General features: G+C 60.8%; 56 protein-coding genes and 1 pseudogene (1 of these 57 only partly in view). 30 read left to right on the forward strand and 27 right to left on the reverse strand.

From position 1 onward, the window contains the following. The 3 genes from MUU55_RS26530 to MUU55_RS26540 form a co-directional block, all read left to right on the forward strand. A protein-coding gene (locus tag MUU55_RS26530; protein ID WP_244763784.1) for an arsenic transporter crosses the window boundary here: on the forward strand, positions 1-1,026 show its 3' portion. It extends 231 nt beyond the left edge of the window; the window shows 1,026 of its 1,257 coding nt (coding positions 232-1,257); its start codon lies off the left edge, out of view; the stop codon is at positions 1,024-1,026. Positions 1,027-1,221: 195 nt separating this feature from the next. After that, on the forward strand, positions 1,222-1,668 hold the full coding sequence (locus MUU55_RS26535; RefSeq protein ID WP_244763785.1) for a PRC-barrel domain-containing protein: 447 nt from the start codon (positions 1,222-1,224) through the stop codon (positions 1,666-1,668). 92 nt (positions 1,669-1,760) lie between these two features. Beyond that, positions 1,761-1,964: a CsbD family protein gene (locus MUU55_RS26540; protein ID WP_244763786.1), complete on the forward strand. Its 204-nt coding sequence runs from the start codon at positions 1,761-1,763 to the stop codon at positions 1,962-1,964. A gap of 89 nt (positions 1,965-2,053) precedes the next feature. Here MUU55_RS26540 and MUU55_RS26545 read toward each other — a convergent pair whose 3' ends face one another. Then, positions 2,054-5,173, reverse strand: coding sequence for a response regulator (locus MUU55_RS26545; RefSeq protein ID WP_244763888.1), 3,120 nt, complete (start codon positions 5,171-5,173; stop codon positions 2,054-2,056). 164 nt (positions 5,174-5,337) lie between these two features. Here MUU55_RS26545 and MUU55_RS26550 point away from each other — a divergent pair, with 164 nt between their 5' ends. Then, a complete protein-coding gene (locus MUU55_RS26550; protein WP_244763787.1) occupies positions 5,338-6,339 on the forward strand; it encodes a sensor histidine kinase in 1,002 nt (333 codons plus the stop codon). A 57-nt stretch (positions 6,340-6,396) separates the two neighbouring features. Here MUU55_RS26550 and MUU55_RS26555 read toward each other — a convergent pair whose 3' ends face one another. From MUU55_RS26555 to MUU55_RS26575, 5 genes are all read right to left on the reverse strand, one after another. Beyond that, entirely contained in the window at positions 6,397-7,560 is a 1,164-nt protein-coding gene (locus tag MUU55_RS26555; RefSeq protein ID WP_244763788.1) for a GAF domain-containing protein, read from the reverse strand. A gap of 206 nt (positions 7,561-7,766) precedes the next feature. After that, positions 7,767-8,675: a PhnA-like protein gene (locus tag MUU55_RS26560; protein WP_244763789.1), complete on the reverse strand. Its 909-nt coding sequence runs from the start codon at positions 8,673-8,675 to the stop codon at positions 7,767-7,769. A 365-nt stretch (positions 8,676-9,040) separates the two neighbouring features. Further along, a complete protein-coding gene (locus MUU55_RS26565) occupies positions 9,041-9,220 on the reverse strand; it encodes a CsbD family protein (RefSeq protein WP_244763790.1) in 180 nt (59 codons plus the stop codon). 137 nt (positions 9,221-9,357) lie between these two features. Beyond that, on the reverse strand, positions 9,358-10,881 hold the full coding sequence (locus MUU55_RS26570; protein ID WP_244763791.1) for a helix-turn-helix transcriptional regulator: 1,524 nt from the start codon (positions 10,879-10,881) through the stop codon (positions 9,358-9,360). A 38-nt stretch (positions 10,882-10,919) separates the two neighbouring features. Beyond that, positions 10,920-14,036: a type II toxin-antitoxin system ParD family antitoxin gene (locus tag MUU55_RS26575; RefSeq protein WP_244763792.1), complete on the reverse strand. Its 3,117-nt coding sequence runs from the start codon at positions 14,034-14,036 to the stop codon at positions 10,920-10,922. Between the two features lie 98 nt (positions 14,037-14,134). On the opposite strand from MUU55_RS26575, the gene MUU55_RS26580 reads away from it, so the two are divergent. Together MUU55_RS26580 and MUU55_RS26585 are read left to right on the forward strand one after the other, a co-directional pair. Further along, positions 14,135-15,268: a PAS domain-containing protein gene (locus MUU55_RS26580; protein ID WP_244763793.1), complete on the forward strand. Its 1,134-nt coding sequence runs from the start codon at positions 14,135-14,137 to the stop codon at positions 15,266-15,268. Positions 15,269-15,270: 2 nt separating this feature from the next. Further along, positions 15,271-15,717 (forward strand): response regulator, encoded by a 447-nt coding sequence (locus MUU55_RS26585; RefSeq protein ID WP_244763794.1) that lies wholly within the window; start codon positions 15,271-15,273, stop codon positions 15,715-15,717. 251 nt (positions 15,718-15,968) lie between these two features. Here the strand turns inward: MUU55_RS26585 and MUU55_RS26590 are convergent. Then, positions 15,969-16,170, reverse strand: a pseudogene (locus tag MUU55_RS26590) (SAM-dependent methyltransferase); the annotation flags it as partial. A gap of 56 nt (positions 16,171-16,226) precedes the next feature. Further along, positions 16,227-16,910 carry a TetR/AcrR family transcriptional regulator gene (locus MUU55_RS26595; RefSeq protein WP_244763795.1) on the reverse strand — a complete coding sequence of 228 codons (684 nt, stop codon included), beginning with the start codon at positions 16,908-16,910 and terminating at the stop codon, positions 16,227-16,229. A gap of 105 nt (positions 16,911-17,015) precedes the next feature. On the opposite strand from MUU55_RS26595, the gene MUU55_RS26600 reads away from it, so the two are divergent. The 4 genes from MUU55_RS26600 (at position 17,016) to MUU55_RS26615 (ending at position 23,073) form a co-directional block, all read left to right on the forward strand. Further along, positions 17,016-17,909 carry an NAD(P)/FAD-dependent oxidoreductase gene (locus MUU55_RS26600; RefSeq protein WP_244763796.1) on the forward strand — a complete coding sequence of 298 codons (894 nt, stop codon included), beginning with the start codon at positions 17,016-17,018 and terminating at the stop codon, positions 17,907-17,909. An 18-nt stretch (positions 17,910-17,927) separates the two neighbouring features. Beyond that, positions 17,928-19,034 (forward strand): efflux RND transporter periplasmic adaptor subunit, encoded by a 1,107-nt coding sequence (locus MUU55_RS26605; protein ID WP_244763797.1) that lies wholly within the window; start codon positions 17,928-17,930, stop codon positions 19,032-19,034. Further along, on the forward strand, positions 19,034-22,147 hold the full coding sequence (locus MUU55_RS26610; RefSeq protein ID WP_244763798.1) for an efflux RND transporter permease subunit: 3,114 nt from the start codon (positions 19,034-19,036) through the stop codon (positions 22,145-22,147). The genes MUU55_RS26605 and MUU55_RS26610 overlap by 1 nt, the downstream gene beginning before the upstream one ends. A 107-nt stretch (positions 22,148-22,254) precedes the next feature. Beyond that, a complete protein-coding gene (locus MUU55_RS26615) occupies positions 22,255-23,073 on the forward strand; it encodes an SDR family NAD(P)-dependent oxidoreductase (protein ID WP_244763799.1) in 819 nt (272 codons plus the stop codon). A gap of 39 nt (positions 23,074-23,112) precedes the next feature. Here the strand turns inward: MUU55_RS26615 and MUU55_RS26620 are convergent, their stop codons facing one another. Both MUU55_RS26620 and MUU55_RS26625 read right to left on the reverse strand, forming a co-directional pair. Further along, positions 23,113-23,349 (reverse strand): BrnA antitoxin family protein, encoded by a 237-nt coding sequence (locus MUU55_RS26620; RefSeq protein WP_244763889.1) that lies wholly within the window; start codon positions 23,347-23,349, stop codon positions 23,113-23,115. Between the two features lie 150 nt (positions 23,350-23,499). After that, a complete protein-coding gene (locus tag MUU55_RS26625) occupies positions 23,500-23,916 on the reverse strand; it encodes a low affinity iron permease family protein (RefSeq protein WP_244763800.1) in 417 nt (138 codons plus the stop codon). Between the two features lie 336 nt (positions 23,917-24,252). Between MUU55_RS26625 and MUU55_RS26630 the strand changes: the two genes are divergently transcribed. Then, positions 24,253-24,630 carry a DUF2200 domain-containing protein gene (locus MUU55_RS26630; protein WP_244763801.1) on the forward strand — a complete coding sequence of 126 codons (378 nt, stop codon included), beginning with the start codon at positions 24,253-24,255 and terminating at the stop codon, positions 24,628-24,630. A gap of 401 nt (positions 24,631-25,031) precedes the next feature. Here MUU55_RS26630 and MUU55_RS26635 read toward each other — a convergent pair whose 3' ends face one another. The 3 genes from MUU55_RS26635 to MUU55_RS26645 all read right to left on the reverse strand — a co-directional run bounded on the left by MUU55_RS26635 (position 25,032) and on the right by MUU55_RS26645 (position 26,765). Next, entirely contained in the window at positions 25,032-25,598 is a 567-nt protein-coding gene (locus MUU55_RS26635) for a hypothetical protein (RefSeq protein ID WP_244763802.1), read from the reverse strand. Between the two features lie 252 nt (positions 25,599-25,850). After that, the gene (locus MUU55_RS26640) at positions 25,851-26,246 is read right to left on the reverse strand and encodes a sensor histidine kinase (RefSeq protein WP_244763803.1); all 396 of its coding nucleotides are present in this window, start codon (positions 26,244-26,246) and stop codon (positions 25,851-25,853) included. Positions 26,247-26,480: 234 nt separating this feature from the next. Further along, complete coding sequence (locus MUU55_RS26645) at positions 26,481-26,765, reverse strand: hypothetical protein (protein WP_244763804.1); 285 nt, start codon at positions 26,763-26,765, stop codon at positions 26,481-26,483. Positions 26,766-27,733: 968 nt separating this feature from the next. Here MUU55_RS26645 and MUU55_RS26650 point away from each other — a divergent pair. After that, positions 27,734-27,913: a hypothetical protein gene (locus tag MUU55_RS26650; RefSeq protein ID WP_244763805.1), complete on the forward strand. Its 180-nt coding sequence runs from the start codon at positions 27,734-27,736 to the stop codon at positions 27,911-27,913. A gap of 189 nt (positions 27,914-28,102) precedes the next feature. Here MUU55_RS26650 and MUU55_RS26655 read toward each other — a convergent pair whose 3' ends face one another. Both MUU55_RS26655 and MUU55_RS26660 read right to left on the reverse strand, forming a co-directional pair. Further along, positions 28,103-28,990 (reverse strand): PfkB family carbohydrate kinase, encoded by an 888-nt coding sequence (locus MUU55_RS26655; RefSeq protein ID WP_244763806.1) that lies wholly within the window; start codon positions 28,988-28,990, stop codon positions 28,103-28,105. A 248-nt stretch (positions 28,991-29,238) separates the two neighbouring features. After that, on the reverse strand, positions 29,239-30,327 hold the full coding sequence (locus MUU55_RS26660) for a LacI family DNA-binding transcriptional regulator (protein WP_244763807.1): 1,089 nt from the start codon (positions 30,325-30,327) through the stop codon (positions 29,239-29,241). A gap of 260 nt (positions 30,328-30,587) precedes the next feature. Here MUU55_RS26660 and MUU55_RS26665 point away from each other — a divergent pair, with 260 nt between their 5' ends. The 3 genes from MUU55_RS26665 to MUU55_RS26675 all read left to right on the forward strand — a co-directional run bounded on the left by MUU55_RS26665 (position 30,588) and on the right by MUU55_RS26675 (position 33,202). Continuing rightward, on the forward strand, positions 30,588-31,433 hold the full coding sequence (locus tag MUU55_RS26665) for an ABC transporter substrate-binding protein (protein WP_244763808.1): 846 nt from the start codon (positions 30,588-30,590) through the stop codon (positions 31,431-31,433). Positions 31,434-31,502: 69 nt separating this feature from the next. After that, positions 31,503-32,426: an amino acid ABC transporter permease gene (locus MUU55_RS26670; RefSeq protein WP_244763809.1), complete on the forward strand. Its 924-nt coding sequence runs from the start codon at positions 31,503-31,505 to the stop codon at positions 32,424-32,426. Beyond that, positions 32,426-33,202 (forward strand): amino acid ABC transporter ATP-binding protein, encoded by a 777-nt coding sequence (locus MUU55_RS26675; protein ID WP_280519137.1) that lies wholly within the window; start codon positions 32,426-32,428, stop codon positions 33,200-33,202. The genes MUU55_RS26670 and MUU55_RS26675 overlap by 1 nt, the downstream gene beginning before the upstream one ends. Before the next feature lie 4 nt (positions 33,203-33,206). On the opposite strand, the gene MUU55_RS26680 is transcribed toward MUU55_RS26675, so the two are convergent. From MUU55_RS26680 to MUU55_RS26690, 3 genes are read right to left on the reverse strand one after another with little or no spacing between them, the layout of a single operon-like run. After that, on the reverse strand, positions 33,207-34,145 hold the full coding sequence (locus tag MUU55_RS26680) for an ornithine cyclodeaminase (RefSeq protein WP_244763810.1): 939 nt from the start codon (positions 34,143-34,145) through the stop codon (positions 33,207-33,209). A 10-nt stretch (positions 34,146-34,155) separates the two neighbouring features. Further along, entirely contained in the window at positions 34,156-34,866 is a 711-nt protein-coding gene (locus tag MUU55_RS26685; protein WP_244763811.1) for a GntR family transcriptional regulator, read from the reverse strand. A gap of 18 nt (positions 34,867-34,884) precedes the next feature. Next, positions 34,885-35,886, reverse strand: a complete 1,002-nt coding sequence (locus MUU55_RS26690; RefSeq protein ID WP_244763812.1) for an SIS domain-containing protein — start codon at positions 35,884-35,886, stop codon at positions 34,885-34,887. Positions 35,887-36,033: 147 nt separating this feature from the next. Here MUU55_RS26690 and MUU55_RS26695 point away from each other — a divergent pair, with 147 nt between their 5' ends. The 3 genes from MUU55_RS26695 to MUU55_RS26705 all read left to right on the forward strand — a co-directional run bounded on the left by MUU55_RS26695 (position 36,034) and on the right by MUU55_RS26705 (position 40,517). Beyond that, positions 36,034-37,518: an FAD-dependent oxidoreductase gene (locus MUU55_RS26695; protein WP_244763813.1), complete on the forward strand. Its 1,485-nt coding sequence runs from the start codon at positions 36,034-36,036 to the stop codon at positions 37,516-37,518. A 96-nt stretch (positions 37,519-37,614) separates the two neighbouring features. Continuing rightward, positions 37,615-38,454: a sugar phosphate isomerase/epimerase family protein gene (locus MUU55_RS26700; RefSeq protein WP_244763814.1), complete on the forward strand. Its 840-nt coding sequence runs from the start codon at positions 37,615-37,617 to the stop codon at positions 38,452-38,454. A gap of 11 nt (positions 38,455-38,465) precedes the next feature. Beyond that, on the forward strand, positions 38,466-40,517 hold the full coding sequence (locus tag MUU55_RS26705) for an oxidoreductase (protein WP_244763815.1): 2,052 nt from the start codon (positions 38,466-38,468) through the stop codon (positions 40,515-40,517). A 13-nt stretch (positions 40,518-40,530) separates the two neighbouring features. On the opposite strand, the gene MUU55_RS26710 is transcribed toward MUU55_RS26705, so the two are convergent. Continuing rightward, positions 40,531-41,601: a LacI family DNA-binding transcriptional regulator gene (locus MUU55_RS26710; protein ID WP_244763816.1), complete on the reverse strand. Its 1,071-nt coding sequence runs from the start codon at positions 41,599-41,601 to the stop codon at positions 40,531-40,533. 224 nt (positions 41,602-41,825) lie between these two features. Between MUU55_RS26710 and MUU55_RS26715 the strand changes: the two genes are divergently transcribed. From MUU55_RS26715 to glgA, 6 genes are all read left to right on the forward strand, one after another. After that, positions 41,826-42,662 carry an ABC transporter substrate-binding protein gene (locus MUU55_RS26715; protein WP_244763817.1) on the forward strand — a complete coding sequence of 279 codons (837 nt, stop codon included), beginning with the start codon at positions 41,826-41,828 and terminating at the stop codon, positions 42,660-42,662. A 60-nt stretch (positions 42,663-42,722) separates the two neighbouring features. Beyond that, the gene (locus MUU55_RS29225; RefSeq protein WP_280519139.1) at positions 42,723-44,231 is read left to right on the forward strand and encodes an amino acid ABC transporter permease/ATP-binding protein; all 1,509 of its coding nucleotides are present in this window, start codon (positions 42,723-42,725) and stop codon (positions 44,229-44,231) included. 18 nt (positions 44,232-44,249) lie between these two features. After that, complete coding sequence (locus MUU55_RS26730; RefSeq protein WP_244763818.1) at positions 44,250-45,257, forward strand: Gfo/Idh/MocA family protein; 1,008 nt, start codon at positions 44,250-44,252, stop codon at positions 45,255-45,257. 44 nt (positions 45,258-45,301) lie between these two features. Beyond that, positions 45,302-46,432 carry an NAD(P)/FAD-dependent oxidoreductase gene (locus MUU55_RS26735; RefSeq protein ID WP_244763819.1) on the forward strand — a complete coding sequence of 377 codons (1,131 nt, stop codon included), beginning with the start codon at positions 45,302-45,304 and terminating at the stop codon, positions 46,430-46,432. 444 nt (positions 46,433-46,876) lie between these two features. Beyond that, the gene (locus MUU55_RS26740) at positions 46,877-47,119 is read left to right on the forward strand and encodes a DUF2934 domain-containing protein (protein ID WP_244763820.1); all 243 of its coding nucleotides are present in this window, start codon (positions 46,877-46,879) and stop codon (positions 47,117-47,119) included. A 59-nt stretch (positions 47,120-47,178) separates the two neighbouring features. Further along, entirely contained in the window at positions 47,179-48,663 is a 1,485-nt protein-coding gene (glgA, locus tag MUU55_RS26745) for a glycogen synthase GlgA (RefSeq protein WP_244763821.1), read from the forward strand. Between the two features lie 29 nt (positions 48,664-48,692). On the opposite strand, the gene MUU55_RS26750 is transcribed toward glgA, so the two are convergent. The 4 genes from MUU55_RS26750 to MUU55_RS26765 all read right to left on the reverse strand — a co-directional run bounded on the left by MUU55_RS26750 (position 48,693) and on the right by MUU55_RS26765 (position 51,271). Further along, entirely contained in the window at positions 48,693-49,220 is a 528-nt protein-coding gene (locus tag MUU55_RS26750; protein ID WP_244763822.1) for a DUF4142 domain-containing protein, read from the reverse strand. Positions 49,221-49,283: 63 nt separating this feature from the next. Then, positions 49,284-49,703, reverse strand: coding sequence for a DUF983 domain-containing protein (locus MUU55_RS26755; protein WP_244763823.1), 420 nt, complete (start codon positions 49,701-49,703; stop codon positions 49,284-49,286). Next, positions 49,700-51,070: an NAD(P)/FAD-dependent oxidoreductase gene (locus MUU55_RS26760; RefSeq protein ID WP_244763824.1), complete on the reverse strand. Its 1,371-nt coding sequence runs from the start codon at positions 51,068-51,070 to the stop codon at positions 49,700-49,702. Before MUU55_RS26760 ends, MUU55_RS26755 begins: the two co-directional genes overlap by 4 nt. Positions 51,071-51,115: 45 nt before the next feature. Next, positions 51,116-51,271, reverse strand: coding sequence for a hypothetical protein (locus MUU55_RS26765; protein ID WP_244763825.1), 156 nt, complete (start codon positions 51,269-51,271; stop codon positions 51,116-51,118). A gap of 226 nt (positions 51,272-51,497) precedes the next feature. Here MUU55_RS26765 and MUU55_RS26770 point away from each other — a divergent pair, with 226 nt between their 5' ends. Together MUU55_RS26770 and MUU55_RS29425 are read left to right on the forward strand one after the other, a co-directional pair. Beyond that, complete coding sequence (locus tag MUU55_RS26770; protein ID WP_244763826.1) at positions 51,498-51,851, forward strand: hypothetical protein; 354 nt, start codon at positions 51,498-51,500, stop codon at positions 51,849-51,851. A gap of 78 nt (positions 51,852-51,929) precedes the next feature. Then, positions 51,930-52,154, forward strand: coding sequence for a DUF982 domain-containing protein (locus MUU55_RS29425; protein WP_367892210.1), 225 nt, complete (start codon positions 51,930-51,932; stop codon positions 52,152-52,154). Between the two features lie 15 nt (positions 52,155-52,169). On the opposite strand, the gene MUU55_RS26775 is transcribed toward MUU55_RS29425, so the two are convergent. Together MUU55_RS26775 and MUU55_RS26780 are read right to left on the reverse strand one after the other, a co-directional pair. Further along, on the reverse strand, positions 52,170-52,400 hold the full coding sequence (locus MUU55_RS26775; protein ID WP_244763827.1) for a hypothetical protein: 231 nt from the start codon (positions 52,398-52,400) through the stop codon (positions 52,170-52,172). A 123-nt stretch (positions 52,401-52,523) separates the two neighbouring features. Then, positions 52,524-53,120 (reverse strand): response regulator, encoded by a 597-nt coding sequence (locus MUU55_RS26780; RefSeq protein WP_244763828.1) that lies wholly within the window; start codon positions 53,118-53,120, stop codon positions 52,524-52,526. 208 nt (positions 53,121-53,328) lie between these two features. Here MUU55_RS26780 and MUU55_RS26785 point away from each other — a divergent pair, with 208 nt between their 5' ends. Beyond that, on the forward strand, positions 53,329-53,478 hold the full coding sequence (locus MUU55_RS26785; RefSeq protein ID WP_244763829.1) for a hypothetical protein: 150 nt from the start codon (positions 53,329-53,331) through the stop codon (positions 53,476-53,478). Here MUU55_RS26785 and MUU55_RS26790 read toward each other — a convergent pair. After that, a complete protein-coding gene (locus MUU55_RS26790; RefSeq protein ID WP_244763830.1) occupies positions 53,471-54,001 on the reverse strand; it encodes a sigma-70 family RNA polymerase sigma factor in 531 nt (176 codons plus the stop codon). The genes MUU55_RS26785 and MUU55_RS26790 overlap by 8 nt on opposite strands. Before the next feature lie 183 nt (positions 54,002-54,184). Between MUU55_RS26790 and MUU55_RS26795 the strand changes: the two genes are divergently transcribed. From MUU55_RS26795 to MUU55_RS26805, 3 genes are all read left to right on the forward strand, one after another. Continuing rightward, on the forward strand, positions 54,185-54,373 hold the full coding sequence (locus MUU55_RS26795; protein WP_244763831.1) for a con-10 family general stress protein: 189 nt from the start codon (positions 54,185-54,187) through the stop codon (positions 54,371-54,373). A gap of 116 nt (positions 54,374-54,489) precedes the next feature. After that, positions 54,490-54,723, forward strand: a complete 234-nt coding sequence (locus MUU55_RS26800) for a DUF2934 domain-containing protein (RefSeq protein WP_244763832.1) — start codon at positions 54,490-54,492, stop codon at positions 54,721-54,723. 129 nt (positions 54,724-54,852) lie between these two features. Then, positions 54,853-55,086, forward strand: a complete 234-nt coding sequence (locus MUU55_RS26805; protein WP_244763892.1) for a DUF6894 family protein — start codon at positions 54,853-54,855, stop codon at positions 55,084-55,086. Here the strand turns inward: MUU55_RS26805 and MUU55_RS26810 are convergent. Continuing rightward, positions 55,073-55,813 (reverse strand): Crp/Fnr family transcriptional regulator, encoded by a 741-nt coding sequence (locus tag MUU55_RS26810; protein WP_244763833.1) that lies wholly within the window; start codon positions 55,811-55,813, stop codon positions 55,073-55,075. The two genes, MUU55_RS26805 and MUU55_RS26810, sit on opposite strands and share 14 nt — an antisense overlap. Positions 55,814-56,031 lie beyond the last annotated feature (218 nt).

Genomic DNA, 56,031 nt, shown 5'->3' on the forward strand with positions numbered 1-56,031 from the left:
CTGTTCGACTGGCTTGCTTCGATCACGACCGCCTATGCAAAAGGCTCGCCCAGGCGACTGTTCGTCCTGATCTACGCCGTCGGCGTCGTGGCGACCGCGTTCCTGTCGAATGACGCGACCGCGGTGGTTCTGACGCCGGCCGTCTACGCAGCCTGCAAGGCGGCCAAGGTGCGCGATCCCATGCCGTACGTGTTCATCTGCGCGTTCATTGCCAATGCCGCGAGCTTCGTTTTTCCGATCTCCAACCCGGCCAATTTGGTGATTTTCGGGGGCGGGCACATGCCGCCGCTGTCGCGCTGGCTCGCAACCTTCGGCCTGCCTGCGATCGCGTCCATCGTCGTGACGTTTCTCGCACTGTACTGGACCCAGCGCTCGGTAATCCGGGCCGATAGCGTCGCCGTCGATGTGCAGGCCGTACCGCTATCATGGAGCGGGAAGCTGGCGGGCTTTGCGTTGTGTGGCACGGCCGTCATCCTGCTGTCCGCGTCGGTCATGCATTTCGATCTCGGCCTTCCGACGTTTCTTGCCGGTTGCTTAGCAACCGCCGCGGTCCTGCTCATCACCCGGCAAAGTCCTGTCTCGACGTTGATGGGTGTTTCGTGGAGCGTTTTGCCGCTTGTCGCTGGATTGTTCGTCGTCGTCGAGGCGTTGAACCGGACGGGACTGATCGACCATCTCGCGCAGGCCCTTTCCCATAGTGCGTCGACATCTCCAACCTGGACTGTCGCTGGCGCAGGCGCGCTGGTCGCGCTGCTGTCCAATCTCGTCAACAACCTGCCGGCCGGACTGGTTGCGGGAAGCGCCGTCCAGTTGGCGGATGTGTCCGACAAGGTCGCCGGTGCAGTGTTGATCGGCGTTGACATTGGTCCCAACCTCTCTGTCACGGGGTCGCTGGCGACAATTCTTTGGCTGAGTGCGCTACGCCGCGAGGGTTTGAATGTCGGCGCCTGGGCGTTCTTGAAGGTCGGATTCATAGTGATGGTGCCGGCGCTCGCTGCATCACTTGTGGTTTTGGCATTGCAGTAGTGGATCCGGTTCCCGGGTAAGTGCTCCGGACGCATTGCGTTTGGGGACGATGGTAGAACTGCTCATGAGCCCGTGACTGGAAGACCAATGCCGTTTCGATAAGTTATTGTTTTAAGAAAGCTTCGGAACAATGTCGATGTCTGCTCATTTATGGGCTGCCTGCGACGTCGCAGGCCGCTATACAGGAGCCAACGTATGAAACTTTCCATCATTGCCGCCGCCTTCTCGCTCGTCGCAGTCTCGGGCGTCGCCCACGCCCAGGAAACTGTTGCCACGGGAACGGATGCCATTTTGGCGGGGCCCGGAATCACGATGGGAAAAATGGCAACGATGCCGCTGAAATACGTAGAGATCAAAGACACCGATCTCGTCACCTCGAAGCTTGTTGGCGTCGACATCTACAACAAGCAGGATGAGAACATTGGCGAGATTTCCGACATCGTAATTGGCGATGGCAAGTCTGTGATCGGTGTTGTCGCAAGCGTCGGTGGCTTTCTGGGGCTCGGCACTAGCTATGTCGTGATCGATCCTGCATCCTTGGCTCTGGCAGACGACAACGGTACCTGGAAGGCCTACGTCGATACGAATAAGGATGATCTCTCCAAGGCGCCGAAGTTCGATTACGACAAGATCAAAAAGTAATTGCGGCACACATCCGCGCGGTGGTCGCGTACGCTGGAACCACCTCCGCGATAGCTGCGTTTAATCTCTCGTGAACTCAAAAGGAGACACCGATGGACTGGAACCGCGTTGAAGGCAACTGGAAGCAGGTCAAGGGCAAGATCAAGGAACAGTGGGGCAAACTCACGGACGATGATCTCGATGTGATCGACGGCAAGCGCGAACAGCTCGAAGGCAAGATTCAGGAGCGTTACGGCTACGCCAAGGACCAGACGACCAAGGATATCGACGACTGGTACGGTCGTCAGACCTGGTAATGATGAAACCCCGCTTCGGCGGGGTTTTTAATTTAGGCAATATGGGCGCGAAAATGCTGCCGGCTTTATTTCACAAAGCCCGCAGATTTTCATTTCGATGAATTCGCTTCTGCAAGCACGGCTTTCAGTTGGTCCAATGTGAACGGTTTGGGCAGTTGAAGCGCATACGCTATACCCGAGGCCGATTTTGCATTGTTGTCGCCACTGGCGAAGACGATCCGCGTTTCGGGCCAACTCTCTCTCACTCTGCGCGCAAGGTCGATTCCGGACATGCCAGGCAGTCCTACATCGGTGAGCAGGACGTCAACCTTCTCCGCGCCCAGTATCGAAAGTGCGCTTTCGGCTGAGCCGGCTTCGAAAACTGAATAGCCAAGTTCTTCAACTATATCGACCGTCGACATCAGGATCAAAGGTTCATCTTCCACAACGAGCACGCTCAAAGCTGCGCCGAAGAGCGATTGCTCATTCCGAGCTGGGCCCGGCTCGTGATTTTCCAGGCGCTCACGTGCGATCTGGTGCTGGCGCGCATTGCCAAGGACGTGGCGAACTTTGCGCGCTAACGCCTCGCGTGTGTATGGCTTTGAAAGCAGCTCGACGCCGGGGTCCAGCCTCCCGCCATGCACGATCGAGTTTTCCGTGTAGCCAGACGTGTAAAGCACCGCCATGCCAGGGAACAGCGCCTTAGCCTTTCTGGCAAGCTCCGTGCTTCGCATGGGGCCGGGCATCACAACGTCAGTAAACAGCAGGTCGATTTGGATGCCGCTGTTCACGATGGCGAATGCCGACTGCGCATCGTGGGATTTCAGAACGCGGTATCCAAGGTCGGTCAGCAGCGCCACCGATGTTTCCCGAACCCCGTCATCGTCTTCAACGACGAGCACGGTCTCCGTGCCGCCCTTCGCCGGAGTGGCGTTCACATCCGTCAGACTATCCTCAGCTTGCATCGTACGAGGCATGTAGAGCTTCATTGTGGTACCATGGCCGACTTCACTGTAAATCTTCAGGTGTCCGCCGGACTGTTTCAAGAAGCCGTAGACCATCGAAAGGCCCAGACCGGTGCCCTTGCCATCTATCTTAGTGCTGAAAAAAGGTTCGAGCACATGCTCGATGATATCCGGTGATATACCCGACCCCGTATCGGTCACTGCAACGAGAACGTACTGGCCAGGTCGTACGACCTCATGCTTGCGGGCATAATCGTCATCGAGAACCGAGTTTGCAGTCTCAATCGTCAGCCGGCCGCGGCCATCCATTGCGTCCCGAGCGTTGATTGCAAGGTTCAGTATGGCGTTCTCCAACTGACTGGGGTCGATAAGCGTGTTCCAGAGGCCGCCAGAGACGATGGTTTCAAGTTCGATCTCTTCGCCGAGCGCCCGGCGCAACATGTCATCCATGTTCTGAACAAGCTTGCGAACGTTGATGACTTTCGGCTCAAGCGGCTGCCGACGTCCGAATGCCAGGAGCTGGGAGGCCAGTTTCGCCCCACGCTCGACGCCGGCCAGAGCGTTTTCGACACGCTGGGCTGCGCGAGGATTTCCGTCAATGTCCTTGGACAGGAGCTGAAGGTTGCCGCTCACGACTTGAAGAAGATTGTTGAAGTCATGGGCGACACCACCGGTGAGATTTCCGAGCGCTTCCATTTTCTGCGCCTGCCTCAAGGCGAGCTGAGCGTTTTCGCGCTCGACGGTTTCCTTCTCGAGATCCAGGAGAGCGGTTCTCAGTTCGTGGGTGCGTTGCTCAACTCTTTGCTCAAGGGTGTGATTGATGCTTTGAAGCTGATCCTCAGCGCGTTTCTGGTCCGTGACATCGAAGCCGTCGACGAAAATTCCTGTAACTGCACCTTCAATATCAAAGATCGGTTGGTAGATCAGGTTGATGAAGCGCTGGTCCGGCTCCTTTTCGCCCTCACGCTGGAGTGATACCGGCAGGTATCGGCCGATATATGCATTGCCTGACTGGTAGACGCCGTCGAGCAACTCGAAAAAGCCTTGTCCGGCGACCTCCGGGAGCGCGTCTCTGACACTCAGACCAAGAAGCTGGCGGTGCCCCACCAGCTGCAGATAGGCGTCGTTAACGAGCTCGAACGTGTGATCGGGGCCACTCAAAATGCACATGAAACTTGGCGCTTGTTGAAACAACGCGCGCATGCGGTCCCGTTCTGCCGTGCGAAGCTCAACCTCCGAGGAAAGCTGGCGATTGAGCTGCTCAAGCGCAGCGGCCGCCTGCTCTCGCAATTCGGCAGCCTCCGCCAGTGCCTCCGCTCGCCGCCGCTCCGTTTCGAACGCCTCAGCGCTCGCCAAACGTGAGGTTATCTGGCCCGCGATCAGCTTTAGGAAATCAAGGTACTCGTCACTAAGCGCTCGGTGAGGATTGAGCCCACTGATCAATACTCCTTTTGGCTTGTCACTGCCCTGTCCGATCAAGGGGACTATAGCCGCTCGAGACGGTGCCTTTGGCCATGGTCCCGATGGGACGTCCGCGATCGCCGAGAGGTCTACCAAAGCAACAGCCTGTTTCGACCAGGCGCTGTCGAGGCTCCAAATGCCTAAGCCACGCTCGATTTCTGCAGGCATAAGACCATGGTCAGTAGCAGAACCGCAGATCCACTCCCGCCTCGCGTCGCCTTTATCGTCGAAGATATAGAGAGCGCTGAAGGGTAGGTCCTGCAGGTTCGCATTGAGCGCTGCGTAAGAGGCGCTAAAGACCTCACGCTCGGTGTTTGCCGCCGCAAGTCCCGAGGCAAGGGCCCGCATCGTCGACATGCGGCGTTCACTGATGACCCTCTCGGTCTCCTCGGTGACGGCGCAAAAAACACCTTCGACTTTGCCACCGTCTCCTATGAGCGGGCTATACGAGAAGGTGTGGTAGGTCTCCTCCGCGTAGCCATCGCGCTCGAGCAACAGAAGAAGCGCCCTGTCCCAGGTTGCGTGACCCGTTTCGTAAACCGTTGCCAGACGTCCTTTAATATCGTCCCATATTTCTGACCAGAGTATTTTCGTCGGCACGGCAAGAGCATTCGGGTGCTTGTTGCCAAGCGTTGGTCGATAGGCATCATTGTAGAAAAACGCGATCTCCGGCCCCCATCCGAGCCACATTTCAAACTTCGACGTCAACAGAAGACGGATGGCTACCTTGAGTGCTTCAGGCCATGCGTCCGGTTGGCCGAGGGAGCTGTTTGCCCAGTCGTGGTGGCGCATCATACGCGCCATTTCGCCGTCGCCGACAAAAATATCCTGAAATTGATCTGATACTTGTAGGTTCATGGCACTTCCATCGGACTTTTGCAGAGCCCACATAGGCCATTGATAACGCTTGTCCAGCCCGGTAGTTCTGGACTGGGGAGCGTTTTTGCACTTGGTGGAAGAGATTTAGGATGAGCCAAACGAAATCACAGCCAGAGTGGAGTGCGGAAGAGCTCAGGAGGGCTGTAAAGTCGGCCGGGGTCGCACTGTGGACCTGGATCGTCGACGACGATACGTTCGTGATGGACGCCAAAGCCTATGAGCTTTGGAATATTCCCGTCGAGGAAGACCTGACTTTCGAACATCTCTCTGCAAAGGTGCACCCCGCCGACCGCGATCGGGTCCGGGCGGCATTCGTGGCAACACGTGCAGTCGATGGCCCGTTCGAAATTGACTTCCGTATCATGACCGATGCGTCGGATGTCAGGTGGGTGTCCGCGCGTGGCCAGGGCAATGACGGCGATGCCGCAACGAAAAAGATGACTGGCATTTTCCTTGATGTAACGGGCCGCAAGCAGGCGGAGGAGGGACATGAACTGCTCGCCGGCGAGATGAGCCATCGTGTGAAGAATCTGCTGGCCCTTGCGGCAGGTCTGACGACGCTCACCTCGCGCGCGACCGAGACGAAGGAGGATATGGCCAAGCAGCTGACGCAGCGGCTGACGGCTCTCGGCCGCGCCCATGAACTGGTCCGCCCGCTTCCCGACGGTCAGGGAAGCGCTGCTTTGCTGGGTGACCTTTTCACGGTGCTGCTGGCGCCCTATGATGACGTTGGCGCTTTCGCCGGCCGCATCCGTGTGGCGGTCCCGCGATTGGGACTCGGCGAGAAGGCGGCGACGAGCCTCGCGCTGGTCATTCACGAACTGGCGACGAATTCGCTTAAATATGGCGCACTGTCAAACGACACCGGGTTGCTCGACATTTCCGGGTCGCTGGTCGAAGACGATGTCGAGATTGTTTGGAACGAGCACGGCGGCAAGGGCGTGCGGGCGCCTGATCCGACCGAAGGCTACGGCAGCAAGTTGCTCCAGCGCACGGTTTCCGGGCAACTTGGCGGGTCGATCGACTACGATTGGGTCGAGGGTGGCGTCGTGGTGACGCTCAGGATGAAGGAAAGCCATCTCGCGGACTGACAGGCGTGCCGTGGGTTTTAGACCGGAGCGATGTAAGGCGCTCCACAGATGCGGGCGCTATCGCTGAAGCATGGATGTAGGAATGTCGAGGGTCACCACCAGGCCGTCAGCCAGGAAGTTTCGCTCGAGCGTTCCCATGAGCTGCGCCTCGACCGTCCTGGCGACCATTCTGCTCCCGAATCCCTTTCTGGACGGCTCATGCGTCAGCGGCGGCCCGCCGACTTCGCGCCAGACCATATGGAAGATGTCGCCTTCGCAGCGGCCCGTCAGATCGATATAGCCATCGACCGTCGAAAGCGCGCCGTACTTGGCCGCGTTGGTGGCCAGCTCGTGGATGACAAGGGCAAGGGCTGACGCCGCCTTTTCGCCGACGGACACCGTTGGGCAGAAAACCTTGACATGCCGGTCGTTGCGCTTGAAAGGCGCGAGCAGCGCGTCGATCAAACTCCCAAGGCCGCCGGTAAATCCGTCGCCATCGGATTTGACGTTGATGATAAAGTCGTTCGCCTTGCTGAGCGCCTGTATCCGTCCTGTGACGCTTCGCACGAAGCCGTCGAGATCGGTCTTTGTTCTCGATGACACGATAAGCAGACTGGAGATTACCGAGAAGATGTTCTTGATACGATGGGCAAGCTCACCCTGGATGAGGGAACGCTGCGCGTCGAACCGCGCCATTTCGGCAACCCGCTCCCGCAGCGAGATCTGCTCTTCGACGAGTTTGGCGAAATCTGCAAGGATTTCCTGCTCGCGGGCCGTCCATGTATGGGGAATAGAATCGATAGCGCACAGCGATCCCAGAACGTGGCCATCCTCGCTCTTCAGGGGTATGCCGAGGTAGGCGCGAACATTCAATTCCGGTATCGCAAGATTGTCGCAAACGAGAGGATCAAGCGTGGCATCCGCTATCACCAGCGGCGCGGCCCTGGAAACGACGTGCTGGCAAAACGAATGCGTCAAGGGCGTTTCGCGCTCGGTCTTCCACGGTTCGGGCAGCCCGAACGTGCTTTTAAAGAACTGTCGCTTCGCATCCACAAGGGAAACAAGCGCTACCGGCACCGACAGGGTCGCCGCCACCAGCCGCGTGAGACGGTCGAAGCGTTCCTCGGGGCCGCTATCCATCAGATCGGTCTGATAAAGCGCCGACAGCCGCTCCTGGCCGATGTCCAACCGATGGTTATCAATATTTCCGGAGAGTGGGGACGCGTCGAATACTCGGGTCAAGTTGTGTCCTTGGACATTGTTCAAGATCTGTACAAGCCAATGCGGCGACAGTCATTGCCCACTTCTCCATCGTTCAATTAGATATCGGATACGCGGAAAGCAAGGCCGTGATTGGAAATGGAGCGCTGTAAAGCAGGTCTGAGCGGTAAATTTCCGCCAGCTTTCCTATCGCTGGCGGAAACTGTTCGTGACCCATGTTGGAAGTATCAATCCTGACCGCGGGTACTCGCAGCATTGTAACTCAATTTTGTTCCCATTGCGCCGCCGAACCAGGACGCAACCGCACCAAGCAAGAGGGCTGCAAATGCGAGGATAGCACCGGCAGCAACGATTTTGGTTGCCGCCTCGGCCGTGTCGACGGCTTTCTGCTTCGCCGTTTCTACCGCCTGCTTGTACTGAACCTCATATTGCGCCACCTGCGACTTGGCCTGATCCAAGGGAATGTCTTGAGCGCGTGCCAACGCGTCGGCAGCCCGGTGGCGCGCGTCGTCCGCTCTGGCCTGGTCACCGGAGACGGCGGCCTGCACAGCCGCGACGGCCGCGTCGCGCAGAGCCTGAGGATCATTGCCGTTCGTCACAGACCGGATCTGCTGCTCGATGTCTGAAAACGGATTGTCGACATTGGCCACGACGGGCGCTGCTGCCGTGACGGTCGTCGCCGCCGTCCGGCCCAGGCCTACGAGCATGCTGCCCAGTCCGCTGAAAGCCCCGCCGACGAGTGCGCCGATCGACGTTGTCAGGAGATAGAGAGCCAGCAGCGTCGTGACGGCCCATGAGGTCAGCCCGTGATAACCGCCGGTCGATTTGACCGGGCGCCCGGACAGGCGGCTGGCGATGTAACCGCCAATGAAAGACGCGACAACGCCGGCGACCACAAACCAGATGACCCCGACCGTAGAGAAGGCGCCGGCCGACGGATTATCGGAGGTTGCCGGGTCAATCACAGACGCACCGATGCCGACGCCCAGAAGGTTGAGAAGAACCTGAACGGAAAGCGCGACGGCAACACCGGCGAGGACCGCGCCCCACGAGATCCTGTTGAGAAGAACATTTCCATGCAGATTGGGTGATGAAAGCCTGTCCGAACTGCGAACGACTTGATCAGAGTCTGTCATGGAATAGTCCTCGATTGATAAATTGTAACGGGAGTGCTTGCTAAGAGCGCTATGAGCCGGTCTAGCTCGCCACGTGAATGCGGCAGACCACGCGTCTTGACGTGAAACCAGCAACTATCTCGATTGCCCTTGCGACCGCCCAATCGGATGACGCGTATCCGGTCAATAGAACCGCGCGTTCGATAACTTCGACATCGATCGCACAGTCGCAGAGGTCCTCTGAATAGGACAAGAGGCACCTTATCGCCGGGCCGATCGAAAATTGGTCGGGCGATGGCGACAGTGACACCATAGGCGGTGAAAACAGCATCATCTCAGCCTCCGGACGTGATCAGGCTCGCCCGAGCGAGCCTGATTTTGCAAACTTACTTCAGGGCGTCCCTGACCGCGTCCTTGCCTTTGCCGACGGCGCTCTGCGCTTCGCCTGCCGCCTTATCGACCTTGCCTTCGGCTTCGAGCTTCTTGTTGCCCGTCAGCTTGCCAGCGGCTTCCTTGATGGTGCCTTTCAGCTCCTTGGCGGCGCCTTCGATACGATTCTTGTCCATGGTATATCCTTTCCACGTTGTTCATTCTTAAAGACCTGACGCCGGACTTGCCGGTGTCATGTCATCGAAAATGGGCCAGCGTTTGAAGGATTTTGAGATTTGAAAATACTAACACGGCTAGTAGTTCGTGACCTTTTTTAGCGACTCGAACTACTTTTTGTGTCTTTCGGGCGAACGGCAGCTTTTCGGTTAGGCGCACCCGTAAAACCCCGCTCGCGTGCCCAGATCACCGCGGCAGCGCGTCTGTTGACGCCGATCTTTCCATAAAGAGATGTGACGTGGTTGCGTATGGTGTTCTTTGAGAGATGCAGGCTTTTGGCCATCTCCGCATCACTTTTTCCGACGCAGATCAAGCCGAGGATTTCGCGCTCCCTTTCACTCAGTTCCATCAGGCTGGCTGTGGGGACCGCGGTCGAGCCCTGTTTGAGCGTTGCCAGACGGTCGACGATCGAGCGGCTGAACCATGACGTGTCTGCCATGACACTCTCGATTGCTTCGACCAGTTGGGCCTCGCTGCGACTGCGTTCGGTGACATCCTGAAGAGCCCAGATCACACATTGCTCGTCATTGATCTCCACCCTTTCGGCGGAGACGAGACAGTCGGCCGTTCCGCCGTCCTTCTGCTTCATGCGCAGCGGCTCGTTTCTAACAAAGGTGTTGTCGCGCAGCTTCTGCTCCAGTGTTCTCCGAGCTGCGGTATCTTCCCAGAGTTTGAGTTCTGCCGCTGTCCGGCTGACGACTTCCGTCAAAGCATATCCGGAAGTCTGCAGGAAAGCGTCATTCGCCTCCACGAACACAAAATCGTCGAGACGGGATATCGCGGCGGGTGCCGGCGAAAGCCGGAAGGATTTTGAGAACCGCTCCTCGCTCTGGCGCAGGGCGTTCTGGGCTTTCCTGCGGGCGTCCAGATCCGCAAAGGTGAACAGCATGCACGGCTCTTCGATCACGGAAATCGGTTCCCCGGCGACAATCACAAGCCGGTCACCACCGTTGGGAAGCGGAACGAGTGCCTCGCGGTGGCGGATCACGCGCCTTTCGCTTAGTTTCAGAAGAGCGTCTTCTCCGGTTTCACAGTTCGAGAACAGCCCGACGGCGTCCACGGTCTTGCCGATGACATCCTCCCTGCTGAAGCCCGTCATCTCGAGAAAGCCCCCATTCACGCGAATGAATCGATTGTCTTCCAGACGGCAGATCAGGCCGGGAGCAGGATTGGCGTTGAAGGAGCGTTCAAATCTTTCTTCGGCCTCGAAGCGCGGCGTTTCATCGCGCAGGATGAGAGCGAGCACATCCGCTTTGTCCCCGATGTCCGAGATGATCATGCTGCGGACGGTGTGCACCCAGACAAGATCGAGATCGGTGGATGGCGAGACTTCGAGCGTAACATCGTCGATTGTCTCGCCGGCCAGCAGCCGTTCTATCGGGTACTGGCCTTCTTCCAGCGGATGGTTGTTACGGTATCGCAATGTGAATCGACGTCGATACTCGGTTGCATCCCCACCGAGTTCCTCAATCGCATTTGCGCGATGCATGACGATCGCGGAGTCATTGGCCCAAACGATCGCGCCTGCCTTATCAAGAAGTATGATACCGTCGCTTAGCCCGCCAATGAGTTTCTGGAGGCTGCCCCGGTTGATGCGTGGAGGCTCGGGTTCGTCGTTCATTGGAGGATCCTTGGACTTTCCGTCGCCTGCGGTGAAAACTATTTCGCCGCATCCACCTCGTCTGCCCGGTCGCGCGATGGGGCTTGCGCGCTTGTTTCCATGAGCGCACGGCCAAGCTGTTCTGCATCATAAGGCTTGCAGAGGACGAATCCGTCGGAATCGCGCACAGCAGAAGCGTCCCCGGTCGCAAAGATGATCCTCGATGAAGGCCGCAAAGCACGAGCCCGCTCCGCAAGAACCTTGCCCGAGACGCCCGGAAGGCTGATGTCCGTGACGAGGACGTCGAAGGGAACCGTTTCCAGCGCAGCCATGGCTTCTTCGGCGCTCCCTGCATCAACGACGATGTGGCCTGCGTCCTTCAGGATATCGGACGTGTTCATCCGGATCAGCGCATCGTCTTCAACAAGAATGATCGTAAACTGGACAACGGGTGCGGGCGACGTCTCACGCAGCTTGGGGGCCGGTGGCGGCGAGAGCACGGCGTCGGACCTCTGCCGCTGGTTGTTGATGACGTGCCGGAACTTTCGCGCCAAGGCATCCCGTGTATAGGGTTTGGAGAGGAGTTCCACGCCGGCATCGAGCTTTCCGCCATGAACGATGGAGTTTTCTGTATAACCCGAGGTGAAGAGCACGGCGATATCCGGCAGGCGCTCCTTGGCCTTGCGCGCCAGCTCCGGGCTTTTCAATGTGCCGGGCATGACCACATCGGTGAACAGGATATCGATGGGTATGCCGCTGTCGATGACGTTCAGCGCGCTGGCGGCGTCTACCGCCTTCAGCACGCGGTAGCCGAGATCTGCAAGGAGGGCGACAACCGTTTCCCGCACCTCCTCGTCATCCTCGACGACAAGAACCGTTTCCGTTCCGCCGGCAATCGGCCCGTTGTCGACGTTGATCTCCATATCTTCCGACTCGAGGGCTCGTGGAAGATAAAGCTTGATCGTCGTGCCGTGACCGATTTCCGAATAGATTTTTACGTGGCCGCCGGATTGCTTGACGAAGCCGTAGACCATCGACAGGCCGAGACCGGATCCCTTTCCCTCCGCCTTCGTCGAAAAGAACGGTTCAAAGACCTTGTCGATAATTTCCGGCGGCATGCCGGTCCCGGTATCGGTGACGGCGAGCAGGACGTACTGGCCGGGCGTGACCTCGTCATGCGTGCGCGCATAAAGCTCGTCAAGATGCGCGTTTGACAGCTCGATCGTCAGCTTGCCGCGGCCGTCCATCGCGTCACGCGCGTTGATGGCGAGGTTGAGAACCGCGTTCTCGATCTGCGCGGGATCGATGAACGTGTTCCAGAGCCCTCCGGTGACGACCGTCTCCACCTCGACAGCCTCGCCGATTGCCCTGCGAAGCATGTCGTCCATGCCTTGCACAAAGCGGCTGATGTTGACGACCTTCGGTTCGAGCGCCTGACGACGGCCGAACGCAAGCAACTGACTTGCCAGTTTCGCGCCGCGGCTGACACCGGCCATAGCGTTTGCGACACGTTTCTCGGCGCGTTCGTTTCCGGCGATATCCTTGGAGAGCAAAGCCAGATTCCCGGATACGACCTGGAGGAGATTGTTGAAGTCGTGCGCCACGCCGCCCGTCAGCTTGCCGACGGCTTCCATCTTCTGTGATTGCGCGAGCTTGATTTCCGTCTGCCGGCGCTCGGCAATTTCCGTGATAACCCGCGCCTCAAGCGTTTCGTTCAGCTGCCGCAGCTGTTCTTCCGCCCGCTCGCGATGGCGCACTTGCCGCGCCAATGCATCTGCCTGCTCGCGCAGTGCGGCTTCAGCCGCGCGCTGGTGCGTGATGTCGGTGTGCACGCCAACCCATTCGAGGATGTCCCCGTTCCTGTCGAGAATGGGCAGCGCCCGAACCGCAAACTGGCGCCACGAGCCATCATATCTACGAACCCGGTGTTCATAGACGAACATGGTTTTCGTTGCGACGGCCTGCTGCCAGGCCGCGACGCTTCCAGCCGTATCGTCAGGGTGGACCGCGTTTGACCAGCCGTATCCGTGATATTCTTCCGGTGCTTGCCCGGTCAGGGCAGCCCACCCTGGTTGCTCTCCAACCATGCGGCCGTCGGCGCTGTTCGTCCATAATATCCCGTGGACAGCGTCCATGGCAGTTCGGAAGCGGGCGTTGCTGAACTCGATCGCGGCCTCGCGCGCGGCACGCTCTTGAATGTCGATGCCGAGAATATGCACACCAGGAATTGAGCCGTCCGGTTCGACATGGGGCACATATCGGACCTCCAGGCGCCGGACCGAGCCGTCGGCCTTGGGCATATCCGTTTCGGCCGTAAAGGTTTCACCGGCCAGTCCCCGATCGATCGAGGCTCTGCGGTCGGCATAGGCCTGTTTGCCGATCATGCTCTCGACATGTCGGCCGACCATAGTTTGAGGATCGACATCGAACCAGTCGCGATAGGCGGCGTTGGCAAAGCGGTAGATGTGATCGCGATCGACGTAGGAGATCAGCATCGGCACAGCATCGGTGACCCGGCGCAGCTCCGCCTCTCGCTCGGCGAGTTTCTTCTCCGCGGAAATCCTCGCGCTGTTGTCAACGATCGTGCACATCACGCCGCCGACCGTTCCACTCGCTTCGTAAACCGGTGTGTAGAAGAGGTCCAGTATCATCGTCTGGGGACCGTCCGGACGCTGAAACACGATCGGCTGGTCGCGATGAAACACGGTCTCACCGTTCAGGCCGGCTTCCAGTATAGGCCGATTCCAGTCCCAGACCTCCGGAAAGGCTTTCGCCACGGGTGTTCCCAGTGCCGAAGGATGGCGCTCCCCAGCAATCTCCCGATAGGCGTCGTTGTACAGCATGACGTGCTCGTCGCCCCACATAAGCACCTTCGCGACAGGGGAATTCACGATATTGGCGACAGTCGCCCGCAATTCGAGGGACCAGCCGTCAACCGCGCCAAGGACATTGTTGGCCCAGTCCTTCGTCCTGATGAGGTTGCCGCACTCACCACCGCCGATAGGCCAGCCGGAAACAGGAGCCGACCTCGGCTTTGCATCTGCGTCTCTGAGGGCTCGCAGGCCCGCGCGCACGACCTCGCTGGCATTGGCAAAGTCGCCGGATGCCAGGCGTTCGTTGATGAAACCCTCAAGCTCGGGGGTGAGCGATACGTTGCGTGACTGACGATGGACCATGGCCGTTCGTGCCACCGGTAAGGGGCTGTGTCAACAGATGGCATACGACAAGAAATTCAGTATCTTCACTGGAACCAGAATGCTCGACATCGCGTTAAATGACGCTGAATTTTGTGGAAGGAACGGTGGGGGTACTGGTGGATCAACGCGATGATTGGCACCTGACAGGCAGGCTTCACTACGACCATGGTCGTGGCGACCCGTTCGCTGCCGCCGTGCGCGCCACCAGAATGGCGATGGTGATCACCGATCCGTCCAAGCCGGACAACCCGATTGTTTTTTGCAACGAGGCGTTCCAAAAGCTGACGGGATACGCCCAGGACGAGGTTCTTGGGCGGAACTGTCGTTTTCTGCAAGGCCCTGCTACTGACCAACGTTCGACCGACAAAATAAGGGAGGCGATTTCGAGGGGCGAGAGCATTGCCATCGAGTTATTGAACTATCGCAAGGACGGCTCCACTTTCTGGAATGCGCTTTATCTCAGCCCGGTCCGCAGCGACGATAGTTCCATCCAGTTCTTCTTTGCATCTCAGCTTGATGTAACCAACCATGTCGCTGCCAAAGACCGCGCGGTTGCGCAAAAAGAGGAGATCGAGAACGAAGTCGCCAGGAGGACCAGTCAGCTTGAAGCTGCGCTGGAAGCGAAGACGTTGCTCCTGCATGAGGTCGACCATCGGGTCAAAAACAACCTCACCATGATAGGTTCGCTGCTTCGGCTACAGTCGCGTACGATCGGGGATCCGGAGATTACGGCCAAACTCGAGGCGATGATGGAGCGGATCGACGCCCTGGCAACCGTTCATCGGACACTTTACCAGTCGGACGACGTGACCAAGTTCGACATCAGTGCGTTTGCGGTGACGCTTGCGCAAGATGTTATCGGCTCAAGCGGGCGATCGGATATCTTGCTGGCAACGGATCTGGAGCCGATCCTGATCCCTGCCGGTCACGCCTCTTCCCTTGGGCTGGTTCTCAATGAAATCCTCACAAACGCCATCAAGCACGGCCTTCGCGAAGGGCGCGCGGGGATCTTGACGCTTTCCGGAAAATCCACCGCTAACGGTGCGGAAATCCGTGTAGAGGACAATGGCATCGGCCTTTCGGACGAACCGTCGAAGGGGCTCGGGCGGATGCTTGTCGAGCGTCTAACGAAGCAGACTGGGGCAACGGTGGAATGGGCGAATCTCGACCCCGGTACGAGTGTGACCATTCACCTGAATGATCGGAATTAAAAATGGAAAGGCCAAAGCCCCCATTGAGCGTGCTTATTGTCGAGGATGAGCCACTGCTTGCCATGGACGTTGAAATGATGGTTGAGGATGCGGGCCATCGCGTGATGGCGGAAGCGGCGTCGCTTTACGATGTTGAGGCGCTCGATCCGGCGCATTCTCCCGACATCGCATTCGTCGACATGCAGCTTGCGCTTGACACCACCGGCCTCCAGGTCTGTTCTCTGATCCAGAAGCGGTGGAGCAACACGATCATCATATTCGTGACCGCAAATCCAAAGAAAATTCCCGATGATTTCAGCGGTGCGCACGGGGTTATTCCAAAGCCATTTTCACGGCATGGGTTTATGACCGCGCTTCATTATCTTAAGGAGAGCGTTTGCACCCCGCCGCCCATCACGGCATTGCCAGGGAGCTTCGTTCCATCAGAGCACCTTTCCGCGAGATGGTGACGATTTTGTAGTCTGAGGCAAGATCGCACTACATCGCTCTGGGCGATTGTGGGCGCAACCTTCCGGGTGGAGCTAGAAAGAGGTAATCGAGATTACAGTTACGGACCTCCTCGCCTGATTGCTTGGCCAAAGGCAACGTCGCGCTCTACGTTGACTCACGATTCCAATCCACAGAAATCAACAGCTTAGAGCAAAGCTGCACGCCTAGGCTTAAATCCATTAAAGACCTGGGATATCAGGCTTCGAGCTCATGCTCTATCAATCACCGATTCGGATATGTCCACGCCGAGCACATGGCCATTCGAGCCGACGCGGGCGGCGGGATCCATAGTGGTCGATCCTGCGCGGGCGCCCGACGTCCACTGCGCCTTCAGCTTTGGCTCGCGCCGCATCGTCGATCGCCGCCTAACCGAACGCCGTCATCATGGCATCGAGCCGGATTTGGTAAGCCACCCAACGCTCTCAGCTCTGGCCATTCCAGTCGGCTACCCGGAAAACATTCTCATCTGTCATACGCTATCCTTTGCCTGATCGGCGCTAACCTGCCCATCCGCAATAGCGCTGTTGCCGCGGTGCGCGGCGATGAACATGGCGACGGCTGACCGGCAATAGGATTCTATTTCACTGTCGTCTTCCGCCTCCGCCGCATCGAAGCGTGCGATAAGCAGGAGATCGGAGCCCTTGATGAGCGCTCCGAACAAGCGGGCTGACTGGTGAGGGTCTGGTACATTTAGAGCTGCTTTTGCGTGCAACTGACGCAGCAGCGCCTCAATCTGAGCGGTGACACGCATAGGGCCGGCTTCGTAAAAGAGCTTGCTCAATGATTGTTGGTTCGTCTTGTCTGCCACGACGGTTGCTTCGACACTGCGAACGTCCGGGCTCATCAGCATGCGGAGCAGGGATGACCCAGCAGCCATGAGCTGCTGCTCGGCGGAACCGTTGACGCCTTCAAAAAGGGCTTGTGGTGTAAGCTGACGGCAGCGGGCCGAGATGGCCGCGCTGAACAGCGCTTCCTTGTTCTCGAAGTGCCTGTAGATGCTGAGCTTGGATATCTTTGCTCGTCTGGCAACCTTGTCGAGGGTTGTCGCCTGAAACCCCAATTCCACAAACAGTTCGCACGCAGCGTCGACGATCGTCTGGCTAAGCCCCTCGTTGGCGGGCCGGCCGCGCCGGTTCGGAATATTTTCATTCATGGCAATTGCGATCCTTGACAGTATCATAATTCATGAATTACGATACCACATAGTATTTGAAATGTTCAAGCCAAAGCAAGCCAAAGAGTGAACGCGGAGCCTATCATGAATGACGTCATCATCATCGGCGGCAGCTTTGCCGGTCTCGCCGCCGCCCTTCAGCTCGGTCGGGCCCGTCGCAAGGTCACGGTTCTCGACACCGGTCTGCAACGCAATCGCTTCGCCGGTCACTCGCATGGTCTGCTCGGGCACGATCACAAGCCCCCGATGGACATCCTGGCCGAGGCGCGACACCAACTGGCGCGTTATCCCACGGTCACGCTGTTCAACGCCCGTGCCGACGGTATCTCCGGCGCCATCGACAATTTTACCGTCAGCACCGGTGACGGCGAAAGCCTGAGTGCGCGGCGTCTGATCCTGAGCTATGGCGTGGTGGACCAGATGCCCGATGTCTCGGGCTATGCCGAGAGCTGGGGTACGGCCATCGTGCCTTGCCCCTATTGCGATGGCTTTGAAGTCGCTGGCCAACATTGGGGCCTCGTCTGGTCCGGCCCGCAGTCGATGAATCAGGTCAGGCTGTTCCACGATTGGACCGACACGTTGACCGTCTTCGCCGATGGTCACGACATTGCGCCGGATATTCGAGCCGATCTGGAGCGTCGCAACACGCCTCTCGTCCAAGGCCGGATCACTGAAGTCGCCCATCATGGGGGCCACAATGCCACCATCAGACTCGACACCGGCTTTGATGTCGCTGTCGACATCCTGTTCGCGCATCCACGTAACACGCCGTCCGCGCCTCTGCATGAGCCGCTGGGCCTCGCCACGGTCAATACGCCAACCGGTATAGCCCTCAAAGTCGACGAGCGCCGCGAAACCAGCGTGCCCGGCATCTACGCCGCCGGCGACCTCGCCAACCCCGGCATGCCCTCTGTTACCACGGCCATATCGCAAGGCGCGACAGCGGGGATCTCCGCACAGCAGTCCATGCTGGCTTGACGGAAAAAGGGTCGGTCCATGAAAGCCAAGTTCCTCCTCACCGCAGCGGTGGTCATTGCAGGCGCGGCCACAGCGGCGGCGGCCGTGTTCTGGCCCACGGAAAAAGTGTCGGCAACTGCCGATCCGAGAACCGCAATTCCCTTCGTTAGCGTCGTCAAGGTCAGAACACCCGACAGTGTTTCACGCAGCTTTACCGGAACGATCGCGACGAGGGTTCAAAGCGATCTCGGCTTCCGCGTTCCGGGCAAGATCGTCGAGCGGCTCGTCAATCTCGGTGAGGACGTCAAGGCCGGACAGCAGCTGATGAAAATCGACGGAACCGATCTGCGTCTTGCCCAAATGGCAAAGCGCAACGCAGTCGCCGCAGCACAGGCAACATATGTCCAGGCAGTTAGCGATGAAAGGCGCTTCGCGGCACTGGTGAAGACCAATGCGGCTTCGACGCAGCAGTACGAGAGAGCCAAAGCGGTGCTCGACACCGCTACAGCACAGCTTGCTGCGGCAAAAGCCGAGGCGGCAGTCGCCGAGAACGAGGCGACATACACCATTCTGCTCGCAGACGCCGACGGCACGATTGTCGAAACTTTGGCAGAGCCGGGGCAGGTGGTTGCGGCTGGCCAGATCGTGGTCAAGCTTGCGAAAGCCGGAGCGCGCGAGGCGCTGGTCTGGATGCCGGAAAACCTTAGGCCGGAGCCTGGTGCGACGGCTCAGGCGAGCATCTACGGCCGGGACGCTGAAGACAACGCGGTGCTGCGCCAGATCTCCGCCTCCGCCGATCCGCAGACGCGCACATACGAGACGCGCTGGGTGTTGCAAGGGGCTGCTGCGGATGCGCCGATCGGCGCGACCGTGACCATCAAGATCGCCAACAAGGAGGCGCTCGCCCATGCAGAGATACCGGTCGGGTCCATCCTCGACGATGGCAATCGCACGGGTGCTTGGGTCGTGGACGAAAAGGCTTCCAGCGTGCATTTCCGTCCCTTGAAAATCGAAAAGTTGAGCGAGGACGCCGCGATTGTCTCCGGCTTGAAGGCGGGAGAAACGGTCGTCGCACTCGGCGCCCATCTCCTGACCGACGGCGAGAGGATTCACACCGGCGTCGAAAAGGCAGAGGCGGAAAACTGATGAGCTTCAATCTTTCCGCGCTCGCCGTTCGTGAGCGGGCGGTCACCCTGTTTTTTATCGTTCTCCTGGCGGCTGCGGGCGTCTATGCCTTTTTGAGCCTCGGGCGCGCGGAAGATCCGTCTTTCACTATCAAGACGATAACGGTGACGTCCGTCTGGCCGGGGGCGACCGCCCGCGAGATGCAGGACCTTGTCGCCGAGCCGCTGGAAAAGCGCATTCAGGAACTGACCTGGTATGACCGTGTCGAGACCACGACACGCCCGGGTTACGCGTATTTGACCGTCACGCTGAGAGACGACACGCCCGCCAGTGCGGTCGAGGAAGAGTTCTATCAGGCGCGCAAGAAACTGGGTGACGAGGCACGGAACCTGCCCTCCGGTGTCTTCGGGCCTTTCGTGAACGACGAATATTCGGATGTCAGCTTCGGGCTTTATGCGCTGAAGGCCAAGGGCATGCCGATGCGCGACCTCGTGCGTCAAGCCGAAACCATCCGGCAGGATCTCCTGCACGTTCCGGGCGTCAAGAAGATCAATATTCTCGGCGAACGTCCGGAACAGATCTTTGTCGAGTTCTCGTTCGCCAAGCTCGCCACGCTCGGCGTTTCGGCCCAGAGCATCGCTTCGGCTCTCCAGAACCAGAACAATGTCACGCCGGCCGGCTCGATCGATACACGCGGACCGCAGGTCTTTATCCGCTTCGACGGCGCCTACAACAATATCCAGGCCATCGCCGACACACCGATCGTCGCCGGCGGTCGCACCTTGAAGCTGTCGGATTTCGCCGACATCCGTCGGGGATACGAAGACCCGGCAACCTACATCATCCGTCATGACGGCGAACCCGCGATCATGCTTGGTGCCGTGATGCAGTCGGGATGGAATGGTCTGGAATTGGGCAAGGCGCTTGAGGAACGATCGGCGATTATTGCGCAGTCGCTCCCGCTCGGCATGACGCTGGCCAAGGTCAGCGATCAGGCCGTCAACATCCAGGAAGCGGTCGGCGAGTTCATGCTGAAATTCGCCATGGCGCTCGGCGTCGTGCTGTTCGTCAGCCTGATTGCGCTGGGTTGGCGTGTCGGCATCGTCGTGGCCCTTGCCGTGCCGCTGACGCTTGCCGTGGTGTTCTTGATCATGCTGGAGACCGGACGGTTCTTCGATCGCATCACACTTGGCGCTCTGATCCTCGCACTCGGTCTGCTGGTCGACGATGCGATCATCGCCATCGAAGTGATGGTAGTGAAGATGGAAGAGGGCATGGACCGTATCAAGGCGGCCGCCTATGCCTGGAGCCATACAGCGGCGCCCATGCTCTCGGGCACGCTCGTCACCATCATCGGCCTGATGCCGGTCGGTTTTGCCAAGTCGACAGCCGGCGAGTATGCCGGCAACATCTTCTGGGTCGTGGGCTTCGCCCTGATCGTGTCTTGGATCATCGCGGTGGTGTTCACGCCCTATCTCGGTGTCAAGATGCTGCCCGAGATCAAACCGGTCACCGGCGGCCACGAGGCGATCTACGGCACACCGAACTATCAGCGTCTGCGGTCCGTCATCCGGTTCGCGGTCCGCCGTAAATTCCTGACCTGCGCCGCCGTTGTCGTCATCATGGGCCTTTCGGTCTTTGGAATGGGCAGCGTCAAGCAGCAGTTCTTCCCGACTTCGGATCGTCCTGAGGTTCTGGTCGAAGTCCGTTTGCCGGAAGGCACCAGCATCGAAACGACCACCGCAACCGTCGAGAAACTCGAAAAGTGGCTGAAGCAGCAGCCGGAATCCAAGATCGTCACCAGCTATATTGGCCAGGGCGCGCCACGCTTCTTCTTCGCCATGGCCCCGGAGCTGCCGGACCCCGCCTTTGCCAAGATCGTGGCGCTCACGCCGGATGCGCATGCCCGCGAAGACCTCAAGCATCGCATGCGTGCGGCCATCTCCGAAGGTCTCGCACCTGAAGCCTCCGTCCGTGTCACCCAGCTCGTGTTCGGACCATACACACCGTTCCCGGTCGAGTTCCGCATCATGGGGCCTGACCCGAAAAAGCTCTATGACATCTCCGAACAGGCACTCGCTATCATGAAAACCGTGCCGGACGTTCGCCAGGCCAACCGCGACTGGGGTAACCGCACGCCTGTCGTCCGGTTCATCCCCGATCAGGAAAGACTGAACCTCATCGGCCTTTCACCGGCCGAGGCGGCCCAGCAAATGCAACTGCTTCTGTCGGGCGTACCGATCACGCAGGTCCGCGAGAACATACGCAACGTTCCCGTGGTTGCGCGCAGCGGGGGAGAAATCCGCCTCGATCCTTCGCGGCTTGGGGACTTTTCGTTGATCAGCAGGGACGGCCGCGCCGTGCCGCTCGACCAGATCGGGCACTCCGAGGTGACGTTCGAAGAACCGATCACGAAGCGCCGCGATCGCATGTCGGTCATTACCATTCGCTCGGATATCAACGAGGCAACGCAGCCGCCCGAGGTTTCCCAGGCTGTCATGACCGCCCTGCAGCCGCTGATCGCCTCGCTTCCCGTCAGCTATAGGATCGAAATGGGTGGCAATATCGAGGAGTCGCTCAAGGCGAACGTCGCTCTCGTCAAGGTTTTCCCTTTGATGATCGCAGCGACGCTGATTGTCATCGTGCTTCAGGTTCGCAGCCTGTCGACCATGACCATGGTCATGCTGACAGCGCCGCTGGGCCTAGCGGGTGCAGTGCCGGCATTACTCCTGTTCAATCAGCCATTCGGCTTCAACGCCATCCTCGGATTGATCGGGCTCGCAGGGATTCTGATGCGAAACACGCTCATCCTGACCGAGCAGATCAAGGAGAACAAGGCGGCCGGTCTCGATGACTATCACGCGGTCATCGAAGCGACGGTACAGCGGACACGCCCTGTCATCCTGACGGCGCTTGCCGCGGTTCTCGCCTTCATTCCGCTGACCCACTCGGTGTTCTGGGGCTCGATGGCCTACACGCTGATCGGCGGCACGGCTGTTGGCACGGTGATGATCCTGCTCTTCCTGCCGGCACTCTATGCGGCCTGGTTCCGGATCAAGCCGACGGAAGACAACGGCTACGCGACCGCACACGTCGCGGAACCCGGACTGCCGCTGGCGTTGGCTGCGGAATAATCGCGATAGCCGCAACACTCCATGGTTCATGCCGAGACCCCGTCGGGTATCGGCGCAACGTGCAAGCCTTGTTCGCCAGCTCCTGTCTAAGAATCGAAAGGAAAAAAATGGAAAACGCAGGTGTCATAGTCACTGGAAACCCCGACGTCCGCTCCACGACGACCGCGTTGGTTACGGGCGCGTCGAGCGGTTTGGGACTTGAATTTGCCGAATTGCTGGCCGCACAGAACATGGATCTCGTCCTCGTAGCGCGACGACGGGAACCGATGGAAAAGCTCGCATCGGATCTTCGCCGGAAATACGGTGTCTTTGTTCAGGTCGAGCCCATCGATCTTGCGCAATCCGGTGCGGCTGCCCGTTTGAAAAGCACCTTGGACGAAAAGGCATTGCGGATCGATATGTTGGTCAACAATGCCGGGTTTGGGCTTCATGGCGATTTTGTGGACACGCCGCTTGAGCGCACTGTTGAAATGATTCAGCTCAACATCACGGCTCTCACGGAACTGAGCCATATCTTCGGGCGAGACATGGCCGCGCGGGGGTCCGGGGACATACTTCTCATAGCGAGTCTTTTGGCCTTCCAGCCAGTCCCGACTTATGCTGCTTATGCGGCCACCAAGGCATATGTGTTATCTTTGGGGGAAGCTTTGCATGATGAATTCCGTTCGCGAGGCGTGACGGTCACCAGCCTTTGCCCGGGCCACACCGAGACAGGGTTCGACGCAGCGGCCGGCGCTCACATCTCGGCTGCGCTGCGCATGCTGACCATGAAACCGCGACCGGTCGCGGAAGCCGGCCTTCGAGCACTGTCGCAAGGCAAAGCGTCGGCTATCGCTGGATTCATGAACAACCTCGTTGCATTTTCCAATCGCTTGACCCCGCGATCAATGCAGCGGGCGTCGATGAAAAGGGTGATGGCACCTTAGGAATTTGTTTCGAGCTTGTGCGGGCAAAGGCATGGCCCATCAGCGAATGTGATCCTTTATTGCAGTTCGCAGGGTATCGTTGATGCGGTCCTGCCAGCCGGGACCGTCTGCCTGGAAGTGCGCCAATACATCGCTGTCGATCTTCAGCGAGACCAGCTCCCGCGTGTTCGGAATGGTGGGTCTTTCAACGGCCGGCGCCGCGATCTTCTTGGCCGGCTTGAACAGTTCCTCGGCCGCGTCTCTCGGGTTGGCTGGTCTTCGGGGCGTGTTTGCCATCATCATATCCTCGTCGTGTGGGTGTCTTGTTGCACACCTTTGGCCGATCGCGCCAGCGGTCACATGATCTCGGAGCGCTCCGGCCGGCCGTATGACCGGTGATCAGCGCTCGCACGGTCTATTGGGACAGGCGTATCCCGATGGACCGCTTCAGGGCTTCGTCGGATTGTTTTTTCTGGCCGTCCGTTCAGCATGCGCGTTCTGCAGCAGTGCCTGCGACCGCCGGGCCGCTTTCTCGCATCGGGCATGAAGCTCTTCCAGTTCCTTGTCGGTCAGCCTCTCGATCCCGACGAATTCGTTTTCGGCATCCGTGAACAGAATGATCTCATCAAGCTTGGCCTGCAGCGCGGCGCTATCGCGATTTTGGGTGTTTTGAATGAGGAATACCATGAGGAAGGTGATGATGGTCGTCGCAGTGTTGATTACCAATTGCCATGTTTCCGAGAAACCGAAAAACGGTCCCGATACGGCCCAAATGATAACTGCCGCCACACAGAGAATGAAGGCGTAAGGGCTTCCCGTGGCATGGGCGGTTGCTGTGGCAAACCTTGCGAAGAAAGGATCCATGGCGAGGCCTTTCGGTTGCAATAGGATCGAGAATCCATCCTGGCCGTGTTTATGGCTGGTGTTCCAGCGCGGTTCTTCCAGAACGACAGGTGATCGTGCTTGTTCCGCACCGCACACACGGCAAGCGGTGGCGCGGCCTGTTTGGGCTTATTCGCGCACCGTGGACAACCCGTCGATTGCCTGATGTCGGCCATTCGGAATTTTCCGTATTCGCACGCGATGCCGACACGGCCCAGGATTTCTTCCGACCACATGCCCATGATGGCGCCGATCGTTGTGTCCGCTGGCGTCTCGGCTAACCTGAAGAGACGCCAAATGGGTCAATCAGGAGAATGCATGGCAATTCACCGTATCTATTCGGTCAGCGTCGCCAATGTTTATCCCCACTATGTCGCGAAAGCGCAGAAGAAGGGGCGCACGAAGGCGGAAGTCGACGAGATCATCTGTTGGCTGACGGGATACAGCCAAGACGCGTTGAACGACGCGCTGGTACGGCAAGTCAGCTTCGAGGATTTCTTTGCCGGAGCGCCGGACATGAACCCATCGCGAACAATGATCAAGGGCCTGATTTGCGGCGTTCGCGTGGAAGAAATCCAAGAGCCCCTCATGCGGGAAATCCGCTATCTGGACAAGCTGATCGATGAGCTTGCGAAAGGCAAGGTGATCGAAAAAATCTTGCGACGATCGGGTTCGACCGTAGATGGTACACATTGACCAGTTGATTATGTTCTGCGCCGGCGTCTGGATGACGGTCGCTGGTTTTGGCTATCTCGACACAGGCGCACGAGAAGATTGGCTTGTGCGGATCGTCAGGCAATTCCGATGGGCAGGCCCTCTGCTGATCGGGATTTCGATCATCTTGCTGTTCGCGCCATAGATGCCCACATGACAAGGCGATTTGCATGTCATGCGAGGGCAATGCGCTGAATGACGAGACGCTATTGGCCAGCGAGTTCATCGCTGATCGGTTGGGAACCGGTGCCTCTGTGTCTTGTCAAGGCCGATGATCTTCCGTCAACAGCCGGGCGCACAATCGGCGAGGAGATGTCGTGGGTGGAGGTGTTCAGCCGCGGTAACTGGCCGAGGCGGCGGGCGACGGGCGTGAACGTCTACATCTAAAGGAAGGGCGTGAGCGCGGTGGGCACGCCGAGAACGATGGCAACGCTGAGAAGAATGGCTGCTGCCAGTTTCACGCGATTGCGCTTGCGCGTCGTCTCTCCCGTCCAGTCGTAGGTCATGTCCGTCCCTTCATAGGCATGCAAATCGCACTCACAACTGCGATGCGGCGAATTTGTCTTCGGCGCGGGCGCGGCGCAACCCCTCAATTCTTGCGTCGGGTCACGCGAGGTCGGAAAGCCCGGGAGCGCCTCGTATCGCTCAACCAGGCCCCTGCGAGACCGATGCGGCTTGGGCATCGCATCGGGCCGCGCAGCTTGTCCTCTTTGAAACGCCTGATGCGTCAAGGTTTCGACGCGCGCTCGACAGCGCGCGTGCGCCTCCTTCAACATCCGCCGCGCGCGGTAGATACTGAAGGGAGCCGGTTCGTCGGTCAGCCTGTGCTGCTCGAGCTTTGTGTCGATGTCACGGATGGCGCGGACCAGGAGGTCGGCAGAAATGTCGTTTCGCGCGAGGCGGCGAAGGCGCTGACTTGGCATGTTCATTCCTCGAATCGGCTCCATCATGGAGTCGCGCCAAGCTATCTGCTCGTTCGCTCGATCCAACCCACCGCCGATTGCGCATGGCCTTTTGGTTTCCAAACTGCATGTAGGGAGCGAACAGCCGCGTGCGAATGCCTCATTGTAGGACAGTGTCGGGTAAATAGGTGATGGCATGCGGTTTCTCTCACCGAGCGAATTCGCCACGAGCTAGCGGCAAAACCGTACGAAGCCCCTGGCAACGCTGCTTTCGAACGAAACGGTGCATTCGATCGATCTTCAACGACCCGATTCATCGATTCCCAGATCATTGCGGAACTGCAGTTTGGCCAGCTGCGACTCGGCGACAAGGACCAGCCCGTCTGGCTCGTAGGCGAGGTCTATCTCCCCACAGGCGCTGAGGCTGGTGGCGATCAGACGGGAACCGAACCCTGTGCGCTCGCTTGCTGCGTTCGAAATGGGCGGTCCACCCGTCTCCCGCCACGAAGCTACGAGGATTTCAGCCTTGTCGCGCCGCTCAATGCTCCATGTGATCTCGACGCGCCCGTCGGCATTCGAAAGCGCGCCGTATTTCGCGGCATTAGTGAGAAGCTCATGGAAGGCCATGGAAAATGACAGCGCGGCTTGCGGCCCCAATTCGACGTCAGGGTTGTCGGCCGTAGTTCCCCCATTCATCCGTCATTCAGAAAACAAGGTTCAACGTGTTCCTGGCCGCGGTGCATGCGGCTTGAGAGGGGTCCGTGGCTTAAGCCCCTACGCCCCCGCGGACCTCTCACAAGGAATTCACGCCAACAAAGTTGACGTTTCACCACCGTCCGGTGCGAACGCATGTGACAAAGGTTTCCTTCTCGGAGGACAGACAGCGGCACCGCCTGACGACGCCGGCAAGCGAGAAGATCGCCTGTCGGCTCACCGACAGTTTTCGAGGTCGCGGATCATCACCGCTGCATCACGCAACGAGGCGCGCACTGTGTCGTCTGTCGCGAGCCCCGCACCTATGCTGCGGCCGACGTCATCGAGCAATACGACGGCATCGGCCACATTGCCTGTCGGTCCCCGGCCTGTCGCCTTGCGCAATCGGCGAATCGCTCTTGCTGCTTGATCGAGTAAGTCGCGCGCATCTTTGCCGTCAGCGAGCGTACCGGCCTCCGCGACGCGGCGAAGTTCCAGGATCAACGTGTCATTCGACGGCACGGCAATTCCTCCAACATGTATGCTTCATATAATGAAGCGCGATTGTTCTTCTTCAAGTGCTCTCTATCTATCATCGTGCCTGCTGCGACGCTGGCCGGAAGCTGCAAGGGGCAAGCACGTCACCCCACGTGGCTTCCGTCATTTCCCGAGACCGCGCCGCCCAGCTGCGGCTCGACGCTCCGCAGAGCAAGGACACCGATGCTAACGTCGTCGCGCTCGGTCGACCTCTGGCAGAGAGAGAACATGGACGAGATTTGGGATCTTGAGCGAGGTTTCTTGCTAGAAGGTATCGAGCATTGTGAGGCCCACATCCGCCACAATGCACCGGTGATTTTTCCTGGAATGGGAATTCTCGATCGTGCGTCAGCACTCGACAGTCTGCGCGCTGCTCCCCGATGGGTTGGTGTTCGGATGAGCGAGCGACGAACTATAGCGACGGAGGAGGTCTTCTTCCTGGCATATGCGGCGGTAGCGTTCCGCAACGGTGATCGACCTTATTGCGCCCACTGCGGCTCCTCCTATGTCGGGCAGGAGAGGGCTGGCGCTTGATGGCGCATCAACAGACGCTGGTGGCTTAGGGGATGGCTGACCGGCAATTGCTGTGGGCGTCTGTCGCGCGCACAAAGCGCGCCCGCGCCACGGCCTCCGCGGTCGGCCTTTTAAGCTCGGGACGAAACACTCCGCCGGGAAAGGCATCGAGCAGGTATCGTGCGCAGTCTCTTCTCATATTCGGGCCTCGGCTGAACCAAGGTTGCGAAACGAGATCCACAAAAACCGCCCGCACTGCTGCAAGTTCCTCTGGCTCGAACATATCGTGACCCATGTCTCCTCCCAACACGCGTCAGCCAACAAGCCTCCGAACGATCGGTTCAAGGCGCATCCTCAATTTCTCGCGGTGTGGCTCCTGCCCTAACCCACCGCCGCGTACGACCCGCTTTCGACGGAAGAAGCTGCGGAGTTATCATATCGTGAAATACGAAGCCGGCATGCAAATTCTCTATGATGTGGTGAGTAAGGGTGTGTTCATCCAGTTCCGCGGCAGGTCGGAATTTCTGACCGGTCCCTTCGCGAGCCGGCATGAAGCTATCCTGGCTGCGGAGGATTATTGTCGGCGTATGGGATGGGGTGGAGACGATCACCAAAAATGAGGAGGGCGCAAACTTTTGACTATCCGAACGTGCGGTGAGGCGGATACTTGAACATCCTTTTGCGTTCGGCCAAGAAGCGTGACCTACAGTTGTCCTTGATGGGGCAGGGCGTGGGCAATGACCTTGAACGCTGGCAGGTGCTGCGGGCGGCTGCGACAACAAGGAAATATCCACTAAAGATAACGCCTGCTAGGCGTCCTCCGGCGCCTTCGCAGGGCGGGTAGTGCGATAAACCTCTTCAAGGTTCATCATGTTCGAAAGGTCGACGCTCATGGACGCCTCGTAGCCGAAGGCGCCGCGAATAAGGCAGGTCTGCGCGGCGGCTTCCGCTGCTTTTTGCAGGATGGCTTCGGGCCGGAGGCCATCGAGCAGGCCGACGAGGACGTTGGCGATGTAGGTGTCGCCGGCTCCCAGCGTATCGACAGCGTCGACCTGCTTGGCGGGGCCTTCGACCATGCCGGTTTCGCCGGCGAGAAGAGCGCCTTCGATGCCCCGGGTGACGAGGCTCCAGCGAGCGCCGGCTGCACGGGCGTGCTCAGCCAATCCCAGTGCCTCCTCACGGGAAGCGCTGCCAGCCGAGAAGGCGATCAGGAAGCAATGCGGCGCCACCTGAGCGATGCGCTCGGGATCATGGACGGTGGCAAGGTCGTAGGAGATTTTCGTCGCCGCGGCGAAGCGCGGCAGCCAGGTGTCAACATGACTCGATCGGCCGGTGTGTACGGCGTCGAAGTCCGAAAGCCGCGCCAGGTCGGCTCCTCCCGGGGCGATGATCGAGACACCAAGATTGGCGCCGACGAACACCCGGTCACCGTCCTGTGTCTCGATCACGCAATAGGCTGTCTGCCCTGGTTCGGTGCGCAGTGACGAGACATCCACGCCTTCCTCGATCAAAGCCCGGCGGATCAGGCGACCGGCTTCGTCGTCGCTGACCGCGCCCGCATAGGCTGTTTCGGCGCCTGCGCGGCGTGCGAAAACGGCATGATTAACGCAGTTTCCGCCGGGAAACATCAGATTCTGGTCGCGGTAGCAATCAACGACATTATCACCGAAAGCGAGAATTCTGGCGGCGCGCGACATTGGACGGACTCTCCTGAGAAGAAACTGAGAACGTTCTCAATTATAGGGCTGCGTCAAAAAAGGCAAACGGTTTCCTGCGTCAGCCGTGCCGGAAATGGGGTGCGGTAGCGAAATTCAGAGGAAAGGGTGCGGCCTTGCTGAGGGGTGACCGTCAACCTTTCTCTCATGAAAATCATGAAGAAACGATGCGATAGCTAGCTTTCGGGCGTCAGTCGCGACAAGGATCGTTACCACTGTGCTCCGCGAAATCAGAGCCGCGCGACGGAACCGCGCTCGATCAGCTCTGCGGGCATCAGCACCGTGCGCGGCGGATAATCCTCGCCGCGGATGCGCTCCAGCAGCATCCGTGCGGCCGCTTCGCCCATGGCAAGCCGCGGCTGCGCGACGGTGGTGATGCCCGGGCGATGAAAACTCATCCAGTCGAGATCGTCAAAGCAGATGATCGAGACATCCTGCGGGATCGAGAGCGTCAGTTCGGCCAATGCCCGCATCGTGCCCTCCGACATGGTGCCGTCGGTGGTGAAGAGCGCGGTCGGCGCCTCGGGGGCCGCCATCACGCGGGGCACGACGGCCTGGGCCGCCTGGGCGGAATAGCTTCCGGCCCTGAGCGTCAGGCGTGGATCGACGGGCAGGCCCTCGATCCGGTGCGCCCGGATATAGCCGAGAAGACGCTGCCAGCTCGGATAGAGTGTTTCACTCTCGATCGGGTCGCCGGCGATGGCGCGGGCGAGGAAGGATTCCAGGCCGCCGCTCTCCTCGTCGACGAGTTCCGCCACGATGCCGATCCGGCGGTGGCCCGCGGCGATCAGATGGCGCACCGCCTGCTCGGCAGCGGCAATGTTGTCGGTCGCGACACGGTCGACCATCAGGCCGGCGACGGCACGGTCGATCAGCACGAGCGGTACGCCCATAGCCCTGAGATTGTGCAGGTGTCGCGCCTTGCGCGTGTCGCTTGGGGTGACGATCAGCCCGTCCACCTGCTTCTGCGCCAGAAGCTCGACCGAATGAACCTCCTTGGGCTGGGCTTCGTCGCTGTTGGTGATCAGCAGGCCGAAGCCGTTGGCCTCCGCGACATTGGAAACGCCGCGCAGGACTGAGGCATAGAACGGGTTCTGGATATCGCCAGCGACGACGCCGAGCGTGCGGGTCTTGCCGGTGATGAGGCTGCGCGCCAGCGCATTGGGACGATAGCCGAGGCTCTGGGCTGCCTTGAGAACCTGCTCCTTCTTGTCCTCGCTGGTATAGCCGTAGCCGCCGAGCACGCGTCCTGCGGTCGCCGTGGAAACGCCTGCTGCCCGCGCAACATCCGTGATCGTTGCCTTGCTTTTCGGAGCCACGCGGCAATTCCTCTCACATTTTCGCCCTGCCGAAATGAGAAACCTATCATGTGAGGTTCGCAGAAAACGGCAGCTCTTCTTAGGTGTTAGCAGATTGGCGAAGGTTTTCAACGCCAATAACCGCAGTTCTCGGTGACGACGGCGCTTGACGGATCGGGAATCTCCGTGTCTCATATGTGAGAACGTTCTCGCGACTGTATAAGGGGAGCCGGAGAACGCCATCACGAGCCCGCCGGGTTCGCTACAACAAGGAGGTCGTCATGTTGAAATCCATTCTGGCCGGATGCGTCCTGAGCGCTGCACTGGCGATGCCGGCGCTGGCCGATGTCATTCCCGCTTTGCACGATGCGCTGCCGCAGGAATACAAAGACAACGGCATCAAGGCCGCCGTCTTCAACGACTGGGCACCGGACGAATACCAGGATGCCGATGGTCAGCTCAAGGGCTGGAGCGTCGATATCGCCAAGGAGATGGAGCAGCGCCTCGGCGTGACCTTCGCCTTCGAGGGCACGAGCTTCGATGCCATCATTCCGGGCCTGCAGTCCAAGCGCTTCGATGCCGGCTTCTCGTCCTTCGGCACGACGGCGGAGCGGCTGAAGACGCTCGACTTCGTCTCCCAGCGCCGCATCGGCACCTCCTTTGCCTATCCGAAGGACAGCGCGCTCGACATCAAGTCGGCCGCCGACGCCTGCGGGCTGACGATCGCCGTCCTCAACGGCTCGTGGGACATCGGCCTTCTCGAAAAGTTGAACGTCAACGAATGCAAGGACAAGCCGGTGGTCATGCAGACCCACGGCACACAGGCGCAGGCCGAGCTTGCCGTGCGCTCCAATCGCGCGCAGGCCACGGTGGGCGGATCGGTCAAGCTTGCCTATATGGCAACCCAGACCGGCGACCTGAAGGTTTCCGAACTGGTTCTTTCGCCGGTCAACAGCTGCATCGGCGTGCGCAAGGGTGATCCGCTCGGCCAGGTGCTGACGGATACGATCCAGTCGATGATCGACGATGGCACCTATGAGAAGATCATGGCCAAGTGGGGCCTGAACGACAGCGGCATGCTGAGCAAGGCGCTGCTGATCACCGAAGAGCACCCGGCAGATCTGTGAGGCCATGTCCGGCCCGAGGCATGCTTCGGGCCGGACCACACAGCCCGGGATGGGCAGCAAGGAACGACGATGCCTGACAAACCCCTCTCGCGCCCCTCAATCCACGATGTGAAGCCTATTGCGGTGCCGAAGATCGGCCACTGGATCGGCGGCGTAGCGCTTGCGATCCTCGCCGTCGTCTTCCTGCAGGTGCTGGTCACCAACAAGAACATGCAATGGAGCGTGGTCGCCGAATATATGTTCAGCCCAGCGATCCTTTCCGGCCTCGGCATGACGCTGCTTTTGACGGCGCTTGCCATGGCGCTTGGGCTCGCGATCGGTGTCGTGCTCGCCATCATGCGCCTGTCGGCCAGTAGTGTCTTCCAGTCCGTCAGTTGGAGCTGGATCTGGTTCTTCCGGGGCGTGCCGCCGTTGGTGCAAATGATCTTCTGGTACAATCTGGCGCTGCTCCTGCCGGAGATCTCGATCGGTATACCGTTCGGCGGACCGAAGCTCATCTCCTGGAATACCAACGAACTCATCACTCCATTTAGTGCCGCCATCATGGGCCTCGCGTTCACCGAAAGCGCCTATGCGGCCGAAATGATCCGCGCCGGCATCCAGGCGATCAATGCCGGCCAGACGGAGGCCGCCGCCACGCTTGGGCTGACGCGCGGCCAAACGCTTCGCCGCATCGTGCTGCCGCAGGCGCTGCGCATCGTCATTCCGCCGATCGGCAATGACACGATCTCGATGCTGAAATTCACCTCGCTCGTCTCCGTGCTGGCGTTGCCCGATCTGCTCTATTCGGCGCAGATGGTCTATGCCCGCACCTACCAGACGGTGCCGCTGCTTCTGGTCGCGACCATCTGGTATCTCGTGCTCACCACCGTCCTGACCGTCGTCGAGCACGCCGTCGAACACCGATTGAAATCCGAACGCCGCGCGGGTGCGAAGAAAGCGGGCGGGTTCTTCCCATTCCGCCTGTTCGCGCGCCAGCAGGAGACCCTGTGATGAATGTCGAGCCGCTGCTGAAAGTCGAGCGCCTGCGCAAGAGCTTCGGCGCTCACGAAGTGCTGCGCGGCATCGATGTCGCGGTGCTGCGTGGCGACGTGACCTGCATCGTCGGCCCCTCCGGTTCCGGCAAGAGCACGCTGCTGCGCTGCCTCAACTATCTCGAAAAGCCCACGGGCGGCGCGATCTTCCTCAACGGTGAGCCGGTCGGTGTGCGCTGGAAGGGCGAAAAGCTCTACGAGATGAGCTTCAACGAGCTTGCACGCCAGCGCCAGCGCATGGGCATGGTGTTCCAGGGGTTCCATCTCTTCCCGCACAAGACGGTGCTCGAAAACGTCATCGAGGCCCCGGTTCTGGTCAAGCGCGTGCCGAAGGCGGCGGCGATCGAAGAGGCGATGGTGCTTCTGGAGAGCGTCGGCATGAAGGAGCGCGCGGACTATTATCCGGCCCAGCTTTCCGGCGGCCAGCAGCAGCGCGCGGCGATCGCCCGCTCGCTGGCGATGAAGCCGGATGTGATGCTGTTCGACGAGCCGACCTCGGCGCTCGACCCGGAGCTTGTCGGCGAGGTTCTGGCCGTCATGCGGCAGCTGGCCAATGACGGCATGACCATGGTCGTCGTCACCCATGAAATGGGCTTTGCGCGTGATGTTGCCGACCATCTGATCTTCATGGATGGCGGAGTGATCGTGGAAGAAGGGCGGCCGGCGGATGTGCTGACACGCCCGCAGCACGATCGTACGCGGGCGTTTCTGGCGCGGGTTCTGGCTGACGCGTAAAGCGTCAGCCGAGCGCCTGCGACAACGCCGATGCGGTGAAAAGGTCGAGATGGGCGCCGCCGTTGTTCTTGAACACGGTGATCTGGTCGGCACTGACGCGGCCTTCTCTCTTCCCCTGCACGAGCTCGAAAAGATCGGCCTTGACGGCATCCCAGGTGATGGCACCGGAGGCGACGGCCTGCGAGAGATCGCCGCCGCCGCGCATGTTGTTGCGGCTGTCGACGAAGATCGTGCCGCGCATCAGGGCCGCGTCGTCGGCTTCCCGAAGCGTCGGCAGATAGGCGCCGACGAGATCGAGGTGGGTGCCGGGCCGCAGAAGCGCTCCCTTCACCAAGGCCGTGTCCGACATGGTGACGCAGGACACGACGTCGGCGCGAGCGACCGCGGCATCGAGATCGCCGCTCACCGTGGCGTCGATGTCCTGCTCCCGAAGCTGGACGGCGACGGCTTCCGCCCGCGCGGCGGTGCGGTTCCAGATCGCGACCCGCCGCAGCGTGGGGCGTGCGGCCAGATGCGCCGCGGCGAAATGCGGCGCAAGCGCGCCGGCACCGACGATCAGCAGCTCTTCCACATCCTGTCGCGCGAGGATGGCGGCGCCGAGGGCGGAATCGGCAGCGGTCTTGCGCGCCGTCATGGCCGCGCCGTCGGCGGCCAACAGCGGCCCGCCGGTCTTACCGTCGAACAGCGCCACCAGACCCTGAACGGCCGGTTGCGGCGGCGTGAGGCTCGCGTTCTGCGGAAAGACGCCGACCATCTTCACGACGATCGGGCCGCCGGGCGCCCAGCCGGGCAGGGTGACGAACTGGGCTTCACCGCCGGCCGGATCGGACTGCACCACGACCTCGGAGGCGGGCATGTCCCCAAGATGCGCCTTGCGCAGCGCCTCGATCAGAAACGGCCAGGGAAGCGCCGCGTGAACCGCGGCGGCGTCGAAAACGTGCATGGCGAACCTTTCAGGTCTTGATCGTGTAGGTGACCAGATGGCTGGGGGTGACGAGTTGCGACAGAGCGAGCGGACGCCCCTGCGCGTCGGTGACGATCTTTTCGATGCGGTAGACGGGCTGGGTGGCGCTGACGCAGAGGATGGCGCGCTCGCCGGCGGTGGCAAGGCCGACATCGATCTGCCGCTCGGCATGGGCCGGCTCGATGCCGGCTTTTTCGCGCAGCGCCGCGAAGAACGAGCCGCCGGCCGCGACCGGCTCGATCACCTCGGGAAAACGCAGCGCATCGAACCACAGCGTTTCCAGCGTCATCGGCCGGCCGTCATCCTCCAGCAGCCGGTCGAAGCGGATCAGCGCTTCGGCCTGCAGCCGGGCGCGGATGGCAGGCGCGTCGGGATTGTCGGCACAGGAGAGGATGCGATGGCCGGCCTTGCGCCCGAGCCCGTCCATGGTTTCGGAAAAGCCGGACAGAGAGACCAGCGTCTGGCGCACCTTGCCCGGCATGACGATGGTGCCGCGGCCTTGCTGCCGCTGCAGGCGGCCGTCGGCGCACAGTTCGCCGATGGCGCGCCTGAGGGTGATCCGGCTGACGTCGTAGCGCGCCATCAGCTCCGGTTCCGGGGGCAGGAAGCTGCCCTCGGCGAACTGGCCGGTTTCGATGCCGGCCAAGATCGCGCGCCGGACCTGTTCATAGAGCGGCAAGAGGTTTGCTTGGTCGTCCATCCGCTCTTCCAGGCTTTCTCAGTAGCTGATCTTCTTCATGTAGCGCCGTGCTTCCAGCATTTCATGCTTGCGCAGGTCGGCGATCTTATAGGCGAAACGCCAGAGCGTGTCGAAGAAGATCAGCGGCACGACATTGCCGCGGAACTGCGGATCAATGCCGGAAAGATCGAGCTTTTCCGCATCGAGAACCAGGATGTTCTCGGCCGAGCCGAAGCGGTGGAGGAATTCGTCGGCGCGCTGTTCGAGCGGTCGCGTGCTGTCGAGCCCCTTGAGGAGGATGAAGGCGCGATCCTTGTCCAGCACCTCGAACGGGCCGTGGAAGAACTCGTTGGCATGGATCGCCTGGCTGTTGATCCACTGCATTTCCATCAGCACGCAGATGGCGAAGGAATAGGCCGCACCGTAGCTGGCGCCGCTGGCGACCGTGTAGACGACGTCTTCCTTGGCAAAGCGCGGCGCATAGTCCTCGAAGGCGGGCGCAAAGACGGCGTGCGCGCGGTCGATCGCCGGCTGCAGGGCGGCAAGGCTGCTGATCAGCGTCTCGGTCAGGTCTTCGCCGCCGGTCAGCGCCACGAGGCCCATGACGATCTGGTAGATCCGCGAATAGTTGCTGTCCCTGGCGTCGATCGGCACGCCGGTCGTATAGGGCGCCTCGAAGCCGACGACATGATCGACCGCCTTGGCGAGCGGTGAGGCGGGCTCGACCGTCAGGCCGATGGTGGCGGCGCCCTTCGAGCGGGCGAATTCGGCGGCGGCGGTGGTTTCCTTGGTGGTGCCGGTCATCGAGCAGAGGATGACCAGAGAATTCCTGTCGAGCACGCGCGGCGCACGAGCGACGAACTCGGCGGCGTTATATACATCCGAGGGAAGCGGCGCGTGCTGGTCGAGCAGGAACTTGGCCGGATACATGATCGACAGCGAGCCGCCGCAGGCGACGAAGAACACATGCTTGACCGATTTTGCATCGAGAGCGGAGAGCGCGGCAACGATGCCGGCGTCAAAGGCGGAGGGGAGGGACATGGTCGTACCTTTCTATATGACGTTATAATACGTATTATAATTTTCGCGACAACGTCAAGCGGACCTTGACACCCACGGCAAAATTTTGCGAACGTTCTCACATTCGGCATGAAGAGACATCGTTCCGGCGATGTGTGGGAGGTGGGTGTGAGCGGCATATACGACACCGTGGTGATTGGCGGCGGCATCATCGCCGCCGCGGCCGGCCAGCATCTTACGGCGGCGGGCTATCGCACGCTGCTGGCCGAGCGGGATGATTACGGCGCGGGCACCTCCAGCAAGACCTCGCGCCTGCAGCATTGCGGGCTCGGTTATCTCTCTGCCGCCAGCAGTTCGATTGCGGCCTTTCTTGCCCATCCGCGCAGTGCAATCGAGTGCCTCAGCCTCATGCGCCGCGCGATGCAGGGGCGGGCGGAGTTCGTGCGCCTGGCGCCCGAGCGGGTAAAGCCCGTCACCTTCATCGTTCCGCTGACGCCGGAAAACGCCATTCCCCGTTGGAAGGCGCGGCTCGCTTTTCGCCTGATGGCGGCGAGCGACGGCGGTCAGGTGCCCCTCAACCTTCGAATCCTGTCCGCCGAGGAAGCACGGGCGCATCCGGCACTTCAGGGCATGGCCGGGCTGCGGGACATGCGCGGGGCGATGAGTTTCACCGAATACCAATATCATTGGCCGGAGCGCATTGTCGTCGATACGATCATGAAGGCCCGGGCGATCGGCATGGAGGCGCTGAACCATACGGCCGTAACTGGGCTGGCGCGGCAAGGCGATCGCTGGCGGGTGACGCTGACGACGGCCGGGGGCGCGCGCGATGTTCTGGCGCGGGCCGTGGTCAATTGCGCCGGCGTCTGGACCGATGAGATCGCCGCCCTGGCCGGGGCGCCGCATCTGCGCAGGAGTATCGGCGAAAAGGGCACGAACATCGTCGTCCGCCTGCCGCAAAGCCTGCGCGGCATCGGTTTCGAAACCGTGACCGAGGCGGGCGCACCCTTTTACCTGATCCCCTGGGGCGAGCTTCACTATGTGGGGCCATGGGATTCCGCTTCGGATGGCAGGCCGGAGGGGTTTCGCGCGACGGAGGCGGAGATCGCGGCCATTCTCGGTCAGCTCGGCCGCCTGTTCCCAGGCTTCGGCCTGAACCGCGAGGATGTACTCTATGCCTGGGCGGGCGTGCGGCCGCGCAGCCTTGCCAGGGACGGCAAGGGCTCTTCACCCGCCGTCTGCGAGCATGATCTAACCGACGAAGGCTTGCCGAATATCTTCACCTTCACCGGCGGCCTGCTGATGACCCACCGCGACGCCGGACGGCGGCTGACGCGCGCCGTTCGTCGCCGGCTGTCGCCATCCGGCCCGCCGCGTCCGCTCGACGCGCCGTTGCCGCCATCCCCGGATATGGATCGCGTCACGGAAACATCCGTCACCCATGCGGTCCTCAACGAGCAGGCGCGCACGCTCACGGATATCCTGCGCCGTCGCCTTTCCGCCGGCTGGGAACCGGATTTGGGCCGAGGCCACGCGGAAACTGCCGCGAAACTGGCCGCGCCGCATCTCGGCTGGACGCCGGAGGAGACGGCGGCGCAGGTCGCCGCTTTCATGGCGGAGACGACGACCGAATTCAGCCTTCGCGTGCCTTGAACCTGCAGGGAAGCCGGATTGTTTGCTAAATAAAAAGAGAACGTTCTCATAAATAGGCGGAAAACCCCGCCAACACCCACCGGAGGAGAACAGATCATGGCACTCGACGAACGCAGTATCAGCGTGATGAATTTCCACTATGTCCGGCATACGCTGGACCGGTTTCTGGCCGATGTCTGCGAGGCCGGGGTCTCGCGCATCGAGCTTTGGGCCGCGGCGCCGCATTTCTATATCGGCGACAGGACGCTGGCCGACGCGCGGGCGCTGGGACGCAAGGTCCGCGGCATGGGCCTCGACATCGTCGCCTTCACACCGGAGCAATGCATCTATCCGATCAATATCTCCGCCAGGGAGCCGGAGCTACGCGACCGCTCGCTGCGTTATTTCCTGGAATCGATGGAATTCGCCACCGAATGCGGCGCACCGGCGCTTCTGGTGACGGCAGGCGGCGGCTACCGCGACGAGCCGGCGGAACAGGCGCTGGAGCGTTGCGTCGATTCCATGGGCATCCTCTGCGACCGCGCGCAAAAACTCGGTATCGAGCTGTGGATGGAATCGCTGCCGGATTCCTTCGCCAACATCATCCGCTCGGCGCGAGAAATCCGCGCGCTGATGGACAGGCTCGACAGCCCCGCGCTGCACGCGGTCTATGACGTCGCCGGTGCGGTGATGACCCATGAGACGCCGCAGGATTATTTCACCCATCTCGCCGGCCGCGTCGCGCATGTGCATTTCACCGATTCCGATGCGGGCGGCAGCCATCTCGCCTGGGGCGACGGCATGATCGACCTCTACCAGCTGGTCGCTTATCTGCGCAGCCAGAATTACGAAGGCTCGCTGACGGTCGAACTGACCAACTGGAAATACAATGTCGATCCCACCCCGCCGCTAAAACAATGCGTCGAAGCCATGCGCAAGGCCCTCGGTCCGGCGTAGGGGATACGGATTTGGACGCGAACGCCCTGGGGGCTACGCCGGCAGGCGGGGTCGATCCGTTGCTGAGGCCGCTGCAGCTTGGTCCGCTCACCCTGCGCAATCGGATCATGAGCACCAGCCACGAGACTGCCCTCGACGAGGACGGGCATCCGCTCGACGCCTATCAGCGCTATCACGAGGAGAAGGCGAAAGGCGGGCTGGCGCTGACGATGTTCGGCGGCTCGGCGCGCATCTCCGCCGATACCAGCTGGGGCGGCACGCAGCTCGACGTCTCGAGTGACGCGATCGTCCCGGTGTTCCGCGCCTTTTCCGAGCGCATCCATCGTCACGACGCGGCGCTGATGTGCCAGATCTCCCATGTCGGCCGGCGGGCCAACGCCACCGTCGGCGCCTGGCTTCCGGCGCTTGGCCCCTCGCATTCGCGCGAGGACTATAACCGCAACTTCGCCCATGAGATGGACCGCCACGATATCGCGCGCATTGTGCGCGACTTTGGCCAGGCCGCGCGGCGGGCGCGCGAGGGCGGGCTCGACGGCATCGAGACGATGACCGGCGGCCATCTCATCGGGCAGTTCCTCTCGCCGATGGTCAATCGCCGCACGGATGAGTTCGGCGGTTCGCTGGAAAACCGGATGCGCTTCCTGCTTCTGGTTTACGAGGAGATCCGCAAGCAAGTCGGCGGCGATTATCCGGTCGGCATCCGCTACACGATCGATGAGGACCACAAGGACGGCCTGAGCTTCGCCGAGGCGGTCACGGTCGCCAACCGGCTGGAGCGGGAAGGGCTGGTCGATTTCTTCAACTGCATCTTCGGCCGGTTTGACACGCGCCTCAATCTGCTCGTCTACAATATCCCCGACATGACGGCCGCCGCCGCGCCCTGGTTGCATCAGGTCGGGACATTCAAGGCGCAGACCGATCTGCCGGTCTTTCACGCCGCCAAGATCGCCGATGTCGCAACGGCGCGCTACGCGGTAGAAGCGGGGCTGGTCGATATGGTCGGCATGACGCGGGCGCATATGGCCGATCTGCAGATCGTCAACAAGCTGCGTGCGGGGCGGGAGCAGGAGATCCGTACTTGCGTCGGTGCCTCGCATTGTCTCTACCGCCCGGCGCATTGCATCCACAATCCGGCAACAGGCCGCGAGACCTGGCTGCCGCAGGTGATCGAGCGCTCGCCGCGGGCCGGGCGCAAGGCGGTCGTCGTCGGCGGCGGACCGGCGGGGCTGGAGGCGGCCCGGGTGCTGGCCGAGCGGGGGCACTGGGTCGTGCTGCTGGAGGCCGCCGACCGGCTTGGCGGACAACTGGTGCTGGCTGCGAAAGCGCGGCTTCGACGCGATCTGGTCGGTATCGTCGACTGGCGCATCGCCGAACTGGAACGGCTCGGCGTCGACATTCGGCTCAATGTCTATGCGGAAGCGGCGGACGTTCTTGCCGAACACCCCGATCTCGTCTTCGTCGCCACCGGCGGCATTCCGGATTTCGGACCGGTTTCCGGCAGCGACCTCTGTCTCAGCGTCTTCGATGCGCTCGGAAATCCGGCACAGATTGCCGATGACGTACTGATCTATGACGCCACCGGCCGCCATCCCGGGCCTTCTGTCGCCGCGGAAATCGCCGCAGCCGGGAAGCGCGTGACATTCGTTGCCCGCGATCCCTCGGTCGCGCCGGAAATGGAGCACCATTCGAGCATCACCTACCGCAAGGCCCTCGCCGAATGGGATGTTCGGGTGCTGCTGGAATACGAACTCGTTTCGGCGAGCGTGCGGGAGGGGCGACGCGAGGTGGTGTTGCGCCACCTCCTGACCGGCCGGGAATTGCGCGAAACCCACGCGCAGGTCATTGTCGAACATGGTACCGTGCCGGTGAACGACCTTTTCGAGGAACTGCGCCCGTTCTCGGCAAATGACGGCGCCACGGCGGTCGAAAGCCTGCTGGGCGTGGCGCCCCTGCGTGCACAGCCGTCCGCCGGCTTCGAGTTGCATCGGATCGGCGACGCCGTCAGCAGCCGATCGGTCCATGCCGCCATGCTGGATGCCCTGCGGCTCGCGGCACAGTTCTGAGGAGGCCTCGATGCTATACGCGAGCGTCGGCGATGGAGGCGCGGTCGACGACTTCGGTGCGCAGGACGATGCGGTTTGCAGCGCCGGCCTTCCCGTTCAGGCGCTCGACCAGCAGCTTGGCCGCGGTCTCGCCGAGGCCATAGACGGGCTGGCGCACGACGGTAACGGGAGGCGTCGTGACGGACGTCCAGTCCGCGTCGTGGAACGAGACCAGCGACAAATCGCCTGGAATGCCGAGATCGAGTTCACGGCACACCTTGAAGACTTCGAGGCCGATCAGGCTATCAGAGGCGATGATCGCTGTCGGGCGCTGCGGCGTTCGCAGCATCGCGGCAGCCATACGGTGCGTATGCTCCGGCGTCACGGCGCCCACATGCACCCAATCTTCCATGCCATCGAGATTCGCTTCGCGGCACACGCCTAGAAAACCTTCAATGCGCCGGCGCACGGAGCCGGTGTTGATGTCGGCTGCCGTCCGGAAGCGATGGTCCGGTGTGTCGCAGGCGGTGAGATAGGCGATGCGGCGGTGGCCAAGGGCGATGAGCCTGCGGGTGACGCCCTCGGCCGCATGCCGGTCGTCGGCAATGACGGTATCAACGTCGAGTGTGTCGCTGCCGCGGTCCAGCAGCGCGAGCGGCAGGCCCGAGCGGATCGCCTCGCGCAGATGCTCGACATCGCTCTCCTTAGCCGGTGAGACGATGAGGCCGTCCACGCGCTTTGCAAGCAAGGTTCTGATCGCTGCTTTTTCGGCGGGGACGTCCTCGCCCGAATTGATGAGGATGACTGTGAAGCCCGCCTGGCGGGCAACATCGGTAATGCCACGCACGGCGAGGCTGAAGAACGGGTTTTCGATATCGCCCACCACGACACCGATCGTGCCCGAGCGGCCCGTCGTCATGCTACGGGCAAGTTCGTTCGGGCGGTAGTCGAGCGCGCGTGCCGCGGCGGTCACGGCCTCGCGTACCCGGTCGCTGACCGTCCCGTAGCCGCCTAGCACGCGGGCGGCGGTCGCCTTCGAGACGCCGGCCTTATGCGCGACGTCGGCCACGGTGACGGAGGTGTTTCGAGGCGGGCTCTGGTCCATGAGCGGTAGCCTTACAAGAGATATTGACGACTGGCAAATGCGAAGATAACAATTGTCAAAAGCCAAAGAGACCGGTCTCTTTTCATTTGAGACCGGTATCACGATAAGGAGCAGAAATATTCCGGCATGCGAAGTGATGGGCTGGACGCGCGGGTGACGCCGCCGTCCCGATAGGATCCGCATGCCTAGTAGACATCGCAGACACCACCAGAGGAGACGAAACAATGCGATTCACCGAAGCTCTCACTTTTCCCTTTTCCCGGTTGCGTGCCGGCGCCCTCGCGGTTGCCTTTGGAGTGCTGGCGGGCGCTGTTACGCCGGCACTTTCTCAGGACAACCCGCTGGGTCTCATCGATCCCGCCGTCATCAGCGTCGGTACGATGGGCGATGCCAAGCCCTATGCCTTCACCACCGCCGACGGCAGTTTCACCGGCTTCGACATTGAACTCTTCCTCAATGTCGCCGAGCGCCTGGGCTTCAAGAAGGAACAGGTGGTCTTCACGGGCCAAGAATTCTCCGCCTTGATGCCGTCGGTCGCCAACAGCCGCTTCGACGTCGCCGCCGCCGCGATCGGCACGACGGACAAGCGTAAGGAGTCCGTCGATTTCTCGGATGGTTACCTCGCCGGCTTTCTCACCGTATTGACGCCGGATGCCGGTATCACCGACGCGGCCGGCCTCAAGGGTAAGCGCCTTGGCGTGGTGCAGGGCACGCTGCAGGAAATCTATGCCGAGAAAAATTTTGCCGGCGCCGATCTGGTGAAGTTCCCGGACAACAACTCCGCCGTCTCCGCGCTCAACAATGGCACGGTCGATGCGCATTTTCTCGATTATGAGGCGGCAAAGGATTATTCGGCGCGCTATCCCGAGCTGAAGGTCGCCGTCAACATCCCGAGTTTCGACGCACCGGCCGGTTTCGTCGTTCGCAAGGGCAATGACGCGCTGCGCGAAGCGCTGAACAAGGCCCTCCAGGCCGCCATGCAGGACGGCGCCTGGAAAACCCTGCACGAAAAGTGGTTCCCCAGTACGCCGATGCCGGATGCCTATCTTCCCAAGCAGTGATGCCGTCTTGCCGGTCCGGCCTCGTCGGTCGGACCGGTCTTTCTTTCAAGGGACCTCCTGATGAACTGGCTTGAAAACCTGCGCCGCAGCTTCCTCGACTGGAACGCCATGGCTGAAGTCCTGCCGACCATGATCACGGTCGGCGTGAAGAACACGCTCATCCTTGCCGCGGCCTCGACGGTGCTGGGCGTCGCCATCGGCATGGTGCTCGCCATCATGGGCATTTCCAGGTCGCCCTGGCTGCGCATCCCCGCTCGACTCTATACGGATATCTTTCGCGGCTTGCCGGCCATCGTCACGATCCTGCTGATCGGCCAGGGGTTTGCCCGCATCGGACGCGAACTGTTCGGTCCGTCGCCCTATCCGCTCGGCATCCTCGCGCTCAGCCTGATCGCCGGCGCGTATATCGGAGAGATTTTCCGATCGGGCATCCAGAGCGTCGACCGCGGCCAGATGGAAGCCTGCCGAGCCTTGTCGATGAGCTACGGCCAGGGCATGCGGCTCATCGTCGTGCCGCAGGGCGTGCGCCGCGTGCTGCCGGCCCTCGTCAACCAGTTCATCGGCAACGTCAAGGATTCGAGCCTGGTCTATTTCCTCGGCCTGCTGGCCTCGGAGCGCGAGATCTTTCGCGTCGGGCAGGATCAGGCCGTGGTAACGGGCAACCTTTCGCCGCTGCTCCTGGCCGGCGTCTTCTATCTCGTCGTCACCGTGCCGCTCACCCATATGGTCAACGCCACCGACAACCGCCTGCGCATCGGCAAGCAGCGTCCGGCGGTCGTCACCAGCGGGCTGGAGGAGGTCAGCGAGCTTGATGGTGCAAGCCGTACTTCCGAAGCTGCCTTCAAGGGTGGCAGTCTCGATGTGCGCAATCTAGGCATGGCCTATGGCGAGCTCGACGTGCTGAAAGGTGTCGATCTTTCGGTGAAGCCGGGCAGCGTCACCTGCATCATCGGCCCGTCCGGGTCCGGCAAGTCGACGCTTCTGCGCGGGCTCAACCGTCTCGTCGAGCCGAAGAGCGGCGATATCCTCATCGACGGCGAGAGCATCCTCGCCATGAAGCCGGAAACCCTGCGCCGGCGGGTCGGCATGGTGTTCCAGCACTTCAACCTCTTTCCCGACCACACGGCGCTGGAAAACGTCATGCTCTCGCTGACGAAGATCAAGGGCCTGCCGAAGGCCGAGGCCGAGCGCATAGCCAAGGCGCGGCTTGCCGATGTCGGCCTTGCGAGCCGGCAGCATCACCGTCCCGGCGGCCTCTCGGGCGGCCAGCAGCAGCGCGTCGCCATCGCCCGCGCGCTCGCCATGGAGCCGGAAGTCATTCTCTTCGACGAAGTGACGAGCGCACTCGATCCCGAACTGGTCAAGGGCGTGCTCAACCTGATGGCCGATCTCGGCACGCGCGGCATGACCATGGTCGTTGTCACGCATGAGATGGGCTTTGCCCGCCGCGTCGCCGATCAGGTCGTCTTCATGGACGAGGGGCGGGTCGTGGAAGCGGGCACGCCTGAGGCGATCTTCGACAACCCGCAGAGCCCGCGTCTCCAGCGCTTCCTCGCGGAAGTGCTTTAGGCCGGGATGGAGGACACCATGACACCACGGATACGATGGGGCGTGCTCGGCTGCGCGGGCATCGCAGCAAAAGCGGTCATACCCGCCATCCAGTCCAGCCGCCTCGGCCGCGTGACGGCCATTGCTTCGCGCGATCTGAACAGGGCCACGGAGATGGCGGCGCGCTTCGGCATTCCCAAGGCCCATGGCAGTTATGAGGATCTGCTGGCCGATCCCGAGATCGACGCGATCTATAACCCGCTGCCCAACCACCTGCATGTGCCTCTGACGATCAGGGCGCTGGAACATGGCAAGCCGGTGCTCTGCGAAAAGCCGATCGCGCTGGATGCCGCACAGGCGATGGACCTTGCGGCCGCGCAGAAGGCCGCCGGCCTGCCGGTCGCCGAAGCCTTCATGGTGCGCCATCACGCGCAATGGAAGGCGGCGCGCGCGCTGGTGACCGAAGGGCGGCTCGGCGAGGTGAGGGCCATCCAGACGATCTTCTCCTACTATCTCGACGACCCGCGAAATGTGCGCAACCAGGCGGATATTGGCGGGGGCGGCCTGTTTGACGTCGGCTGCTACGCCGTTAACACCGCCCGCTTCCTGTTCGGTGCCGAGCCGCTACGGGCGATCGCCCTGATGGACAGGGATCCCGCGTTCGGCACGGACCGGCTGACGAGCGGGCTGCTGGCGTTTCCCGAGGGCCGGCAGCTTGCCTTCACCTGTTCGACCCAGCTTGTCCTCACGCAGAAGGTCACGATGCTCGGAACGCGGGCGCGCCTGGAAATCCCCATTCCCTTCAATGCCCCGCCTGATGCACCGACCCGGCTCGTGCTGGACGACGGCCGCGATCTTGCCGGCGGCGGACGCGAGGAGATCGCCATCGCGCCGGTCGACCAGTACCGCGAGCAGGCCGATGCGTTCGCCGAAGCCGTTCTCACCGGCACGCCGCTCGAAACTGGGCTGGACGATGCGATCGCCAATATGAAGGCCATCGACGCGCTCTTCCGCTCCGCTACCAGTGGCCGCTGGGAAGAGCCGTAACCGCCTGATCCAACTGCATGACCAACCGATTGAAAGACACCACAATGACCGACACCATCATCTCCTCGGCCGTCATCATAGGCGCCGGCATCTTCGGCGTTTCCACCGGCGTCCAGCTTGCCCGGCGCGGCATGCGCGTCACCATCCTCAATGACGGCCCGCCGGCCAACGGCGCCTCCGGCCGCTCGCTGTCCTGGCTGAATTCGGCACGCATGCGCTCCGAGCCCTATCACCGGCTGCGCATGGCCGGCATCGATCGCTACCGCACGCTTTCGGCGCGGTTTCCGGATGCCGACTGGCTTCGCTTCGACGGCGGCCTGACCTGGGATGCCGACGACGCGCGCAACGAGATCGACGCGGCCTATCGTTACGAAGTCTCGCTTGCCTATGATGCGCAGTGGCTTCCGGCCGCTGCCGTCGCCGGTGTCACGCCCGGCATCGATGCCAGGGCGATCACGCCGCAGGGCGCTATCTTCAATCCCGGCGAAGGCTGGGTCGATCTGCCCGTGCTGGTCGGCCTGCTTCTCAGGGAGTTCTCCTCGCTCGGCGGCGTGCTGGTAACCGATCAGGGGGCCGCGCGGGCCGTGATCGAGGGTGGCCGTGCCGTCGGTGCCGAAACCGCGACGGGCCAGCTTTTCCTGGCCGATGCCGTCGTGCTGGCGACCGGCCCCGCCGTGCCGAAGATGGCAGCGGCGAGCGGGCAGACTATCGGTGACGGGACGCCCGTCGCCCTTCTCGTGCAGACCAAGCCGCTCGCCCATCCCCTGCGTGCTGTCCTGAACACGCCGCGTGTCGCGGTGCGCCCCGCGCCGGGCGGCGCCTTCTCGATCGACGCCGACTGGGCGGCCGACGAGGGGGTGACGTTGCGCGCCGATGGCGGATACGACATCGACGACACGGTGGTCGCAGCGCTTCTGGCCGAAGCCGCGAAGGTGATGGAGGGCAATCCGAAGCTCGAGGTCGCCACGATCGGCGTCGGCGGCAAGCCGATCCCTGGCGACGGCGAGCCGGTTGTCGGCGCGCTCAAGGACATCCCCGGCTATCACGTCGCCTTCAGCCACAGCGGCGCGACACTCGGCCTCATCGTCGGCGAGTTGCTCGCTTTCGAGGTTGCGACGGGCGGTGAGCACCCGATGTTGGCGACGTTTCGGCCGGAGCGGTTCTCTGCGGTTTGATCCGTTCGTAACAAATATCAAGACCACAAGCCTACCGCTTCGGCGGTGGGCTTCTATTTAACATCTCTGTTCGGAACTCCAGTTCCGATCACCCGCTCGATCATTAGCGGAGGGCTGCAGTGCCGGGGTTCCAGTGTACAGAATTTTGATGAGCGGACACAACGTGGAACAGATCGCCACTCGCCTGGTTAGCAAGCGCCGGTCATGATGTCCCTCCCGGCAGGCCGGTTCTCTCTTCGTTGATCGCCGGCCTTGGTGGCTGCTTGCTCGGCCCGTGTTCCGGGTGAGCGGCCGCCTGCCACGAGGCTTCTGACGGAGAGACAAAGGGTGGGTCAATCTGAAATGCCAGGAACAAACGCGCTGCCGTCAGGTTAGGGCTGAAACCAGTCCGTGGAGGGGCAAGGCCTCGATCCGGGCAGAACGCCAGCGAGCGAGGGACGTGCCATGGTCGATTTTGAAGAGCTTGTTCGCACTGAAGCATATCTAATTTGGGAATCGGCGGGCCGGCCTGACGGACAGGATCATGAGCACTGGCAGATGGCGCTAGCCCGCATGAATTCTCGTATGCAGGAAACCCGAACCCGAAAAACAGCTGTGGTGGTGCCTCTTGCCGTATCGCGTGTTGTTCTTTCCTCCCGGAAACATAAGCGCCGAGAAGCGAGCGCCAACCGGATCGCTTCTGCCTGAGCGGCCATACCCCCGCGCCTCGGCGACGTTTGTGAGCAACGGAGATTCACCTTCCGGCTATGCACGTTCTTTCTGTCGTGTCCGAGATCTATCCGCTTATTAAAACCGGTGGGCTGGCTGACGTCGCCGGAGCGCTCCCAAAGGCATTGGCTACCCAAGGCATTAGGGTTCTATCGCTCGTGCCGGGCTATCCTCAGGTTCTCGCACGACTCCCTCACAGGAAAGAAGCCGGCCGCCTCGAGGGGGTGCTCGGCCACACCGCGATTGTGACGCGTGCGCAAACCGAAGGTCTTGACCTGCTTGTCCTCGAAATCCCCGAACTGTTCGATCGGGCCGGAGGCCCCTATCTCGATGAACATGGGCGCGATCACCCCGATAACTGGCTGCGCTTTGCTGCTTTTTCTCTTGCAGGTGCCCGGATTGGCCTTGGTGAACTGCCGCATTTGAAGCTCGATCTCGTTCACGTCCATGACTGGCAGGCGGCACTTCTCCCGGTTTATCTTCGACACAAGTACGCAAGCACACTGCCCGTCGTGTGCACGATCCATAATCTCGCTTTTCAAGGGCAATTCGCTTTCCATATCGCACCGCGACTTGAACTGCCGTCTTCGGCCCTCGATGTCGATTGCCTGGAATACTATGGCGGCATCGGTTTTTTGAAAGGTGGCCTTACCTGTTCGGACATCGTGACGACCGTCAGCCCCACCTATGCAAGGGAAATCCTTTCACCAGAGCTGGGCATGGGTCTCGATGGCGTCTTGCAGACGCGTCGGTCGGCGCTCTACGGAATCGTCAATGGAATCGACACAGAGGTGTGGAATCCGGCAGTGGATCCGCATCTTCCAAAGACATATGACGTTCGGTCACTGGCACGTCGCCAACAGAACCGTGCCGCGCTGCTTGGCTGTTTCGGCCTCATTGATCATGGGGGGCCTCTCTTTGCAGCGTTGACGCGCCTAACATGGCAAAAGGGCGCGGACATGCTGCCGGAAGTGGTGGAAGAGATCGTCGCGCATGGGGGACATCTCGTAATCTGCGGGCAGGGGGACCGTGCGATTGAAACAGCTCTGCAGAATTGTGCGGAACGCCATCATGAGCGTATCGGCCTGCACGTCGGCTACAGCGAGGACTTGGCTCATCTGATCGTTTCGGGATCTGATATCCTTGTCCAACCTTCGCGATTCGAACCCTGTGGCCTGACACAGCTTTACGCCATGCGATATGGTGCCATACCTCTCGTCGGCCGCACTGGTGGGCTCTCCGAAACGATAATTGACGCCAACGATGCCGCGATGGCGCGGGAAGTCGCAACAGGCTTCCAGTTTCACCCGGTTGAGCCACACAGTCTTCGTGAGGCCGTTCGGCGCGCATGCGACGCATACTCTGACCGAAGCTCTTGGTCCAGTCTCCAACGACAGGCGATGAAGGCGGATTTTTCCTGGGAACGGAGTGCTGCGCAATATGCCCAATTGTTCGAAGCAGTCTGGACGGCCTGGCACCAGTCGACGGGCGGTTCAGCGCCAGCCTCGGCGGGCCACGCCTAGCGGTCAGATTTCGGGTCGTTCGCTTCGAATTATTGCTCACCGTCCGTCAAGGTAGCCGGTGAAGCCAGCGATAGCGCCCTCACTTCAAGCATGTGCAGCTCGGGATACGTCTTTTCGGCATAGGCGCGAACTTTGCCGGCGATGCCGTCCTGTATGAATGTCAGGTAGAGTTTTTTGATCTCGGCATGGGTCGTCATTTGTGCCGACATGTAGGCGGCGTCGAAGTCGGCTGCTGGGGCCTCTTGAAGCGCCTTGAGGCCTTGAGCCTGCTCGGCTGGCAGGCTGGGCGAGACCGCCGCTTTCTCAGCTTCTGCCGCAGCTTTAAGCTCCTTTTCGGCAGCGGCGATAATCTCGACGGTTTCATTTGCGTAGGTTCGCGTCGCCGGTTTGGTGGCCCTCGATTGGGCAAGCGTACCCGACTGGATGAGAAACTGGTTCAGCGAAGCGGCTGCATCGACGAATTGTGCGGCAGGCTCCGCCAGCGCACTTGATGTCCAGATGCATACAGCAAAGCCGATTGCGTGCGATGTTACTCGGCTGAAGGTGCGATACTGCATGGTTTTTGCCTCTCTGGTCTCGCCGGTCCTTCGAACCTCCAATCGTCCTTTTGGTTCCCTAGATTAGTCCGCGTCGTTCGGCGTCGGCTTGTGAACGGGGTCATTTTCCCTGTCCAGGACGCCCTGCTCAGCTTTGTAAAAATACTGGCTGTTTACGAGCCATCCTTTGAGTGGCCGGAGAGGAAGGAGACAGGCCAGCAGGACGAGTGGACCCGTCGTCGCGACCTGGACCCATAGGGGTGGACTGTGAACCACTTCGAGCCAAGTCGCGAACGCCACGGCAGGGACACAGGTGAAGCAGATGACGAAGAAGGCAGGACCGTCCGCGGGATCGGCAAAGGAATAGTCGAGCCCGCAAACTTCGCATTCTGGCTTCAAGGTGAGGTAGCCATTAAACAGATGCCCTCGACCGCAACGGGGGCATAGACCCCTGATCCCTGTGCGATAGGGCGAGATCGGCGGCCACTCCTTCGTCGCGCTCATGGTAGATGCTCCTTAGATTGCGACCGCTCCTTTCTTCCTGGCTCCGGCTCGTGTACCGGCTGCGTTCGTGCGCCGTCGCCTCCTGAGCGGATATGGTCTTCGTCGATTATCCGGGCGCCGCGCTGTCTTGTGAAATAGCGAAAAACCCATTGAACGGTGACAAGCAGGCGCTTCTCGAAGTTGATCAGCAGATAGACGTGTACGAACGCCCACAGGAACCAGGCAAGCCGGCCTTTCAGTGTCCACTTTCCGAAATCGAAGATCGCGGCGTTTCGGCCGATCACGGCGGTGTTGCCGCGATTGTGAAATCGGAATGGCGGGATATCGCGGGATCCGGCAAATTCCTTCTTGATCCGCCGGGCAAGGTAGACACCCTGCTGTTTGGCGACCTGCGCCAACGCGGGGAGTGCTGCACCGTTCTCGTCGAGAGCGAGTGCGGTGTCACCAATGGCATAGATATCGGGATAGTCTTTTACCGACAGGTCGCTTTCGACCGGTATCCGTCCCTGGCGGCCACCGGCACGGCCCAGCCAATCTGCAGCCGGCGAGGCGCGAACACCCGCGCCCCAGATCACACACCCTGTGTCGATCCGTTCGCCATCGAGGAAAACCGAACGGTCATCGAGTGCCGTGACCCGGCGGTCCGTGATGATGCGAACGCCGATACCATTCAGGTAGTGGTGAGCATAGGCAGCAAGCTTTTCCGGGAACGCGGACAGGATGCGCGGCGCGGCCTCGATGAGAACGACCTCGAAATCGCTTTCGCCGATCGTCCTGAAATCGCGGGCGATCATGTAGCGCGCCAGTTCCGAGATCGCTCCTGCCATCTCGACGCCGGTCGGTCCTCCACCGATGATCACGAAGGTTAGAAGCTTGCGGCGCTCGACCGGATCGAAGATACGCTCGGCGCGCTCGAAGGCCGCCAGCAACCGATGCCTGATCAAGCGCGCCTCATGGATGGTCTTGAGGCCGGGAGCGTAGGCTTTCCATTCATCCTTTCCGAAGTAATTGTACTCCGAGCCAGTCGCGATCACGAGCCTGTCGTAGGGAAAGAAGTCACCACCCTTCAGGGCGACGCAGCGTTGAGCATGATCGACACCTTTGACCTCGCCTAGCACGACGCGAACATTGCGAAACCGGCCTAGTGTCCGCCGCACAGGCTCTGCAATATCGGCTGGAGACAAAGCGGCGGTCGCGACCTGATAAAGCAGCGGCTGAAAGAGGTTATGGTTGCGCCGATCGATAACTGTGACATCGATGTCGGTATTGCCAAGGCCGCCCGCACAGGCAAGTCCTCCGAATCCTGCCCCGACAATAACGACCCTGGGCCGTGAATGCGCGGCCCGTTTGGTGTGTGGTTGTGACATGACGTTGGTTCCCTTTCGGCCGGCGTCTGCACGAAGACAAGATGTTCATGGTGTGAGGACGACCTTGATGCAGCCCGGAAGCGCAGCCTCAAAAAACCGGACCGCGCCGAACTCATCGTCCGTCAGCAGGCAGTAGAGGATGATGAAGGCGCCGAATGCGATCAGAGCCAACCCGCCATTGCCTGTGACATCGAGGGCCAAGGGCAGGCCGCCCGCGAGATAGTCGAGAAAAACCGTTGGCGCGAGTTGGAATGAATCGCACGAGAACTTCCGGATCGCTAAAGACGGCCGCTAACCTGCCGTAGGCCGTTTTGTTCCTGCCCGACTGCGGGTGGCATGGATGGCCGTGACAGGAAGAGGTGGCTCGAAGAAAGGGAACCATTCCTGCCGCTCGCGGTTAGCCGCTCAAGCACCCCAGGAGCGCCCCATGAAAGAACGGCCTATCTCCGATGGTCTCAATCCGGCGCAGGTTCGCGGCGATATTCAGGCGGGACTTACCGGTGACAAGCGTCCTGGATTTGATCCTGCTCTCGTACCGCTTGAGACCGACGCCGAGGCGGCGGGCACGCCCCTCGATGCCACGATGATCGAGACCGCGCGCAGGACGCAGCTTGAGGGGAAGCGCCCGGATGTCTCTGGGAACGAAGGCTCAGCCATGCGCCCGATTTTCCCGGCAAACCATCCGCCTCAAACCAAAATACCGGTGGTCGGCATTGCGCTTGTATTCGCGGCGGCGGTCTTCGTGTTCGCAGGGGTCGCTTTCGCCTTTGGGTGGCTTTGACCCGGTGGAGGCGCTGAGATATTTGGAAAGAGAGGACGAACCGTGCTGTTCGGCGACGTAAAAAACTGGCCGCGTGCGGTGATAGTCACATACAATCACGACACGTCATTTGTGGTCGTGCAAAATTCGTTGGAAGCTGCAGAGTATCTGGTACATTGTTGGCCTAGGCGTTCCGGGAAGGCATTTCGAAAAGCCCTCAAAGTTTGCACTGATGCGGTTCAAGGCCGCGCGAGTGACGAAGAGGCCCAATCCAGGTTCATTGCCGCGGCACGAGAAGCCGAGGTTGCGGTTACGATCCACTAGGCTCACGTCGACCCTTTACAGGATCTTGCGGCGTTGCCAGGCTTTGTAGGGTGAAAGCGCCTGACCTGGAAACCGTCGTTCGATTTCGGTTTCCACTAGCTGGATGAAAGCCAGCGCCCTTTCGCCTTCCTCCTCCTGCTCGCTGATGCCTTCGAGTTGCGACATCGCCTCGAAGACCTCGTCATCGGTCATCGTCGCAAGAGCGGTCTCAAATGTGGCTGGGTCGCTCAGCTTATCGTTCGCCATTTCGTCTTCTCCTGAATATTGCTTCGCGTGCGAGGCGATCGTGCCTATTGTTGCCGGCTTCTGCTTTCATTAAGTCTTCCGGCGTCACGAAGCGGGTAGGCAGCCGAACTGCTATGTCGCAACTTAGCTGAGAAGCTTGCCTTCCCTGTCGCGATGGATGGTTTCCATGAGGCGGCCCAGCCAGACATTGATCGAAACGTCGTGGGGCTTCGATCGCGCATGGTCTATTGCTTCTTGTAACGTAAGTTCGACCAGACGATCGGCGGCATGGGGATCGTTGAGATGGAGGCGCGCCGCCAAACGAAGCTGAGGAAGCGCCGAGAATACGGTCTCTTCGCGCGAGCCCTTCGCAGCAGGGCCTGGATCGAGGGCAAAACGGAGCGCGCTGTACACGGTTTCTGCCTCAGCCGGTTTCGACAAATAACTGGCATAGCGAAAACGGTCGGGAATCGCGATGTCGTTGCACCCAGTGTAAAAGACAAAAGGAATGTGCCGATTGGCGAGCTGGTCGGCGAACGGGAAGACGTACGTGTCGTCTAGACGAATATCGAGAATTGCGGCATCGGCATCATCAAGGTAGTCGGCCGCCCGTTCTATGGAAGACGCCGGGCCAAGGACGGTTGCGCCGAGCTTGACGAGAAAGCGTTCAAGCTCGGTCGCGATAAAATACTCGTCCTCGACGATGAGAACTCTGGAGCCACTGACGATTGTCACGATCATTCCTTCAAACGCCGGCCAACCAAACATAACGCAGGTTACTGACCAGTCCGCGTATCGACAACCTTGAGAGGGACCGATTGTTCCGGTCAGCGGTCCACACCTCGGAACAGTTCTGGCCGATTGGAGTTGGGCGGGACGTCATCGCATCGGGTTGATCTGTTGAGGACCGAGTGCCGTAGTACATTAGAAATAGAAAGTGGAGGCGCGCATGGCCGAACAGGAAGCCGCAAAACAACCCGATAAAGCGGTCGAAGACCTGATGAAAGAGATTCGTCGAGAATCGATGCCGCACAGGATGCTCGAACTCGCCAAGGCGCTCCAGGCAGCGCTCGATAAACGCGACGACAGTATCAAGTAGAATGGTCCAAAGGGTTGCCGCCCAACTCCTGTGCCAAAGCTTCCCGGGCTCGATTCAAGCGGCTTTTGACCGTGCCGACCGCGCATCCTATGACACCTGCCGCCTCCTCGTAACTGAACCCCAACCCGGCGACCATCACGATGATCTGACGCTGCTCGCGCGTCAGACGTGATAGCGCCTTCTTCAGGTCCGTTTCTGCCATCGCCCACTCCTGGGATGGCGACACGGCGAGCTTCAAGGATATGCAGTCAGACGCACCCGGTTGTTCGCGAACCCTTCTGCGATATTGCGTGCAATAGGTATTGCGCATGATCGTGAAGAGCCACGATTTGAGGCTTGTGCCGGGGCGAAACGTCTCGATGCTACGAAGCGCCCGGAACAGCGTCTCCTGAACCAAGTCGTCGCCATCAGTCGCGTTGATCGTAAACGTGCGGGCGAAGGCTCTGAGTGCGGGAATGAGATCGACGACCTGTTGGCTCAGAGCGGCGCATTCTTCTTCCGCGGCGTGCATCGGTCGGGCCATGATCTCGATCTTCTGGATAATCAATGGGGGCTAACGCCAATGGCGGCCGAATGTTTCGCCGGGGCGAAACGCTCAGGCACAAAAGCTCTCCGCGCTTTTGGTCGATTTCGTGGAACGTCTCACGGATCGCGTGGTTAGAAGGCCGCTCCACCAATGGGGCAAATCACAAAAGGAGAAGCAGACATGCCGAACCAGCAGCAGGACAAGGGCGGCCGTGACAGCGGCGGCGATACGTCGAAGCGCGGTTTCGCCTCTATGGACGAGGACAAGCAGCGCGAAGCCGCGTCGAAGGGCGGCAAGGAATCCGGGGGCAGTTTCAAGAACGACCCCGAAAAGGCCTCGGAAGCCGGTCGCAAGGGCGGCCAGAGCTAGCCGCTTTGACGCAAATGCTTTTTCTGCCGCCGCGCACCCGCGGCGGCAGGCCCTAGCCCTAGGGAATGCGGACCGAGCACGGTTTGGGCTGCGCCAGAAGGCGAATGGAGCGAACCATGGATGACCGAGAACAAGAGCAGCGCGAACGTGCATATCGAATCTGGGAAGAGGAGGGGAGGCCCGAGGGTCTTCATGAAGACCATTGGAGGCGCGCCGGCGAGCAGCCCGATTTCGACGATTTGAATCCGCGACCCGACCAGTCGGCCGAACAGGAGCGCGGCAGTGCGGGCCATGGTGGGAAGAAGCGCGCGCCGGCAAACTTAGAAGCAACCCTGGCAAATCCAAAATGAACGGGCGCCGGGGGCCGAGGAGACGGGCGGCCCCAGTGTCTCAAATATCCGTTTACATTCCGTGCGGATATCTTTTGGGAACAATCACTGGGGGCTCACTGTTCGCGCGCTGTGCAGGAGGACTTGGCAGTGCGATACTTCTTCAACATCCGTGACGGGGAAAAGACGGAGCGGGATCTCGAAGGGTCTGAATTCGATACGCTGGAATTGGCGATCGACGATGCGCAGATGGCGGCGCGAGAAATCATGGCGGAACGGGTGCTTGCGGGATATGAGCCGGACGGCCAGTCTTTCGATATCGTAGACGAGGACGGTCGCATTCTGGCGAATGTCCCATTTCGCTCAGCCCTCAGGCCACAGTAGAGGTTGCGACACCGGTCAGCGCTGTCGAATCTGCGATAAGACGTCGATATTCCGATTCCGGCAGCCCATACGAAGAACCTGCCAATTCCTCAAGGCCGGCGCGATTGCGGATCGTGACGAGACTACGTTCCGATCGGATCAACAGCTTCCCCTCGAGCGCATGCAGTGCGTCGGTAACGCTCGGTCTGCGAACGCCGAGCATAAGCGCAAAGAAATCATGGGTGAGAGGCAGCCTTCCGCCAAGGCGATCCTGGCACATCAAAAGCCAGCGGGCGAGCCGTTTTTCGACCCCAAAGCGGCCGTCAGCGAGAGCGGTGGCCGCAATCTGTATCATGAAAACGTGCGCGAAGCGGAGAAGAACCCGCCGTATTGCCGGTCGATTGTTCGCCAAAGCCCGCAATGCAGAGGTCTCTATGCGGTGTGCGGTTCCGCCAACTTGCATGAACGCGTAGTGCGGACTGCTATCAACGTCGAGGAGGGCGGGGACACCTGAAAGCCCTTCGTGGCCGATACATCCTACCTCTATGCTCTCAGCGCCCCTGGACCCCGCGATCTCCGATGAGAGCCCGCTCTCGAAGAAATAGACGTGGTCGATGGTCTCATAGGATTTGAACAGGAATTCCCCCTGGCTCAGCTCAACGCGTTCAAGGCGTGCTGATACTTCGGCGAAATCTTCCGCATGCAATTTTCCAAGTAGGCCGTTTTTCCCGTCATATATTGGTTTCAAGTCGAACCCTCCGCGCCGTCGAACGTGGCCCCTAACCACATTGATACGTTTCGGTTCCATCAGCTCCGGTTTTCGTACCGGCGGTGTAGCAGCGAGGGCGTCAGCCTAAACGCCAATGGATCAGAAGCGCCGTCTGTTCGCGCGCGCCGCTGTTCCAGTTCGAAAGAACGGGCAAGGTCGTCCTCACCAATTTGCGGCACGGGAGAATAAGACCGCGG

The sequence above is a fragment of the Shinella curvata genome (assembly GCF_022899935.1).
GTDB lineage: Bacteria > Pseudomonadota > Alphaproteobacteria > Rhizobiales > Rhizobiaceae > Shinella > Shinella curvata.

Coding starts and splice junctions, on each gene's coding strand:
- MUU55_RS26535 (WP_244763785.1), top strand. CDS start 1,222: ATGAAACTTTCCATCATTGCCGCCGCCTTCTCGCTCGTCGCAGTCTCG.
- MUU55_RS26540 (WP_244763786.1), top strand. CDS start 1,761: ATGGACTGGAACCGCGTTGAAGGCAACTGGAAGCAGGTCAAGGGCAAG.
- MUU55_RS26545 (WP_244763888.1), bottom strand. CDS start 5,173: ATGGCGCGTATGATGCGCCACCACGACTGGGCAAACAGCTCCCTCGGC.
- MUU55_RS26550 (WP_244763787.1), top strand. CDS start 5,338: ATGAGCCAAACGAAATCACAGCCAGAGTGGAGTGCGGAAGAGCTCAGG.
- MUU55_RS26560 (WP_244763789.1), bottom strand. CDS start 8,675: ATGACAGACTCTGATCAAGTCGTTCGCAGTTCGGACAGGCTTTCATCA.
- MUU55_RS26565 (WP_244763790.1), bottom strand. CDS start 9,220: ATGGACAAGAATCGTATCGAAGGCGCCGCCAAGGAGCTGAAAGGCACC.
- MUU55_RS26570 (WP_244763791.1), bottom strand. CDS start 10,881: ATGAACGACGAACCCGAGCCTCCACGCATCAACCGGGGCAGCCTCCAG.
- MUU55_RS26575 (WP_244763792.1), bottom strand. CDS start 14,036: ATGGTCCATCGTCAGTCACGCAACGTATCGCTCACCCCCGAGCTTGAG.
- MUU55_RS26580 (WP_244763793.1), top strand. CDS start 14,135: ATGACGCTGAATTTTGTGGAAGGAACGGTGGGGGTACTGGTGGATCAA.
- MUU55_RS26585 (WP_244763794.1), top strand. CDS start 15,271: ATGGAAAGGCCAAAGCCCCCATTGAGCGTGCTTATTGTCGAGGATGAG.
- MUU55_RS26595 (WP_244763795.1), bottom strand. CDS start 16,910: ATGAATGAAAATATTCCGAACCGGCGCGGCCGGCCCGCCAACGAGGGG.
- MUU55_RS26600 (WP_244763796.1), top strand. CDS start 17,016: ATGAATGACGTCATCATCATCGGCGGCAGCTTTGCCGGTCTCGCCGCC.
- MUU55_RS26605 (WP_244763797.1), top strand. CDS start 17,928: ATGAAAGCCAAGTTCCTCCTCACCGCAGCGGTGGTCATTGCAGGCGCG.
- MUU55_RS26610 (WP_244763798.1), top strand. CDS start 19,034: ATGAGCTTCAATCTTTCCGCGCTCGCCGTTCGTGAGCGGGCGGTCACC.
- MUU55_RS26615 (WP_244763799.1), top strand. CDS start 22,255: ATGGAAAACGCAGGTGTCATAGTCACTGGAAACCCCGACGTCCGCTCC.
- MUU55_RS26620 (WP_244763889.1), bottom strand. CDS start 23,349: ATGGCAAACACGCCCCGAAGACCAGCCAACCCGAGAGACGCGGCCGAG.
- MUU55_RS26625 (WP_244763800.1), bottom strand. CDS start 23,916: ATGGATCCTTTCTTCGCAAGGTTTGCCACAGCAACCGCCCATGCCACG.
- MUU55_RS26630 (WP_244763801.1), top strand. CDS start 24,253: ATGGCAATTCACCGTATCTATTCGGTCAGCGTCGCCAATGTTTATCCC.
- MUU55_RS26635 (WP_244763802.1), bottom strand. CDS start 25,598: ATGATGGAGCCGATTCGAGGAATGAACATGCCAAGTCAGCGCCTTCGC.
- MUU55_RS26640 (WP_244763803.1), bottom strand. CDS start 26,246: ATGAATGGGGGAACTACGGCCGACAACCCTGACGTCGAATTGGGGCCG.
- MUU55_RS26655 (WP_244763806.1), bottom strand. CDS start 28,990: ATGTCGCGCGCCGCCAGAATTCTCGCTTTCGGTGATAATGTCGTTGAT.
- MUU55_RS26665 (WP_244763808.1), top strand. CDS start 30,588: ATGTTGAAATCCATTCTGGCCGGATGCGTCCTGAGCGCTGCACTGGCG.
- MUU55_RS26670 (WP_244763809.1), top strand. CDS start 31,503: ATGCCTGACAAACCCCTCTCGCGCCCCTCAATCCACGATGTGAAGCCT.
- MUU55_RS26675 (WP_280519137.1), top strand. CDS start 32,426: ATGAATGTCGAGCCGCTGCTGAAAGTCGAGCGCCTGCGCAAGAGCTTC.
- MUU55_RS26680 (WP_244763810.1), bottom strand. CDS start 34,145: ATGCACGTTTTCGACGCCGCCGCGGTTCACGCGGCGCTTCCCTGGCCG.
- MUU55_RS26685 (WP_244763811.1), bottom strand. CDS start 34,866: ATGGACGACCAAGCAAACCTCTTGCCGCTCTATGAACAGGTCCGGCGC.
- MUU55_RS26690 (WP_244763812.1), bottom strand. CDS start 35,886: ATGTCCCTCCCCTCCGCCTTTGACGCCGGCATCGTTGCCGCGCTCTCC.
- MUU55_RS26700 (WP_244763814.1), top strand. CDS start 37,615: ATGGCACTCGACGAACGCAGTATCAGCGTGATGAATTTCCACTATGTC.
- MUU55_RS26710 (WP_244763816.1), bottom strand. CDS start 41,601: ATGGACCAGAGCCCGCCTCGAAACACCTCCGTCACCGTGGCCGACGTC.
- MUU55_RS26715 (WP_244763817.1), top strand. CDS start 41,826: ATGCGATTCACCGAAGCTCTCACTTTTCCCTTTTCCCGGTTGCGTGCC.
- MUU55_RS29225 (WP_280519139.1), top strand. CDS start 42,723: ATGAACTGGCTTGAAAACCTGCGCCGCAGCTTCCTCGACTGGAACGCC.
- MUU55_RS26730 (WP_244763818.1), top strand. CDS start 44,250: ATGACACCACGGATACGATGGGGCGTGCTCGGCTGCGCGGGCATCGCA.
- MUU55_RS26735 (WP_244763819.1), top strand. CDS start 45,302: ATGACCGACACCATCATCTCCTCGGCCGTCATCATAGGCGCCGGCATC.
- MUU55_RS26740 (WP_244763820.1), top strand. CDS start 46,877: ATGGTCGATTTTGAAGAGCTTGTTCGCACTGAAGCATATCTAATTTGG.
- glgA (WP_244763821.1), top strand. CDS start 47,179: ATGCACGTTCTTTCTGTCGTGTCCGAGATCTATCCGCTTATTAAAACC.
- MUU55_RS26750 (WP_244763822.1), bottom strand. CDS start 49,220: ATGCAGTATCGCACCTTCAGCCGAGTAACATCGCACGCAATCGGCTTT.
- MUU55_RS26755 (WP_244763823.1), bottom strand. CDS start 49,703: ATGAGCGCGACGAAGGAGTGGCCGCCGATCTCGCCCTATCGCACAGGG.
- MUU55_RS26760 (WP_244763824.1), bottom strand. CDS start 51,070: ATGTCACAACCACACACCAAACGGGCCGCGCATTCACGGCCCAGGGTC.
- MUU55_RS26770 (WP_244763826.1), top strand. CDS start 51,498: ATGAAAGAACGGCCTATCTCCGATGGTCTCAATCCGGCGCAGGTTCGC.
- MUU55_RS26775 (WP_244763827.1), bottom strand. CDS start 52,400: ATGGCGAACGATAAGCTGAGCGACCCAGCCACATTTGAGACCGCTCTT.
- MUU55_RS26780 (WP_244763828.1), bottom strand. CDS start 53,120: ATGATCGTGACAATCGTCAGTGGCTCCAGAGTTCTCATCGTCGAGGAC.
- MUU55_RS26785 (WP_244763829.1), top strand. CDS start 53,329: ATGGCCGAACAGGAAGCCGCAAAACAACCCGATAAAGCGGTCGAAGAC.
- MUU55_RS26790 (WP_244763830.1), bottom strand. CDS start 54,001: ATGGCCCGACCGATGCACGCCGCGGAAGAAGAATGCGCCGCTCTGAGC.
- MUU55_RS26795 (WP_244763831.1), top strand. CDS start 54,185: ATGCCGAACCAGCAGCAGGACAAGGGCGGCCGTGACAGCGGCGGCGAT.
- MUU55_RS26800 (WP_244763832.1), top strand. CDS start 54,490: ATGGATGACCGAGAACAAGAGCAGCGCGAACGTGCATATCGAATCTGG.